This is a genomic window from Streptomyces sp. NPDC057136, assembly GCF_042670885.1.
Lineage (GTDB): Bacteria > Actinomycetota > Actinomycetes > Streptomycetales > Streptomycetaceae > Streptomyces.
This window is the reverse complement of record NZ_JBHUUV010000020.1, coordinates 1-56,676: the sequence shown is the minus strand read 5'-3', so window position 1 is coordinate 56,676 and position 56,676 is coordinate 1. Positions and strand designations below refer to the sequence as shown.

Below are 56,676 nucleotides of genomic sequence, written 5' to 3'. Positions count from 1 at the left end.
TCGGTACGGGGAGGGGGCGGCCCGGGCCAGGGCGGCCAGCTGCCGGAAGGACTGGGCACGGCGTTCAGCGGCCCCGGCTACCGACCTACCGTGCCGCCCGCGCCAGTATCTGCATCCGCACACGACACGCCGAACCGACCGATGCCCAACCCGGTACTGAACCCGCAGGTGGGAGCAGTTCAGGGCGAGTTGAGCGCACCACGATTTCCGCAAGGGGCTTCGCTTACGCAACCATCTGTGGCACATTCGTCTACAGGGGTTCCCGCGCCTGCGGCCCAGGGAATGATCGCCGAGCTGAGCGAACGGGAGGTGGAAGTGATGGACCTGATCGCGTCGGGCATGACCAATCAGCAGATCGCGGCCACCTGCTTCATCAGCCAGAAGACCGTCAAGAACCACATCAACCGCATCTTCGCCAAGTTGAATGCCGGCAGCCGGGGCGAGGCCATCGCCGTCTGGCACCGCATGTCGTCCGGGGGGTCGACGCGACATGGCTGACACGACGATGGGCCTGAAGGCCCAACTGGAGGCTTGGGCCCGGAGTTGGGCCCGCAGGCCCATGCAACTGGGTGCGTCCCCGACGTACGTTTCTCATGTCGAAAGCGAGACCGGCCAGGAGGAAGCCGGAAGCGCGGACGACACGAATACATACGTAGCGTCGGCCGATCTCCGGTCGGCCGAACTCGGAGGGGAACACCATGTCGAACATCACCCTGAAGGCCGCCACCACCACGCAGGTCTACGTCAACACCTGGGCGAACACGGCCGTCAAGGCCATGAAGCGTCGCAGCGACAAGGGTCAGGGCGCCATCGAGTACGTGGGCATCACCATCCTTGTGGTGGCGATCGTCGTGGCGCTGCTGCAGACCAAGATGGGCGAGACGATCTCCGGCAAGTTCAAGGAGAAGATCGACTCCGTTCTCAACGGATGATCCGTCGCATGAAGTCCGAGGCAGGGCAGGCCGCACCGCTGTACATCACAGCGGTGGTGGGCCTGCTCTTTCTCGCGTTGATCTTCTTTGCGTTCGGTGAAGCCGATGTCAGGCGCAATGGGGCCCAGAGCGCGGCGGATGCCGCGGCGCTGGCGGCGGCCCAGGAGTCTCGCAGTCTAGAAGAGGTGGACCTGCGGGCCCACATCTTGGACAGGGCCTACCTCACCCTCGTGTTCAACGGGCCGTTTCCCGGTACCCACAACGGGTGCGTGCAGGCGTCCAGGTTTGCCGCACAGAACGAGGCCACTCCTGTCGACTGCCGCATGCTCTTCGACGGCCGCTGGGGATTCACGGTTGGTGTCAGGTCGAACAAGGGGATGAGCGCGAACCTGGTTCCGGGCAGCGAGGGGAAACGTGCGAAGGCAACGTCAGTGGCCGTCGTCGAGCCTCGCTGCAAGTTCATCCCGAACCCGGACCTGACGTCGCCGTCCCCCGGCACGCTCGCCTGTGACACCAAGGTGTGGGTGATCGACCCCAAGGACCTGGCGCTCCTGCCAGACATGACCGATCTCTTCACCGTACGACTGGCCGAGGGCTGACCTCGAATGACCGCAAAGGATCTGGATCAATGAGTATTCGGTACGTGAGGGGCCCGCGTCGTGCCGGCGCTGCAGTCCTACTGGCTGCGACCCTGACCCTGTCGATGGCTGCCTGCGGGAGCGACGACGGGAATGGGAAGGGCAAGGAGCCCTCGAGTTCTTCGGCGCCGGCCAAGGACAAGGAAACGGGCAGCGCCGGTGGAGAAGAACTGCCGGATACCAGCCAGGTTCTTGTAACCGTAAAGGGCGACAAGGGCATTGACCTGATCGTGCATGTCGCCAAGCGGGATGAGGGCGGATTCCTCACTCTGACTGGCGAGTTCAAGAACACGACGGGAAGCCGCGTGGTGACGCCGGTTCAGTGGAGCGGCCAGGAGGAGGCCGTTGCGCGGACCGGGCCGTCCCTGGCGGCGATGACCCTTGTGGACTCTCAGGACAAGAAGCGCTACTACGTGTTGCGTGATACGGATAACCGGCCGTTGACGACGACCAGTTACGACTCCGGGATCGATGCAGGTAAGAGCCTTCCCTTCTTCGCCCAGTTCCCCTCGCCTGCTCAGACGACCACCAAGGTGGACATTCAGTTCCCAGGTTTCACCACCGCGACGATTGAGATCTCCTGATGAGTGCCGCGATCACCACCCAGCGGGCCCGGGCCCGCGTGGCGATGACCGTGCTCGCTGGGGTAGTCGCCTTGGGCGTCGCGGGCGCTCCGCAAGCCGTCGCCGATGACAGCCCGTACCCCTCGGCTTCGGCGGAAGCGCCCGTCCGGGTCGATGCCAATGACACCGACCTCAAGCTCCCCGACGGCGCAACCCTCGCCGCCCCCAAGGTCCTCGACATCAAGTCCGTCGTCGAGGACCTGGGGGGCGACGAGCGCCGCGAGGACACCAACTCGGACATCAAGTTCGCGCTCCAGGCTGAAGTCCTCTTCGGCAAGGACAGTGCGAAGTTGAGCTCTGCGGCCAGCGGCCGTATCAACGCGATTGCCGAGGAGATCAAGAAGCAGGACGCCAAGAAGGTCCGGGTGTTCGGCTTCACCGACAATCTCGGATCGTCCGCACACGGCGACGTCCTCTCCAAGCAGCGTGCCGAAGCCGTGCACGGTGTTCTGCAGAAGGCGCTGACCGGTACCAGCATCACGTTCGAGATCCGTGGTTACGGCGAGCAGTTCCCGATCGCCAGCAACTCCACGGAGGAGAACCGCAAGAAGAACCGCCGGGTGGAAGTCTCCTTCCCCCGCGCGGAGGGCTCGCAGAGCTGATCCACGTGCAGCGCCCGGCACCGTGACCATGTCGCGGTGCCGGGCGCTTGCCGTTACAACAGGTGGTCAGCCTTGCCGGCCTTGATGTCGCGGATCATCTGCTGAAGTGCCCCGCGGGTGTCGGTGAGGTAGAAGCCCTCTTCGCCCTGCTTGGCGATGTAACTGTTGCCCTGTTCGTCGGTGCCGAGGCGGTAGCAGCTGGCTCCCTCACCGCAGAACGCCTCTTCCCACGTGATGCCCTGCATGAGACTCCCCTCAGAGGTGACGTGCGATGTCATGGATGAAGTCGCGTGACTTCTCGGACGGCAGCGCAAGCCGCTCCATCCAGTCGAGGTGTGAACGGTACTTGGCCAGCTGAGCTTCCCCGTAGAGGAATTCGGGCCCATGAGTGCTGTCCACTTGCACAGTGTCCAGCTGCGGCACGGGTCCCTCGGCGTAGTTCACGGTCTGCCCCGCACCAGGGAAGGCGCCGGCTTCGAACGGGATCACGCGGAGGGATACATGGCGGCCTTCTGACACGGCGAGCAGGTGCTCAAGCTGTGCACGGGCGACGTTGCGGCCACCGAACTGCATCCGGAGTGCGGCTTCGTGGATGATGCCGACGTACTCCTGGGGTGTCACGCCGCTCAGTACCTGCTGTCGTTCCACCCGATGAGCCAGACGCAGGGCGACTTCGTGCTCCGGGAGCGCAGGGACAACGACCCGGAAGACGGCCAGGGCGTGGTCGCTGGTCTGGAGAATCCCCGGGATGTGCACGGAGTGCGCGGTTCGCATCCGAGGTGCGTGTGCCTCCAACTCGGAGATATCCAGGAGCCCGGCGGGGAGCGCGCTTCGATAGCGCTCCCACCAGCCGCGTCGCGCGGGACGGGCCATGTCGGTCAGCGCGACGACGTACGCCTCGTCCGTGCAGGCGCACGCTTCCGCCAGCGTGCGCACACGCTCTTCGCTGATGGCTCGGAAACCTTGCTCGATGTTCGAGAGCCTGGAGCGGTCGACGCCGAGAAGCTTGGCTGCGTTCTCGGCGGAAACATCGGCCGTCGTGCGCATCTTCCGGAGTTCGGAGCCCAGGCGCTTCTGACGCTCGGTCGGGGACGTTCGCGCTGCCATGTCAGTCCTTCCGTGACCTACCCGGTGAAGTCTGCCGTGCAGAGGGTGCCTTCGACCACGTAAGGGTTCAAATCAGCGGCACAGGGTGGCCAATATGACCCCTGGCGTCCTACAGTCAGTAACGCACCGCTCACGCTCGGATGGGTTGGAAGTGCATCACGCGGTCCTGCCCGCACCTCCTGCCCTGGGAGGGGCCGGCCCGCGTCAGGGAGACAGGCCACTACTCATCCGGTAAGACGCGAGCACCTCGTGCGCTCCGACGCGAAAGAGAACCCCGCCAACAGACCATTCGTTCAAGGGGAGTCAGTCATGTCTCCATTTCCGCGCGCCGCACTCTGTCCCGTACCCGAGGAGCCCGCACCCGACCCGAACCCGCACCCCGCCCCGTACCCCAAGCGCCGCTCCGGCAACAGGCTGGCCCTCAGCCTCACCCTGCCCGGAGACCCCCGCAGCCCAGCCATCGCGCGGGCCGTGGTCACCGCCGCCCTCCGGGCGCATGGGCTCGCCTCCTACACCTGGCCCGCCGCCCAGATTGCGTCCGAACTCGTAGCGGTCAACGCAACGCTCACTCCGCAAAAGGACCTCTACCTCTCCCTCCGCCACCGCGACGACGCACTACGCCTGCTCGTCTGGGACCAGCACCCGGACCACGCCGGTCCCGGTTCCGCCGAGCTCTGTGCGCAGCGGCGTAGGCGGGCGCTGTGGCTGCTGACCGCCGTCGTCGACGACTGGGGTGGTGAGTGGGGCGTATGCAGGGCCCTGGCTCCGCACCGGGGGCACAAGTCCTGGGTGGTCATGCCCCGTTGACCGGGTCATGCGGCGTCAGCGCCGGTCTCGTTATGTCCAGCGCGGCGGACGAACTGGAAAGGGCTCAATTGCCTGTCCCTCACCGCTTGCGTTTGTCAACCCGCATCGCACCCTCAAGTCTTCCTCAAAAAATCTGATAAACGCCGTAGGGATTGCGGAAGTTGCCTAGGTTGCTTACTGACCTGACCAGTCAACTGTGCATCACTACAGGGGGAATCAACGTGAGAGAAGCAATGATGCGGCGCGTACTGATTCCGGCCACGGCCTTCGTCGTCGCGGCGGGATTGGCTACTGCGGCCCACGCAGTGGAGGCTCCGCTCGACGTAGCGCCCGAAGCCGTCACGTCTGAACAAGTCGCCACTCAGGGTTCAGCTGTCAGCGTGGTGGAAGGTCCTTCCAAGTCGGCCGTCGAGACTGCCACCGATCGCTCCCTTTCCGCTCTGCCGGAGGTGAGTGCCGACGGAGATATTGGGACCATGCGCTGCGACAACCCGGTCAAGACCTGGTATCAGGTGAGCAGCAAGAAGAGCTATCACATTCCGTCCTGGTGGAACGGCACCAGCTTCAAGGACGGTCCGGGCGGATCGATGAGGGTCACCGTCGAGAAGGCGGGCAAGATCGGGGTCGAGGTCAGTGGCACCGCAGGGGCCAGTGCGACCATCATTCTTGCCGAGGTCAAGGCGGAGTTCGAAGTCAAGGTGGTTGCGGAAGTGGGGGTTACCGTGGGCCACACATACACGCGTGAAATACCCCCGCGGAAGTATGGTCACCTGCAGTATGGTTCTTGGGGCTACAAGGTGAATTGGGCAAAGTACAAGACCAGTTCAGACCGTTGCGGCAAAGTGAAGATCGGCTCAGGTGCTGCGAAGCTCCCCACCAAGGAGATCGGTTGGCGATACTGGACGACGAATTCATGAGGCGGCAACCGCGCCCCTTGCGGCGTAGCATCGTTCTCTGTTGTGTTTCCGTATTCTCCATTGCTCTTGCCGCCGGGTGCACAAACGAACCCGGCGGACCAACAGGGCCTAGCGCGTCGGAGAGCAGTCCAGGGCAACAAGGCGCGGACCCCTCCGAAGCGTCCGCCCGTGCTGAGAAGAAGCTTGGTAAGCAGGTCGAGGAAGTTCTCGACACAGCGGAGGTCAGTGACGGTGATCCGACGTTTGTCGAGGCGGGTCTTGAACGTGTCAGCGACGGATTTCACACCGAGCCGGAATTGATACGAGGGCGCTCGTACAAATTGGCGGTCGCCTGTGCCGGAAAGGGCAAGATCTCCCTGTCTGTAGTCCTGAACGACAGGGTCCGCCAGACCGTGCAGTGCGACGGCGTCCCACTTCGCCTGCGCATCACAGCTTCAGCGGCCAAGGCCAGGATCGTCACCGAGGGGATCCCAGGGGTCACGGGAATGGTTGCATGGCGCCTGGACAAGGCCGACAGGTAGGTCACGGGCTCACCCGAACGCAGCACAGCACTGTGCCCCGCACCCAAAACGTGGATGCGGGGCACAGGCTTGTTGGGGTGCGCCCACCGGCAAGGTCAGCGTCCACCTCCAACCGGCACCAGGCGCCGGTGTCGCGCAGCATGAGTCGCACCAGCTTCAGTGCGGTATCGAGGGGTACCTGTGCTCCGTCGTGGAAGACGGCCGGACCGTTCTGGATGGCGACGGGTGCGGGGGAGGGGACCTGCGGTTCGCGTACGGCCAGGTGATGGATGCCGGTGTCGGCGGCGCACACCGCGATCGCTTGAAGGCAGGCAGTCTCGATCCGGCCGTGGTCGTCGCGGCCGACGGGGCCGTACTTGGTGACGTCGGTAGACGTAGGGCAGCGCGCCCCCATCTTCGGATACGGGTCCGGGGGCGACCCCCAAGAGACGTGACCCGCGCGCGATCGCGGCTAGCCCTCCAGCAGGCCATCCGTTCAAGGGGAGTCAGTCATGTCTCCATCTCCGCGCGCCGTGGTCACGGCCGCTCTCCACGCGCATGGGCTCGCCTCCTACACCTGGCCCGCCGCCCAGATTGCGTCCGAACTCGTAGCGGTCAACGCAACGCTCACTCCGCAAAAGGACCTCTACCTCTCCCTCCGCCACCGCGACGACGCTCTACGCCTGCTCGTCTGGGATCAGCACCCGGACCACGCCGGTCCCGGTTCGCCGAGCTCTGCGCGCAGCGGCGTAGGCGGGCGCTGTGGCTACTGACCGCTGTCGTCGACGACTGGGGTGGTGAGTGGGGCGTATGCAGGGCGCTGGCCCCGCACCGGGGGCACAAGTCCTGGGTAGTCATGCCTCGTTGACGTCTGGGCGGACGTCACGAAGACCAAAAAGGGGCCGGGGAGGGGGCGTTGCGACCTCGTCGATGCGTGGCACGGGCGGGATTCGGGTCCATGTTTGGGTCCTGGGGCCTATGGCACGCGCGTCCGCGCTCCGTACGGTTGACCGCCGGGGTGGGGCGCCGCGCGCCACCATGAACGGCCGTTTCCGTTCCGGGGGTTGAGGTCAATATGTCCGTCTCTGGCGGTCTCCCATGGTCCGGAGTGTCATCGCAGGTCGATGACGCTTCCCGCCGCCCCATGCCGCAGCCGCTCATGGTGGCCCGCTGGCTGGTGTACGTGCTGTTCGGGGCGACCGTGCTCGGCGGCGTCGGTCTGTTCCTCACCGCCGCCTCGCTGGACGCGGTGAACGGCACGCTGCTGGGACTCCTCGCGTACGCGGCAGCGCCAGGGACGGTCGGCTGGATACTGGCGCGGCGCGCCTGGACCGGTGGGGTCCGCGTGTGGTGGGGCCTCATCGCCGTGCAGGCGTGGCTGATCCTCGGCGGCCTGTCCAACATCCGTGACGGTTCGGTCCAGGGCTTCACTCAGCTCTTTCTGCCTGTCGTGATTCTCGTGTTCCTGTGCCGGGGGGAGAGCCGGCAGTGGTTCCGGCTCGCGGGGGCGCGGCGGACCGGGCGTCCCCCCTTCTCGCTGCCCCACATGATCAAGTGGCGGCGGGACCGCGGGCAGTCGGCGGTGGAGTACGTGGGGCTGGTCACTCTCGTCGCGGGGATTGTGCTGGCGATCATCCTGACGGGGGCCGGCGGTCAGATCGCCGACGGCTTCAGGTCGGCCATCTGCTCGGTCACCGGCACGGCCTGCCCCACCGGCGGGGCCACCGGTGACCAGACGGTCGAGGCGGGCGGCGGGACAGAGGGCCAGACCGGCCCGACTACGGATGGCTCCATCTCGACCGGCGGTTCGACTGGTGGCGTCACCGGTGGCGACGCGGGGGGTGGTTCCAGCAGCGGTGGCACCGGCAGTGGTGGCACCGGCAGTGGTGGCACCGGCACCGGGGGAGAGACGGGAGGCACGACCGGCGAGGGAACCGGTGGCAGCGCCGGCGGTGAGACGGGTGGCTCCACAGGCGAGGCCACAGGTGGCGAAACCGGCGGCGGCGAAACCGGCGGTGGAGACAGCGCCGGTGCCACCGGCGGGACGGACGGCGCCGACGAGTCCGACGAGGCCGGCGATCCCACCGACCCCTACGAGCCGATCGTCGCCGATGGGGACGATTCGGCCGGCGACAAGAACACGGACGGCGAGAAGAAGGAGGAGTGCTCCGGCTTCCTCGGGTGCACCCTCGATCAGCTCGGGCAGGTCGGCGAGGGCCTGTTCGTCGACGGCATCGTGGGCGATGTCACCGACCTGTGGGACACCGTCGTCCACCCCATCGACACCGTCACCGGCATCGGCGACTACGGGAAGTCGCTCGGCGACCAGTGGAGCGCGGACTCCAAGGACGCCGGTGACAAGTGGGCCGACGGTGACTACTTCGACGCACTGACCGACTGGGGCGGCGCCTCGGTCAACACGGGCACCAAGGTCCTGGACGACATGTTCGTCGGCGAGGAGGTCCGCGAAACCTGGAACCGGGGCGAGGAGACCCAGGCCGCCACCAACGTCATCTGGAATGTCGGTTCGCTCTTCATCCCCGGCTACAACGCGGCCAAGGTCGCCGGAAAGGCCAGCAAACTCGGCAAGCTGGGCAAGCTCGCCCAAGCCATCGCCGAGGTGTCCGACAAGGCCAAGGACGCCGCGGGCCGGGCCCGCAAGGCGGCTGGGCTCGGTGACGCCCAGGGAGCCCGTAAGGCGGCCGACGAGGCGCAGGAGCACGCCGACGACTCGGTCGAGAAGGCGGAGGAGCACGGCAGTTGCAGCATCGCGCTGGGCGCCGCCACCCTCGTACCGTACGAGGGTGAAGGAGCCGCCCGTAAGCCCCGCGCGCCCGGCGGCGTGCCCGGCTCCGGCACGGGAATCCTGGCCGCAGGACAGGCCGGGTCCCCCCTGATCGTCCTCGCGGAAGGCACCGGCAGGTGCGAGGGCGAGGAGGCGGACAACGCCCGCGACGCCCAGAAGGAAGCGGGCGACGCCGACCGGGCCGCTGACGGAGTCGAACTCTCCGAGGCGGCCGAGCGGGCCAAGCAGACCATCCGGGACGCCAGTGACAAGCAGAAGACGCCCAAGTCCGAGCGTTTCAGCCTCAACGAGGGCGCAGTCGACAAGCTGGTAGCGAAGGCCAAGGACAAGCCCGACCCGAGCCGAGGCGAATTCGGCAAGGACGAACTCGCCTCCGCGCTGGACGATCTCACCGACACGCTCAACGACAAGCGCATCGACACCCAGAGCCGCGGCTCCCTGGGCGGCACCGTCCTCAAGGCCAACGACCGCCACCAGCTGGCCGAAGCCATGGCGGAGGCCCGGGCGGCCAAGCGCGCCGCCGACCTCGACGCGGCCGAGGGCACGAAGGTGTTCGCGAGTGTCGGTGCGCAGAAGGGCCGCAAGTCGGTGGACTTCGGCGACGGCAAGCCGGTCGATGTCAGCGCCATCGACGACGTCGACGTCGCGTACAAGGGCAAGGACGGCAAGGTGCACGTCGTGGAGGTCAAGAACACCGCCAACGCGACCACGCAGGCATCCCTCCCCGCTCAGGCCAAGCGGCTCGCGGACTGGGCCCAGGAGGGCGGAGCGACACCGCCGCGAGCGGCCCGCTACGAGATCGAGACCTCGAAGGACTGGGACAAGATCTTCAACGGTTTCCAGAAGGACAAGAAGACCGGTACATCCCCGCCGGGCACCCCGGCTCAGACCATCGCGGACAACGGCCTCGGCGTCCGGATCGCCGGTCAGGACGTCACCCCCAAGCAGCTGAAGGACCTGGACGCCGCGTGGAACTCCAAGACCGACGCCGAGAAGCAGGCCGCTCGTGACTCCGGCAAGATGAAGGATCCCAAGAGCGCGATGGAATACCTGGGAGTCTCGTGATGACCACGGAAAACGCCGGGAAGGAGCCTTTGCTTCCCGAGGCCGTACGCGACCTGCCGTACTCCTGGGACCTCGGCTTCGTCTGGCCGCCGGAGACATCGGAGAGCCGAGAGAACATCGCCTACGCGCGAGCCGTGCTCGAAGCGTGCCTGCCTCCGGCTCCCCTCACCACGCCCGAACCGCCCCCCGAAGTGACTCTGAAGTTCCTGGGCCCGGACGCGTCCTGGCCCGAATGGACGGAGACCAGGCGCGTGTTGCGGGAGTACATGCCGTACGCCCGCTGTGTGACGCGGGAACGCATGGCCGAGGCCGAGGCGGAGTGCGCGCGCAGAGGCTTCGACACGACGGACTTCACCGACCGGTGGACCGTCCGTATCTCTGCCTGGATCGCCGAACAGGTCCTGTACTGGTGCGGGCTCATGGTCGATGACACCGCGGCGATCACTCCGTGGGCGATGGAGCTCGCCGAACGGTACGCGCAGCGCGGCATGGCCGCCGAGCAGGCCGTGTGGGCACTCCGCCACACGGCCGAGGTCCCGCAGAGCCGTGAGGCCCTGGCCCGGCTGGCCGCGGACGAGACGCTGCCTCCCGAAATCCGTGAACTGGCCGCCCAGCAGGTCGCCTGAACCGAGACGATGCGCTGCGGCTGATCTCGGTGGGGCGAGAGGATCTTGCCGGCGCGTTTCGCCGCCGCGCACGCGGCATGGGCGGAACCGGTGGACGCGAGCGCCGGGGCGCCTGCAATGCAGGCGCCCCGGCACCGGTCAGCGGCGGATCTGGTAGGCGCGGGTCACCGTCTGGTCGACGGAGTTGCCGTCGGCATCGGTGGCCTGGACGCGCAGCGACACGAAGCCCGCGTTCGCGGGGTTACCGATCGTGCCGTTGAGGTCGCCGTCGAGGCGGATCTGCCGCCAGTTGGCACCGTCGTCGTACGAGGCCCACAGCTTCGCCCCGGTGAGCTTCAGGCCGTTCAGGCCCTTGGGGTAGCGCACGCCCAGTCCGATGTGGGTGGTGGAGCGTGGCCGGGCGCTGTTGGCCTGGTCGACGTCGAGTCGGTAGTCGACCGAAAGGACGGGGAGCAGGGTCATTCCTTCCTTCCGCTCGGAGTGGAAGCGCCAGTCGGTGCTCACCTTGGTGGAGGTCGTCCAGCCGGGGGCGTCCCGCTGCACGTCGGTGACCACCCGGTACTCGGCGCGCTGTGCCGCCATCGGGAAGGCGACGGGCGCCGAGCGGGCAGTGCCGAGGAGCGAGCCGTCCCGGTAGACGGTGGACAGCGCCTTGTCGGTGCCGGATTCGGCGGAGAAGTACTGGTCCGCCGCGGTGTCGAGCAGACCGGCCGACGAGATGACACCGACATCGCCCAGCCGGACGGCCGAGTTGGGCTGTGCGTCCGGCAGCGCGGTGCGGACCACGGCCTTGTTCCAGTCGCGGTGCACGCGCTGTCCGGCCTTGAGTACCGAGGCGCTCGTCATCTTCCAGGAGCCGTCCGCCGTCCACACGGGGCCGGCCTTCACCGCTTCCCAGGTGGGCACGTCCGCGGAGACGTACTCGGTCCGGGAGCGCGGCAGGACCATGCGCTCGAAGCCGAAGTACGCCGTCGGCTGCATCGGCGAGCGCGTCAGCCGGGCGTATCCGCCTTCGGTGTCCGGCGTCGCGGCGTGGAACGAGGAGTCGACGGTGGCCAGTTCCTTGTCACGTACCCGGTAGCGCTGGTCGGCGGGGATGCCGCCCTTGCGGTACTTCAGCAGCTCGTAGGAGTACGGGCTCACCGCCGTACCGGAGATCCTGATCCTGGCGTTCTCCAGGGCGGCCAGCTCCTCACCCTGGGTGCCGGAGAGGGTCATCGCCGGGATCTTGGTGGCCCTCGGGCTCCAGTTGCCCGCGAGCCAGTTCTCGGGGATGTCGTTGTAGATGAGGATGGCGTGCGCTCCGGCGCTCGCGGCGTCGTCGATCTGCTCCCCCACCGTGCGCTCGGCGCTCCGCTTCACCAGGGCGAGCTTGCCCCGGACGTCCTCGCCGGCCTTCGCCACGCGCAGTACGCGGGTGCCGTCGATACGTGTGGAGCCCGTCCAGCCTTCGAGGTAGGCCGCGTCCAGGGTGCGGTTGCCGTGCCCGACGAGCCGGGCGTCGAGTGCGGGTGCACCGAGCGACCAGCCGGCGCGCGATTCGAAGCGCTCGTTCGCGGTCTGCGACGGGACGGAGTACACGGCCGTCTCGGGGTCCAGCCACATCTCGCGGTCGTGGATGAGGTCGCCGTCCACGGCCTGGAAGTTCAGACCGACGCGGGTGCGGTTGGTCTCCGTCGGCCGGGAGGTGGTCATGGTGACCGGGCCGGCCTTGGCGCCGTCCAGGGTGAACGTCCGATCGGAGTCGATCACCGTGCCCGGCTGGGCGGCGTAGGTGTACTCCTCCAGCCGGCTCCAGTCGGAGTTGTAGTGGAAGATCTCCGAGATGAAGGCGTGCTCGCCGCGCGGTACGCGCACCACGACGGTCCCGTCCGCTGCGACCGGGTACGTCTCGGGCAGTCCGTAGCGGCCCAGCTGCCAGGCGGTGACCGCGGCGATGCCGTTCGTCGGCTTGCCGTCGCGGTCGGGCACCTTCAGCGTGACGTCGAAGCGCTGTACGTCCCGGCCGAAGCCGACCGCCGTCACCGCCGCCGTCCGCCCGTCGGCGGAGACCGCGGTGACGTGCGCGCCGTGGGATCCGGTCGTCACGCCGACGGTGTCGAGGGTGAGGGCGACCTCGGCGGTGCCGTGCGCCGGTACGGTCACCGAGTCGGCTCCCAGGCTGAGCACTCCGGCCGGCAGTTCCTCGCCCGCGTTCTCGACCTTCAGGGCGAGGGTGACCGGCTGGTCGCCGTCGTTGACGTACTCGATCTTCTTCTCGACCGGGGCGGTGGCGTCCCAATCCCGCAGTCCGAAGTCGGCCGTGCCGCCGGCCGATACGGGCTGCCGGAGTGCGCGTGCCACGTCCACGCGGCCACCGCCCTGGGCGTAGACGGAGGTGTCGGCGGTGGTCTTGGCCGTACTGATCAGCTGGCTCTTCAACCGGGCCGGCGTCCAGTCGGGGTGGCGCTGCGCGAGGATCGCGGCGGCGCCGGCCACGTGCGGCGTCGCCATGGAGGTGCCGCTCGCGGTGGTGTACGAGCCGTCCACCGGGGTGCCCATCGTCGTGCCTGCGGCGCGGGCGGCGGCGATCCGCGAGCCCGGCGCGGTGATCTCCGGCTTGAGCCCGCCGTCACCGCCTCGTGGGCCCCGGCTGGAGAAGTCGGTGACCGCGTCGGTGGAGTCCACGGCGCCGACGGTCAGGGCCGCGTCGGCGGCTCCGGGTGAGCCGACGGTAGTCGCTGCGGGGCCGCTGTTGCCCGCCGCGATGGTGAACAGCACGCCGGTCTGCGCCGTCAGTTCGTTGACCGCCATCGACATGGGGTCGGTGCCGTCGGCGCCTTCCGCGCCGCCCAGGCTCATGGAGATGACCTTCGCCCCCGAGTGCGCGGCCCAGTCCATCCCTTCGATGATCGAGGATTCCGAGCCGCTGCCGCCGTCGTCGAGCACCTTGCCCACGACCAGTTCGGCGCCCGGTGCCACGCCCCGGTACTTCCCGTCGGATGCGGCTCCGCTTCCCAGGATGGTGGAGGCGACGTGGGTGCCGTGGCCGTGGCCGTCGCGCGCCGTTTCGCCGGGGACGAAGCTGCGGCTTTCCGCGATGCGGTCGGCGAGGTCGGGGTGGGTGGCGTCGACACCGGTGTCCAGTACCGCGACCTTGACGCCGCTGCCGTCGAAGCCGTCCTTCCACGCTTCCGGGGCGCCGATCTGCGGGACGCTCCTGTCGAGGAGAGCCTTGACCTGCCCGTCCAGCCAGAGGCGCTGGACGCCGCCCGACAGGCGGGCCCTGGGGGTACCGGCGCGGGCGCTGTCGTCGTCGACGGCCTCCCAGAACGCGGCGCCCTTGCGCTTGTCGGCGCTGACGGCGGCTCCGCGTACGCCGGGGAGTTTCCGTGTGAGGCGGGCTCCGCCGGGTGCGGTGTCCTTGGCGCCGGACGCGTAGCGCACGATCATCGGGGTCGACGTGTGGTGGGCATCGTCGTATCCCTGGGCGATGAGCTGGGTGACGTTGAACAGCCGGCCGTCCACCTGGCCGTTGTGCACCAGCGCTTCGACGTCGCGCGGGATCACGTACACATCGGTGCCGACGGTGTACGTCCGCAGCTCGGCCGCGGCGCGGTGGTACGGGGTGACGTTGACGGCGAGGGTCTTGCCCGCCCTCGTGGCCACCGTCACCTGGTCTCCGGTGACGAGCGTGACCTTGGCGGTGCGGACTTCCGCTCGGGAAGGGGTGGTTACCGCGTCCTCCCCGGTCTTCGGTGCGGGGGCGGCACCGTACACGAGGCCGCCGCCGGCCACGGTGGTGGCCATGGTGGTCGCCAAGGTGAAGCTGAGCAGTGCGGCTCTTCGCTTGAATCGCATGCTGAACGCTCTCCTTCCGCCGGCAGGGAGGGTTCCGCAACCGGCGGGTCAAGCCTCGGCAGGAAGGGGCACCGACGCTACGGCCGCGCCTGACGAAGAAGCGACATGTCCGCTCGCCGCCACTTTGCGCGTATCGAAGCCGGATGGGCGTCGTGCGTGATATCGCGTACCTCGTCCCGGTGTGCGGGTGTGGTTGGATCACGCTGTGTCCGGTGGGTGGTACATCGGTTGGGGTGGGTGGGGGTGTCGTGAGAGGCGGACACATGCTGGAGGCCGCGGGAATCGGGGCGGGGGAGGAGCGGGTGTACCGCTTCCTCGTAGGGGTGCGTGAGGCTGATGCCGCAGTGATCGCGGAGCAGCTGGGGCTCGAAGCGGCGCAGGCCCACCGGGTGTTGGCCTCGCTCCACGACAAGGGTCTGGTGGGGCGGGTGGCCGCTTCGCCGGCGGGGGGCGCGGTGCGCTATGTGCCGGTGGCGCCCGATGCGGCGCTGCGTCCGCTGCTGCTGCGTGGGCATGAGGCGCTGGAGTCGGCGCGGCGGGGGGTGGAGCAGCTCACCGAGGAGTACCGGGCCGGGGGGCGGCGGCATGATGCGGGGCAGCTCGTCGAGGTGATCACCGGGGCGAGTGTGATCCGGCAGCGGCTGCGTCATGTGGCATACGGGGCCCGTGAGATGCGGTGGTTCTGCAAGGCCGGCCATGTGGCCATGCCGGCGGCGGAGAACGACGAGGAGTGGGAACTGCTCGCCCGTGGGGTGCGGTACGAGGCGATCTACGAGCGCGCGCTGCTTGAGGAGCCCGGCATGGTCGACAACGTTGCCCGGAGCATCCGTGCGGGTGAGCAGGCGCGGGCTACCGGGACGCTGCCGGTGCGGTTGATGATCGCGGACGGTTCGATCGCCATCTGCCCACTGATGCCCGGCGGTCCGGGTGATTCGCTGGGTGAGCCGACGGCCGCGGTGGTGCGCAGCAGCAGTCTGCTCGACGCGCTGATCGCGCTGTTCGAGAGCCAGTGGGCGGCGGCGTCGCCGCTGCACGTCACGGACTCCGGTGAGCTGGCCGACTTCGGCGGCAGTCCGCGGCCGGGTGCGAACGTCGCCGACGACGAGCGGTATCTGCTGTCGCTGGTCGTCGCAGGGGTCGCGGACAAGGCGATCGCCTCGCAGCTAGGGGTCAGCCAGCGCACGGTGCAGCGCCGGATCCAGGTGCTGATGCAGCGCGCCGGCGCCGCGACGCGGACGCAGTTGGTGTGGCAGGCGGCGCGACGGGGGTGGCTGTCTTGAGAGGGGTGGCTGTCATCAGAGGGGGGCTGTCATGAGATACGAGCCGCTGTTTCCCGTTCCGCCGCGAACCTCGGTGAGTCCGTCAGGTCGGCTGACCTGACGGACTCACCGGGCCGGCGGCATGGGGGTGCCGCTCAGTTCGTGGCGTACGCGCGGCGCACGTCCTGTGTCACCTCGTTGCCCCGGTCGTCCCAGGCGCGTACGCGCAGGGACACGTAGCCGTTGGTCCGGGAGTCGGCCGGGCGGCGGGCCCGTACGTCGTAACTCCCGTCGCCCTCGGGGGTGGTCCTCGCCGGGCTCCATTGGGCGCCGTCGTCGTAGGAGACGGAGACCTCCATACCCGCCACCTTCGGGCCGGTGAGGCCGTCCTGGTGGCGTGCCTTCACCCCGAATTCGAGGGTGCGGGCGCGTCCCGGTGCGGTGCCGGTGAGGTCGGTGGGGATGTCGTAGTCGAGTTGCAGGAGGGGCAGCAGCGGGGTCTCGCCCGCGGGTGGGCGTGGGGCCGTGAACGACCAGCTGGTGCGGGTGGCGGTCGACAGCGACCACTCGGGGGTGGTGCGCTTGACGTTCAGGTCCAGGCGGTAGCGGCCGTCCGTGCCGGCTGCCGGGAAGTCCTTCCAGGCTGCGGGCGCTTCGGCGAGGAGTTTCCCGTCGCGGTAGAGGGCGGCTCGCACTTCGTCGGCGGGGGTGTCGTCCAAGTCGCCGCCGTCGGGCCTGCTGTAGTGGCCTGCGGTGGCGTCGGCGAACTCCGGTATGCGCACGATCAGCTCGTCCTCCTTGCGGTAGGAGGCCATGCCCTTGACGCCGCGGGGGATGGCGGGGCGTACGACGGGGGCGAACCAGCTCTCCGTCAGCCGCTCGCCGGGCCGGTAGGTCCGCGTCGGCTGGATCATGCCGGTGGTCAGGGGGCTGCTGTCGTCCCAGGTGAGGCGGTGGTGCACGCGGTGGAGCCAGAGGGTGTCGCCGGAGCTCACGTACTCGGTGCGGGTCAGCGGGGTGGCCACGTGGCGCCGGTACTGGTTGATCGCGGAGTTCATCCAGGGGCGCCAGCCGAAGCGCTGCTCCGTGGCATACGGGACGCCGCCCGTGTGGTGGTATCGCGAGGTGATCGTGGCGGTGTTGGCGGCCGTCACCCGGTGCACCACCCGCTCGGGCACCCGCTGGCGGGAAACCTGCATCACGTCGTACAGGTAGGGGCTGTCGGGGATACCGTGCAGCTCCAGTGCGGTGGTCCCGGAGCGCAGTTGCTCGCGCAGCCGCTCCCCGATGTCGTGGCGGGTCAGGACGGCGGGGAGGGGCAGGCGTTCGCCCCGGGGGTTCCAGTGCGTCCAGGCGACGCCGCCCTCCCCTTCGGTCAGGACGACGGTGGCCGCTCCGGCGGCCGAGGCCGCGGCGGCCTGCTCCTCGTAGCGGGCCTCCGTGGCGTCCACGAGTACCGCGGCGCCGGCCGGGTCCACGCCGCGTCTGCGCAGTGCCGCGTAGTCCTCCGGGCGGCCGGTGCCCGCGTCGAGAAGGCGCATGCTGCGGCGGCCGTCCACCGTGGGTGAGTTGTGCAGCAGGCCACCTTCGAGGTCGATCGCGCGGCCTGCCCGCAGCGCGCGGGCGGTCAGCTGCGGGGCGGTCAGCTGCCAGCGGGAGTTGAACTCGAAGACGCCGTCGGTGACTTTCTTCGTCGGGGTGACGTACAGGCGGCGGGCGTCGGCGCTGAAGTCCATGTGGCCGTTGGAGATGCTGCGTCCGCCGACGGCGCGGTGGGTGTAGAAGCTGACGACGGCTTCCTGGACGGCCGGCTTGGGAGTCTCGATCCGGACCTGGACGGCCTTGCGGGCGTCGAGGACCACATGCGTGTCGCGGTCGACCGTCAGTTCGGGGTCGACGACGACGCTCTCCACGCTGCCGTTCTTGACGCGGTCGGAGATCACGCCGTGCAGGAAGTAGGAGCCCTCGGGCACCGTCACGGAGAGGGTCTCCCCCGGCCGCAGGGCGGTGACGACGTCGTCGCGGTAGTGGGGGCCGACGAGCACCAGCGGGGTGACCCAGGCGGGGCGGCCGGCGCGGTCGACGGCGGTCACGGTGAGCTTGTGTTTGGGGGCTCCCTTCGCCGCCGCCAGCACGGTGTGCGCGACGGCCTTCCCGTCGCCGCTCGTCGCGGTGAGGCTGCCGCCGTAGCGGCCGGCGGGCAGGGACTTCGCGTCGAGGGTGACGGCGATGTGGGCCTGGCCGTTGGCGGGGACGGTGACCGTCGCGCCGTCGGGCAGGCGCACCGCGCCTGCGGGTGCCGGGTGGCCGGTGGCGTCGCGCAGCTCGGCAGTGAGGTTCAGGGTGAGCGGGGTGGGGCCGGTGTTGGTGTAGGTGAGCTGTGCGCTCTGCGGGCCGGAGTCGGGGGTGAGTTCGCCGAAGCCGACGGTGCCGGTGGCGTGTACGGGCTGCTTCACCGCCCGTGCCAGGTCCACCCGGCCGCCGCCCTGCTCATAGACGGTGTAGTCCGGGGAGGAGCGGGAGGTGCTGATCAGGGCGTCCTTCAACTGCCGTGCCTGCCAGTCGGGATGCTGCGCGGCCAGGATCGCCGCGGCGCCCGCGACGTGGGGGGCCGCCATCGACGTACCGGAGGAGGCGGTGTACGCGTCGTCGACCGGCTCGCCCATCGAGGTGCCCGCCGCGCGGGCAGCGACGATACCGACGCCGGGGGCGGTGATGTCGGGCTTCTGCGCCTCGTCGGTGCGCGGGCCGCGGCTGGAGAAGTCGGCGAGGTGCTCCTCGCCGTCCACCGCTCCCACGGTCAGTGCCTCGTCCGCGGCGCCGGGGGTGCCCACGGTGTACTCGCCGGGGCCGCTGTTGCCGGCCGAGGCGACGAAGAGCGTGCCAGTGGTCTCGGTCAGCTCGTCGAGGGCGAGGCTGAGCGGGTCCGTACCGTCGCCGGCAGTGTCGCTGCCCAGGCTCATGTTGACGACGTCGGCGCCCGAGGAGGCGGCCCATTCCATGCCGTCGAGTACGGAGGAGAGGGAGCCGATGCCGTTGTCGTCGAGGACCTTGCCGACCAGCAGCTTCGCGCCGGGCGCGACGCCCTTGAGGGAGCCCTGGGAGGCGGCGCCGGTGCCGGCGATGGTGGAGGCGACGTGGGTGCCGTGGCCGAAGGCGTCCTGGGTGGTGGGGCTGTCGGTGAAGTTGCGGGTCCCGGCGATCCGGTCGGCGAGGTCGGGGTGGGCGTCGTCGACGCCGGTGTCCAGGACGGCGACGGTGACACCCGTCCCGTCGTATCCCGCGCTCCAGGCCTCCGGGGCACCGATCTGCGGGACGCTCTTGTCGAGGGAGGTGCGGACCCTCGCGTCGAGCCAGAGGCGGTCGATACCGGCGCCGAGCTGCGGGGTCTGCGGAGTCTTCGAGGTCTGCGGAGCCTTCGAGGTCCTAGGGTCTTCGGTGCCGACGGCTTCCCAGAAGCGGTGGGCCTGTCGCTTCTCGGCCTTCAGCGCGCGGCCCCGCAGGCTGTCGAGCGTGCGTACCGCCTCGGAACCGACGGGCTCCTCGGCGGAGTTGAGCCGGACGCCCGAGCGGTAGCGGGCGATCAGCGGAATGCTCTTGGTGTGGGCGTCGTCGTAGCCCTGCTCCACCAGGCCGGTGATGTTGAACAGCTGGCGGTCGAGTGCGCCGGTGGCCAGATACGGCAGTGCCTCGCCGGGGAGTAGGTAGAGGTCGCCGTCGATCTCCACCTGCTCGTAGCTGCCCCCCGCGCCTTGCCCGCCCGGCTCGACGGAAACGGCCTGGCGGCCGTCGGGGAAGCGCTCCAGGTGCACCTGGTCTCCGGTCACGAGGGTGACGGTGGAGGTCCGGGAGGCGGGGGCCGCCGGGCGGGCGGTGGCGGCGGCCGCGTGGGAGGCGGGGGCCAGGACAGGGGCCAGGGTGGCGATGAGGGCACCTGCCGCTATGAGCGCGGCGGGGCGGAGCCGTGGGTGCATCGGGGGCCTCTTCGAGAAGGTGCGGGCGTGGAGCGCGCGGTTCGGATCAAGACTCCGGCTTCCGAGGCCCGTGTGTCACCTGTTGCGGGTGCCGCGGTTGCGACATGTCGTCTCTACGACAAGGGGAGCTGGGTTGGCCCTTTGGGGAATCGCGGCCGGAACGATCTGCGCGTAACGGCTGATTGGGCCCCGGATGGGGCCCTGGGGCCCATGCCCCGGATGGTGTCTTCGTGGTCGGATCAGTGGAGTGGCTGAACTGCCGCTGAATATGGACCGGTTGGGGGACCCGACGTGGCTGGCGCAGGGGGATTCACAGTTCCGGGTGGTGCAGGTGCAGGCGTCGTGCCTGCCGGTGGCAGGCAGTCGCTGCCGTGGCCGCTGTACGCGGTTCTGTTCCTTGTGCGGGCGCTGTTCGTGGTCACGGCAGTCGGCGGCATCGGCGTTCTGACGCTGGCGTCGTCGGTCGATGCTGTCGACGGCCAGCTGCTCGGGCTGCTGCTGTACGCGGCGTTGCCGGGCGTGGTCGGGTTCGTACTGTCGCTGTATGTGCGCACCGGTGGCCTCTGGGTCTGGCGCGGGCTCCTCGCCGTACACCTGTGGTTCGTCCTCGGCGCGCTGGCGACTCTCGGGGGATCCGGCAGCGGGCGGGGTGTCACGCAGCTGGTGATACCCGTCGCCGTGGTGGTCCTGTTGTTCCGGGCCGGTTCGCGCGCCTGGTTCGGGCTTCGGCTCGAACAGCGCGTGGAGCGACGGCCGTTCAGCGTCTCGCGGATGATCAAGTGGCGCCGGGACGGTGGCCAGGCCGCGGCCGAGTACGTGGGTCTGGTGCTGGTCGTCGTGGCGATCGTCATCGGTCTGGTGGCGCTCGGGATCGGCGGGCAGGTGGCCGGTGGGTTCCGGAGCGCGATCTGCGAGGTGACCGGAAGTGCGTGCCCCGCCCCCGACGGCGGTGACGTCGTGGCCGGTGACGGGGGAGAGGCCGGCGGGGCGGACACCGGCGGCGGTACGGATTCCGGCGGGGCGACCGTGACCGGCGGGAGTGACGCGGGGGGCTCGGCGACGACCGGCGGATCGGATGCGGGTGGGCCTGGCTCCGGCGGTACGGGCGGTGGGCCGACCACTTCCGGTGGGTCCGGCGCATCAGGTGGGTCGGGAGAGGCATCCGGTTCCGGCGGGTCATCCGGTGACGACAGTGTCATCCAGGTCGACGAAGGCGGCGACGACGTGGACGCCTCCGAGGGGGCGGACGGCGGCGATCCGGGCGAGGACGAGGGCGACGACGGCGGCGGGGACGACGACGGCGAGAGCTGCACGTCAGGCTTCGGAGCGTTCCTGTCCTGTGCCGGGCATCAGACGGGCGGCTTCTTCAAGGGGCTGGTCGGTGACGGCTTCTGGGGCGATGTCACTGGCACGTTCGACACGATCCTGCACCCCATCAAGGCGTGGGAGGGCATCAAGGAGTACGGCGAGGGCCTCGGCGACCAGTGGGTCGAGGACTCGAAGGACGCATCCGACAAGTGGTCCAAGGGCGACTACCTGGGGGCGGTCTGGGACTGGACCAAGGCGTCCGGCAGTACCGGGCTGACGGTCCTGGACGACGTGTTCATCGGCGACGAAGTCCGTGACATGTGGAAGGACGGCAACGAGGGCCAGGCCATCGGTACCGGCCTGTGGAACATCGGATCGCTCTTCATCCCTGGTTACGGCGAAGCCAAGCTGATCGGCAAGTTCGGAAAGCTGGGCAAGCTCGGGAAGCTCGGCAAGCTGGGCGAATTCACCCAGAAGGCCACGGAGGCCGCAGGCAAGGCCAAGAAGGCTGCCAAGAAGGGAGACGTCGACGGTGCGCAAGCGGCCGCCGACGAAGCCCAGAAGCACGCGGACGACGCGGCGGACGAGGCAGGGCTCACCGGCTGCACGGTCGGCCTCGGTGGCCACCTGCGCGTCCCGTACGACGGCGTCGGCGGGGGTGGCGGTGCGGGCCTGGGGGTGGCCGGCTCAGGCACGGGCACGCTGGCGGCGGCGCCTGCGAGCGTGCCGGTCGGGCTGCTGGCCAAGAAGTGCGACGAGGTCGACCCCGAGAAGAAGGCCGCGGCCGAGGAGGCGCAGAAGCAGGCCGACGAGGCGAAGAAGGCCGCCGCCGCGGCCAAGCGGAAGGCAGGCCTGGAGCGGGCCCAGAATCAGCCGAAGCCCGCCTGGTACAAGGACCTCAAGAACCCGCGGGCCGGCACCAAGGACGGCAGTGACGGCAAGTGGACGTCGGTCAAGCCCGGTAACTGGAGCTACCAGAGCGAAATGGGCGCCCGGTACCAGGAGCAGATCTCCATGGTGGGCCGCGGCAAGGAGTACCGGGTCGAGCTCGACAAACTGACCGGCAAACCGGTCGACTTCGACGGCTGGGACTCGAGTCGCGGCACCTATTTGGAAGCCAAGTACGGCTATCGCGGACCGGATTACTACAATGCGGAGACCGGTCGGCTCACCTCCGATATCGCCGACCGATGGGCCACTCAGGCAGCCCGGCAAGTCGATGCTGCTCGTGGGAAGCCGGTCGAATGGCACCTGTCCGATCCAGAAGTCGCCGAGGCGGCGGAGATCATGTTCGAGGAGAGGGGTATCAACGTTACGGTGATCAAGACTCCGGCGGATGTCATCGGCTGAACCTCGAGCCCTGAATGCAGAATACTGATCGCTGAGCAAGGGCGCTGAAAATGCGGCGCCGAAGCCTGAGGAGAGTCTTGTGCTGGATGTCGGTGTCAACGGTCTTTGGGGTAAACGGGAAGAGAGCCCGCAGGAGATCGCCGAACGATGGTTTGCCACTCTCGCGGGGCTCAAGCGTATTGATGTCGCGAGTTTCCACGATTGGCACGAGGCGGGTAAGGACCTACCGTCCGATCCCCTGCTGATTCCTTCGGTTCCAGCGCTGACCGAGTACATCGAGCGGAAGAACACCGGGCCGGATCTTGACGTGGTCGGTTACACGACGTCTCTGTGGGCGCGCAATAGCGGTATGCCGCACGTGAGCTCAGCAATTCACGCAGGTGGTTCCTCCCCGTACGTCACCAACTCGGTCGCGATTTCGCTTGTCTCACGCACAGTGGACGAAACTGCGGATGTGATCCGGCGTGCCCCTGAGATTCTGCACGTCATCGCGGAGGCATGGGACGTCGATGGCGGGCAGGTGTACAACAGGTCCCAGTTCCGGGCTGTGTCGAGTCACTTCTCCCTGAAGAATTCCGATCCCCGTTGCGGGAGGGCCGTCTATCTCTCCACCCGGCGTGCGGAAATCGCGCCCGAGGGGCTGCCGGGGACGTACACCCGTACCTCGGCAGGTGGACTGATCATCGACCTCACGCGGGGCGGCACCGAGTCCCCGTCGGACGAGACGATCATCGAGGCCAACGAGACGCTGCGGGCCGCCGGTGCGCTGGAAGCGCTGCCCGTCCCGTTCGACCGGGCGACGTTCTGACAGGCGGATCGGAGGAGAGGGCCACGTGGTGAGAGACCCCCTGGAGTTCAAGGCCGCAGTGGACCGGTGCGTCGTGGCGGTCGAGGCCCTGCGGACGGGCCCGTACACCCCTCCCTGGACGGGATGCGCGGACCCTGGGCACTCAACCTCCGGCGAGGATTTCGCCGTGGTCGTCCTGCGGGTCAGCCAGGACTTCTACGAACCCGAGGACGACGGCTCGATCCGGGACGCGACGCGCGACGCGTTCGAGACCGAGCTCTGGGGTGTGGTGCTCGCGCTGGAGAAGCGCTGGGGGCCGTACCGCACCGTGTCGGCCATGCCGGTGTATGTGCAGCGGGACCAGGAGGGCCGGGTCCTGCCACCGCTCTTCGAGACGCTCTGGGAGCTCGGGTTCGATGACCTGCAGGTCTGGGAAGCGGACGCGCGCAGGATCGCGGTCGGCATCGGCCAGGCGAACCGGGAGGAGCCGTTTGTGCTCTTCGCCGCGGTGACCGGGTCGGCCGGAGGATTCGACCTCACCGACTGAGCTCGGAGGGCACACGGTCACCGCGCACAACACCGCCGCGAACCCTGCGATCAGCCCCAGCACGGTTGCGAACAGTCGTCTCACCTAACCGCAGACGCGGGACTTCGTGTCCGTGGCCGCCACCGACCGGGCGTGTACGAATAGGGGGCCGACTTCCGTCGTCGGCTGAATCGCGCACGTGAGGGACAGGAGGCTGAGGTGGCCGAGACGATGGTGGCCGAGGTGATGGCCGAGCTGGCCGCGCTCGAGGACCCGAAGGCACGCGCGGTGAACGAGAAACACGGTGACGATCACGGTGTGAATCTCAGCAAGCTGCGCGCGCTCGCGAAGCGGCTGAAGACGCAGCAGGAACTCGCGTGCCGGCTCTGGGAGACGGATGACACCGCGGCGAGACTGCTGGCGATCCTGATCTGCCGCCCGAAGGCGTTCGAGCGTGACGAGCTGGACGGCATGGTGCGCGAGGCGCGCACGCCCAAGGTGCACGACTGGCTCGTGAACTACGTGGTGAAGAAGAACCCGCACTCCGAAGAGCTGCGCGTGGCCTGGTCCGCCGATCCGGATCCAGTGGTCGCGAGTGCCGGCTGGGCGCTGACCACCGAACGCGTGGCGAAGAAGCCCGAGGGCCTCGACCTCGCAGGACTGCTCGATGTCATCGGGGCGGAGATGAAAGACGCCCCGGATCGCCTGCAGTGGGCGATGAACCACTGCCTGGCTCAGATCGGGATCGAGCACGCCGAGCACCGTACCCGTGCAATCTGCATCGGTGAGCGCCTGGAGGTGCTCAAGGACTACCCGACCTCCCCGGGCTGCACGTCTCCGTTCGCGCCCATCTGGATCACCGAGATGGTGCGCCGACAGCACGATACGTAGGAAGGTTCGCGCTCACGCTCGTGCCGCTGCTCGGTGTGGTCGGCTGCGTGTTCCGCGGAGTGTGCGTTGCGGCAAACGCAACGCACACTCCGCGAAGGCGGCGTTCGGGGCGGGTGCCGGTCCGCCCCCCTGGACTGGCTGCCTAGAACTTGCTGATCTCCCAGAAGCGGAAGACGGTCGAGGCGTCCAGGGTCCACTGCAGGCCGGAGATGTTCTCGTACGCCACCGCGTACTGCTTGCCCTGCCACAGAGGCAGGATCGGCAGGTCCTCGGCCACGTCCTCCTGGAGCTCGTCGAAGGCACGCTCGGTGGCGCCCCGTTCGGCCAGGGCGGCGGTGGCGGGGATGATCCGGCCGGTGATGTCGTCGTTCACATAGCCGTTCTGCAGGACGTTGTCCGTGCCGAAGAACGGCTGGGTGAAGTTGTCCGGGTCGGGGTAGTCCGGGACCCAGCCCTTCACGTAGACGCCGAGCTCGCCGGCCGCGATCCGCGTCTCGTACTCCTCGAAGGGCAGCGACGTGACCTTCGCGTCGAACAGTCCGCTTGCGTTGAGCTGCTTGGCGATCGCACGGAACGCGTTGTCGGTGGAGGGGCCGTAGCGGCTCGGCGTGGACCACAGCGTGAGCTTCACCTTGCCGGTGATGTGCGCGGCACGCAGCGCCTGCTCGGCCTTGTCCGGCTGCGGGCTCCCGCCGTACATGTCGAAGAACGCGGTGTTGTGGGCCGTGATGCCGGCCGGGACGATCGAGTACAGCGGGGTGGCCGTGGAGTGGTAGACCTCGCTGACGAGGGCGTCACGATCCACCAGGTACGCGATGGCCTTGCGCACGGGGAGCTGTCCGACCACCGGGTCCTTCATGTTGAAGACCAGGTGCTGCACCTCGGCGCTGGTTCCTTCGACGACGTCGATGCCCTTGTCTGCCGCGGCGGAGGACTCCTCCAGCTGGGCGATGTCCTGCGCGGCCAGACCGCGATAGGCGACATCGACATCGCCGTTCTGCAGCGCGGACGCCAGCTTCTTCTGGTCGCCCCGGAAGAAGTTGAGGGTGATGCCCGAGTTCTTCACCTGCGCTGTGCCCCGGTAGCCGGAGTTGACCGAGAAGACGGCCTTCGACTTGTCGAGGGACTTCAGCTCGTACGGCCCCGACCCGATGGCCTGGCCGTCCGTGCGCAGGCTGTCCGCCGGATACGTGCGGTGGTCCACGATGGAGCCGGCGCCCGAGGCGATCTTGCTGGGGAAGGTGGCGTCGGGAACCGTGAGCTGGAAGACGACCGTCCGCGCGTCCGGAGCGGTGATCTCCGCGATCGTGGAGAGCAGCGGCGCGGGGCCGGCGGGGTCGTTGATCCTGATCGCCCGGTCGAAGGAGAACTTGACGTCCTTGGAGGTGAGGCTGTCGCCGTTGCTGAAGGTCAGGCCGTCGCGGAGCGTGCACCGGTAGGTCCTGTTGCCGTTCTCGAACGCGCAGGACTTCGCCGCTTCCGGCTGCGGTGTCGAGCTCCCCCGGGGAAAGCTGATCAGGGACTGGAAGACATTGTTGAACAGCAGCCAGGATCCCGGGTCGTAGCCCGAGGCCGGATCCGAGGCCAGAACGTCGTCCGACATGCCCACGACGATGGAGTCGTCGGACTCGGAGGCGTCTCCTCCGGTCTGGAGGCCGCAACTGCTCAGCAGAGCCACCGCGAGACCGGCCCCTATGGGAGTGCGTGTCCACCGCTTGCGTACGTTCACAGAACTGCCCCGTTGCTTTCAGTCGGCCGATGCGAGGGGCTCCCGCACGGCCGCCGGCCCCCTCCGGACGCGGGAGAGGCTCCGCGAAACCGGACAAGGGAGACGAGCATCCATCCGCCGATCATAGAGGCGGGGTGGCGGCCTCTCCTGGGGCTCCCGGCAGCCGGTGCGGTACGTGGGGTGGGATATGCCCGTACATCACCAAACATTGCCGCCGGGGTGGTGGATGACACACGAGCCAGGCGTCGTTTCCGGTCCACGGTTGAGGGGGAGCAGCGGGAACGGCCGCCGTCGGTCCACGTCAGTCGTCCTCTTCCGGCTCTTCCGGGGTGTACGGCGGAATGGTCCAGCGCAGTACGGTCTCGCCTGCCCGGGGTTCGAGCGTGGCGGGATAGACCTGGCCGGCGACCCGCTCGCCGTTGTGGCGCATGGAGTGGTCACCGGGATCCCAGCCGAGGCCGAGCACCGGGCAGCCGCCGACGTCGATCAGTCCGGCCAGCAGCGGATGGTTCCAGCCCGCCCGGTTGAACAGGTGGAAGTCGCTGTGGGCGTCGACCGCGACCATCAGCCCCTTGCCGGGGCCCTCGCGCGTCCAGGTCTCCAGTCGTTCGCCCATCGCCTCGGCCTCGGCCAGGGGGAGGTCCAGCCAGCCGCGCGGCCCGTGTCCGGCGTGCTGCGGAATCCGTTCGCCGCCGAAGAGGGCGTGTACGTCGTCCCCGTACCGGCCCCAGTACGTGACGTCCGCCAGGCCGTCGGTGGAGTCGCCGTCCAGGCCGACGAAGCCGTCCAGGGCACGCGCGTCCCCGAGCACCATGCCGCACCGGTCCACCGGCAGGTCGCCCAGTCGTACGGAGGCGCCGCCGGGCCAGGGGAGGCCGAGGCCGACCTCCAGTACCGCGACGGTCGGTTCGCCGTCGAACGGTGATTCCGACGTCCGGGCCCGTACCGGCAGCGGTCGGTCGGCGGCGGCGGGAACGGCGATCGCCTCGCACATCCAGGCCGTCGGCTCGCCGGCGCCGCCGGGGCCGTACAGATGACCGCCGCCGGCCGCCGCGGCTTCCCCGGCCCGCTCGGACAGCGGCGGTCCCACCTGCGGCCAGTAGTCGATCCAGCCCGCCATCCCCAGTACGAGGACTCCGGAGGGGGCGGTGACAGTGCCCAGATCCACATCGGCATCGGTATCGGTCATCCGCAGATTGAACAGGTACGGAACCGAATGGATCAAGGGCAGGTTCAGCGTGCGGACTGCTCCACGGCTGTCGCGACGTCGTCGAGGTCCTTCGTCACCGCCTTGGCCACCGCCTTGGCGCCGAGACCGCCGAGGAGCTTGGAGAGAAGGCCGGCGAATCCGCCGGGCGGGGTGGCGGAGAACGTCATGCGGACGGTGGTGATACCCGGCCCGCCGTCGGACAGGGCGAACTCCGAGACGTAGTGCGCGCCGTGTGAATCGGCCTCGGCCACGTAGCGGGTGGACGGCTCGCACACCGTGATGCGCATTTCCTCGGTCGCCTCCTTGCCGAACATCCGGCGAGTCTCGGTCCAGCGGGTACCCACGGCGAATGGTCCCTCCGTGAGGACCTCGACCGCGTCCACGCCGCTGAGTACCGACGGCATGCCCTGGAGATCGGTGAGCGCTTCCCAGACCTTGTCGGCGGGGGCGGCGATCCGTCGCTCGACGACGACTTTCGGATCACTCATGGTGGCGCCTCCAGGTGCGTGCGGTGCGTGCGGTGCGTGCGGGAGCAGGGGGAGCTGCGACATCCATCGTGCACGGTGCCGTCGGCGTCCGCGGCAGGCCACGCGGCGGTCCGCCGGGCATAGCCACTTTCCTCTAGGTACCTACTATGCCGCCGGTGTTAGCTTCAGCGAGTCGCAGCGGGCCGGACCGGCCCCGGCGATGTTCCTGTCCGTGCGGGCGGGGTCAACTCAAGCCAATATCGCGGGAGTTACGCATGATCGTCGTCACGGGAGCAACGGGAAACGTCGGCCGCCCGCTGGTGCAGGCACTCGCGGCAGCCGGTGAACAGGTGACGGCGGTGTCCCGGGGAATCACCGCCGCCGACGTCCCGGAGGGCGTCCGGCCCGTCCGGGCGGACCTGGCCGATCCCGAGAGCCTGCGGCCGGTGTTCGAAGGTGCCGATGCGCTGTTCTTCCACGACACCGGAGCCGGTGCGCACCTGGTGGATCCGCAGGCCGTCCTCGATGCCGCGAAGGCAGGGGGAGTGCGACGGGTCGTTCTCCTCTCCTCCATCGGCGTTGCCAGCCGAGCGGATTCGGACTCGCACGGCGGTACGGGCCTGGCCCTGGACCGCGCGGTCCGGCAGTCGGGGATGGACTGGACGGTCCTGCGGGCCGGCGGTTTCGCCTCCAACGCGTACGCCTGGGCCGAGTCGGTCCGTACGCGGCGGACCGTCGCCGCACCGTTCGCCGACATCGGCCTGCCGGTCGTCGACCCGGCCGACATCGCCGAGGTCGCCGCCGCGGCCCTGCGCGAGGACGGTCACGCCGGGCAGGTCCACGAGCTGACGGGGCCGGCCCTCACGACGCCGCGCCAGCAGGCCGACGCGCTCGGCGAGGCACTGGGCGAGCCGGTCCGGTTCACCGAACTGACCCGGGACGAGGCCCGCGCGCACATGCTCGCGTTCATGCCTGAGCCCGTCGTCGAGACCACCCTGACCATCCTCGGCGAACCCAACGCGGCCGAGCTCCGCATCAGCCCCGCAGTCGAGCAGATCCTCGGCCGCCCGCCCCACACCTTCGAGGACTGGGCCCGGCGCCACATCGCCGCCTTCGCATAGGACCGGTATGCCGGAATACGGCGTACCGCGGTCGCCATCCAGACAATCAGCACCGTGAAGGCGCGGTGGGATTTCTGTGGACGCCCCTTTGCGGTGCGGGCGAGGCGGAGTGGGTGACCCGGTGCTTCATCGGTCCCCCACAGTCCGTTTCGCGCCTGCTGCAAACAGCACACCCCGTGATTCCGGGTGACCCACCGGTAGCGGCGGCCGGATCCGCGAGCATCACTCAGTACAGACCTCTCTTCAGCGTGCGCCGATCCGTGCGCCGATCCGTGCGCCGATCGACGCGCGGCGCGCTCCTCGCGCTCTCCGCCACCGCCGCGCTCACCGCGTCCTCGACCAGCACCTGCACGTCGAAGAAGGGCTCCACGGCGCTCACTCTGAGCATCGCGGGTACGCCGGTCACGGTGCCGGACACCCCGAACCACACGCTCGACCTCGGGATCGGTGTGAAGGCCGTCGTCAACGAACAGACGGAGACCGCTGACGGGCTCACGGTCAACGCACTCCATGTGACCGGCCTCGGCGGGATCGACGTGGTGATCGGCTCCAGCACCAGCGCCGCGCACAACTGCGTCTGATCCTGCTGCGCGCAGGGCCCCAGGATCCGGTGGTTGGGTCCTGGGGCCCAAGACGGTGGGGCCCGTGACCGTTAGCGTCGGCGCCGTAGGGGAACAGAGCCCGCCCCGGCGCTCCCCCATGGCGCCGGGCCGGACGTCCCCACCACGCACCGCGATGGGGATCAAGGTGTACCCATGTGGTCATAATCGGCCGCATGCCCGACAACCAGACCGCCACCCGGTCACCCGCCCCGGCGGAGCCACCCCGCCGCCGCGAGCTCCGGCACCGCGCCGCCGTGGCGCTCACCGCCGCCGCCCCCGCACTGGGGGTCTACGCGGCCGTCCGGGTCATCGGGCTCCTCGTCTTCTGGGCCTGGGCCTCCCTCGCCGGTAAGGACGCCCTCCATCTGCTCAGCGGGCGCTGGGACTCCGTCTGGTACCAGCGGATCGCCGAGGACGGATACCGCTACTCCGTCACGCTTCCCGATGGCAGCGTCCACTCCGACCTGGCCTTCTTCCCCCTCCTGCCCGCCCTGGAACGCGGCATCGCCGACGTGACCCCGCTCACCGTCGGCGGCGCGGGACTGCTCGTCGCCTGGTTCGCCGGGCTGCTCGCCGCCTGGGGGATCTTCGCGGTCGGCGCGCGGCTGCACGGCCGCCGGACGGGGGTGGTGCTGGCTGCGCTGTGGGGGGTCTACCCGACGGCGTTCGTGCAGTCGATGGCGTACACCGAGACCCTGTTCACCGCCCTGGCGGCCTGGGCCCTGTATGCGGTGCTCACCGGGCGCTGGATCGTGGCGGGCGCTCTGTGCGTACTGGCCGGGCTGACGCGCCCCTCGGCTGCCGCGCTCGTCGCCGCGCTGGCGATCACCGCAGCGGTCACCCTCGTGAAGGAGTACCGGGCGGGCGACCGGGAAGGCCTGCTGCGCCGGCATGTCCGCATGCTGCTCGGGGTCGTCATCGCACCGCTGGGCTGGCTGGCGTACGTGGTGTTCGTCGCCGTACGCCAGGACAGCCCCTTCGCGTACTTCGAGGTCCAGGCGCAGTGGGGAAACAGCATCGACGGCGGCCGGGCCCTCGCCGCGTTCATCCTGGGACTGCCGCTGCCCGCCGCGCTCGGGCTGTGCGCGGCGCTGGGGCTGCTGGGGTGGCTGGTGTACCTGTGTGTACGCCAGCGGCAGCCGCTCCCCGTACTCGTCTACGGCATCGCGATCGTCGTCATCTCGCTGATCGGCTCCGGCTACTTCGGGTCCAGGCCGCGCCTGATGATGCCCGCGTTCCCGCTGCTCCTGCCGCCTGCCGTGGCGCTGCTCCGGCTACGGACGACGGCACGCACCGCCGGAGTCCTCGCGGCGCTCGCCCTCGCCTCCGCCGCGTACGGGGCGTGGACCCTGCTGGGCTCGGGCCCGCCCTGATCGGGTTTCGCGGCCTTCGGCCGCACTAGCGGACCGTCGCCGACGCCGTTATCCGTACGCGCGTGCCCGGCCGCAGCCCCCACTGGGCCATCGCTCCGGCCTCGGACTCCACGACATGACGGGCGCGCAGCCGGGGCAGACCGAGGCGGCCGGGCTTCATCGTGTGGACCGCGAGGACGTTGAAGTGCCGGTCCAGGTACGCGACATCGATCGTGAACCGCATCCGGAACGTGTGCACGCTCGCGCACGGCGTGATCAACAGCGCCCCGTCGACACCGTCCTGACCGAGCAGGCCGCGCGTCCGCGCCCGGTAGGAGGCCGCGATCCGCAGCGGTACCTCCCGGGTCTCCGCGTCCGTGCCGCTCGTGCCATCCGTGCCGCCCGTGCCGACCGTGAGTGTTCCGCTGCCGTTGCGCCATTTCCCCATGGGCACCGACCGTAGTCCCCGACGCCCGCCGCTGGGTCCGGAACGCCGCGCAATGGGTCCCAGGGCCCAAGACCCGTACCGCACACCCGGATTAAGGTCGCCGGTGTGGACGCCACACTCATCGCAGTCGCCGCTCTCTGGGGCGTCGCCACGGGACTGCTGGTCCCGCGTGCCGCGTACCGGTTCTCCGTCGAGCCGGACGAGGACTGGCGCGACGCCTGCCCCGCCGGGCACCCGCTCACCGGACCGGCCCGCGGCTGGCTCGGATCGACGCGGTGCGCGAGCTGCGCCGTGGCCGTCCCCTCCCTTCCCGGGCCTATGGCCCACGAGGGCGCCGACGCCGGAGCAGCAGCGCCGGAACCCGAGCATCAACCGGAAGCCGCGCCGCTACCAGCGCCGGAACCCGCGCCCGCCGCATCCCGGTACGCCCCCGCCGTCCTCCCGCCCGTGGTCACCGTGCTCGCCTGTACGGCCCTGGCCGCGGCCACCGGGGCCCGGCCCGAGCTCGTCGTCTGGCTGCTGCTCACTCCCGTGGCCGTACTCCTCGCCGTCATCGACCGCCGGGTCCACCGGCTGCCCGACCGGCTGACGCTGCCGCTGGCCGGCGCGGCCGCGCTGCTCCTCGGTACGGTGTCCCTCGCTCCCGAACACACCGGGTCCTGGGCCTCCGCCCTGCTCGGCGGGCTCACGCTGGGCGGCTTCTACTTCCTGCTCTTCCTGATCAACCCGAACGGCATGGGCTTCGGGGACGTGAAGCTCGCCCTGTCCCTCGGGGTGGCGCTCGGCTGGTACGGCTGGGCGGTGCTGTTCGCCGGAGGGTTCGCGGGCTTCCTGCTCGGCGCGGTGTACGGGCTGGGCCTGATGCTCATGCGAAGGGCGGGGCGCAAGACGGGCATCCCCTTCGGGCCGTTCATGATCGCGGGGGCGCTCCTCGGCGTACTGTTCGGCGCCCTGGCCGCCTGAGACACGGGCCCCGCGCCACGGAATGCGGTCGCGCCCGGCGCGGCCCAGCTGAAACGATCGCCCCATGCCCGATTCATCGATCCCGGACACCGCGTCGTCCGACGAGCGCTTCGAAGCACTCGTCGCCGAAGCCGCAGCCGTCTCCGTCGACGGCTGGGACTTCTCCTGGCTCGACGGCCGGGCCACCGAACAGCGCCCCTCCTGGGGCTACGCGCGCGCCATGGCGGACCGGATGGGCCGCGCCCGCTGCGCCCTCGATATCCAGACCGGCGGCGGCGAGGTCCTCGCCTCCGTACCGAAGCTGGCACCGCTGACCGCGGCCACCGAGTCCTGGCCCCCGAACATCGCCCGCGCCACCGCGCTCCTGCACCCGCTCGGCGCCGTCGTCGTCGTGGACGAGGACCGGCCGCCGCTGCCGTTCGGCGACGCGGCCTTCGACCTGGTGGTCAGCCGGCACCCGGTGACCACGTGGTGGGAGGAGATCACCCGGGTGCTCGCCCCCGGAGGCACGTACTTCTCGCAACAGGTCGGCCCGGCGAGCGTCTTCGAGCTCGTCGAGTTCTTCCTCGGCCCGCAGCCGCCCGAGGTACGCGGCGCACGCGACGGGGAGCAGGCCCGCGCCGACGCCGTCGCCGCCGGCCTCGATGTGGTCGATCTGCGGCCGGAGCGGCTGCGGACCGAGTTCTTCGACATCGGCGCCGTCGTCTATTTCCTGCGCAAGGTCATCTGGATGGTCCCGGGCTTCACGGTCGAGGCGTACCGTCCGCAACTGAAGGCGTTGCACCGGAGGATCGAGAACGAGGGGCCGTTCGTCGCGCACACCACCCGGTTCCTGATCGAGGCCCGCAAACCGGCGTGACGCCTGGCAGCGGCGGCTCAACGGGCGTGCATAACACGGCACTTGAAGGGCGAGGGGTAGTGCAACGCCTTCGCCCATTCCACCGTCCTACCGGTGGGCAGGACGAACCGGTGGGGCGAGCGCACGGTGAGGGAGCTGGTCATGACGGTGGGAAGGGACGAGCCAGGCGAGGACATCCGCCAACCCGTGGGCCGGCCGCGCGGCGGTGACTCCGACTGGCTGAAAGGCGCCTGGATCACCGCCGTCCACGGTCTCTTCTACCGCCCGGAGGGGATCACGGGTGAGCCCGAGGCCATCGAATTCGTCCTGTCCGGAGGCGAGTCGGTGTTGCTGACCTGCGCCTCCGACTGGACCTTGCGGATAACGCCCGGCGGCTGGCCGGAGCTCCCCGACTGGTGCGTACCGGCGGGGCAGTGGCAGTTCTCCCCGCTGGCCAACCTGCCCGTACCGCCGTACGGCGGGGCCTGGACGGTCACCGGCACGGAGGAGCTGCGCGACGAGAAGGGGGAGGTGCGCGAGGCGGTCATCCGGTGCGAGGACGGCGACTTCGTGGTCGTCGCCGGGGACACGATGGCGATCCGCTTCGTCCGCCCCTGACGGTGCCGTCCCTGACGGTGTCGTCCCTGACAGTGCCGCCCTCACCGGGACGCCAGGCCCTAGGCGTGCGGCCCCACCGTCACCGTCCCGACGGTCAGCTCCGCCGTCCCCTCCAGCACCTCGGCCACGCGTTCCACCTGATCCTCCAGTTCCCTCAGCTGTACGGCGGTGAGCGGCGCCAGCGGTTCCACCGTCACCGCGATCCGGCGGCCCGAGCGGCGCTGGTGCCAGACCCCGGCGACCGTGCCGTCCACCAGCAGGACCGGGTAGTTGCCCGCCTGCCCGCCCGCGAGGGCGCGTTCACTCGCGAGGCCCGGGTAGAGCCGCTCGCGTGGCTGTGAGGCGATGGCGAACGCGTCGAAGTACGGGAGCAGGCGTACGCCCCGGGCGGGCGCGGCCGGGAAGCCGGTGTCGCCCGCCGCCACCCAGGCCGGTGCGCCCTCGTACGTCACCTCCTCGATCGTCCCCGTCGCGGCCAGGTCGGCGAACAGCCGGTTCGCCCAGCCGCCGGCCGTGGCGAGCCACCTCGCGAAGTGGGCCGGGGTCGCGGGGCCGTACGCGCGCAGATAGCGCCCGACGAGTGCGGCCACCGCCTCCGGTCCGGGGAGCGGGGTGGCGCCGGGGTTGGTGTAGGTGGCCTTGCGGCCCCGGTTCGGGCCGTAACACAGCACGCCCCGGTGGCCGGCCAGATGCATCACCTGGCGCCAGCGCGGCCACATCCCCTGGAAGGCGGGCATCACCGGGTCACCTGCCCACGGCCCGGTGCGGGCGATGACGGCGTCCGACAGCTCGTCGATGGTCAGCTCGGCGCCGGTGAGGGCGTCGGCCACGGCCGCGAGCACCTCCTCGGTCTGACCGGGTGTCATCCGGGCATCCGTGGCGGGCTGACTGGAACCGGTGGGCAGAGCGGACAGCGCCCCGGTCCAGAGCGGGAGCTCGGTGGCGGGCAGCAGATGAACGGTGCCGCGCGGACCGAACGTCTTCACCAGCGTCCGGTCCGTCCACAGGGCCTCGCGTACGGCGGTACGGGTGGCCCCGGGCAGGCGCAGCGCGACGGACAGCTCAGCCGCCGACAGCACCTGGGCGTGCGCCCCGAGCATCGCGCCGACCACGTCGGCCGGGGTGCGGCCTTCGGAAGCGGAGGAAGAGGCGGCGGAGGAGGCGGCGACGGACAGTCCCTGGCGGTCGATCCGGCGGGCGTTCGCCTCGGGCCAGGTCACGGTCACGGTGCGGGCTCGTGTCGTCATGCGCTGAATCTAGGACGCCTAGAGGTCAGAAGCTGTCCTCTATACCGGTCCCGTATCCGGCCCATATGCCTGTGCGAGGGACATCCCCGCGTCAAGGCCGCGCCCAGGACCGTCCGCCTCCATTTCCCACCCTCCCCAGAGGCCTCCGGAGTGCCCAAAACCGTCTCCGTAGCGCAGTCCGGCGAATTCGGAGAGTAGTTGTGGAGTGGCGCGGCACGCAGCATCACTTACGAAGGGTTATGGTGGAAACCCCCCCTCGGGCCGGTCCGTAACCCCCCCCACGGACCGGCCCGATTTTTTGTGCCCGGGGTTGTGAGGCCCCTGTGAGGGCCCGGTGCGGACTCTGTGTCACACAGCCGGTATCAGCTGCGGCCGGCCCAGATGTTGGTGCCCGCGGTGTCCACGGCGAAGGCGTCGATCTCCTTCAACTCCTCGGCGGACAGCGCCGGTCCGGCCAGAGCGGCCACATTCTCCTCGAGCTGTTTCACACTTGATGCGCCGATCAGAGCCGACGTCATACGGCTGTCGCGCAGCACCCAGGTGAGTGCCAGCTGTGCCAGGGACTGGCCGCGCTTCTGTGCGATGTCGTTCAGCCCGTTGAGGCGGCGGACGACCTCGCCGGAGAGCAGGTCCGGGTCGAGGGACTTGCCCTGCGTGGCGCGCGAACCCGCCGGGATGCCCGTCAGGTACTTGTCCGTGAGCAGACCCTGCGCGAGCGGCACGAAGGAGATACATCCCATGCCCGCCGTCTCCAGCGTGTCGAGCAGCCCGTCGTCCTCCAGCCAGCGGTTGATCATCGAGTAGGACGGCTGGTGGATGAGGGCGGGGACCCCCATCTCCTTGAGCAGACGGGCCGCCTCGGCGGTCTGCTCCGCGTTGTACGAGGACACGCCCGCGTACAGCGCCTTGCCCTGCCGGACGGCGGAGGCCAGCGCGCCCATCGTCTCCTCAAGAGGAGTGTCCGGGTCGAAGCGGTGGGAGTAGAAGATGTCGACGTAGTCGAGCCCCATCCGCTTGAGCGAGGCGTCGAGCGAGGAGAGCAGGTACTTGCGGGAGCCCCATTCGCCGTACGGGCCGGGGTGCATCTCGTAGCCGGCCTTGGTGGAGATGATCAGCTCGTCCCGGTACGGGGCGAAGTCCTGCTGGAAGAGCTTTCCGAAATTGAGCTCGGCGGAGCCGGGCGGCGGGCCGTAGTTATTGGCCAGATCGAAGTGGGTCACACCGAGATCGAAGGCGCGGCGCAGGATCGCCCGCTGGGAGTCCAGCGTGCGGTCGTCGCCGAAGTTGTGCCACAGGCCAAGGGAGACAGCGGGGAGCTTGAGTCCGCTGCGGCCGGTGCGGCGGTACTCCATGGAGTCGTAGCGCGACTCGGCGGCGCGGTAAGAGAGGGAATCAGTCACGTTTCTCTGCTTATCACGGAGTTGTGACAGACCGGGTTGGGCCGGTGTGACCCGTGCGCAGTAATGTGGCCGCTTCGGGGAATGCCGATGCGCGGCGCGACGCCTTGTTTGCGCGGACCGTGCGAATCATGTGGCTATCCCCCACGGGGGACGACCCCGGACCCCCGGCAACGGGGAAGACGGGTCTGCGGCCCGTACGGAACCGAGAGGGTGAACTCAGTGAACTTGCGCGACCTGGTGTACGGGCTCTACGCACGCCGGGTGGAAGGCCGCCTGGATCACGACCAGGTGCCCAAGCACATCGGTGTCATCCTCGATGGCAACCGGCGGTGGGCGAAGGCGTCCGGCGGCTCGGCGGTGCAGGGGCACCAGGCCGGTGCGGACAAGATCTCCGAGCTGCTCGGCTGGTGCAGCGAGACCGATGTCGAGGTCGTCACACTCTGGCTGCTCTCCACGGACAACTTCGACCGGCCCGAAGCGGAGCTGATTCCGCTGCTCGGCATCATCGAGAACACCGTGAGCAACCTCGCGGCCGACGGACGGTGGCGCGTCCACCACGTCGGCACGCTGGACCTGCTGCCCGCCCGTACGCAGACCGTCCTCAAGGAGGCGGAAGAGGCTACGGCCGGTATCGACGGAATAATCGTGAATGTCGCGGTCGGGTACGGCGGGCGTCAGGAGATCGCGGACGCGGTGCGGTCGCTGTTGCTGGACCACGCGTCGAAGGGCACGACCTTCGAGGAGCTGGCGGAGGTGGTCTCCACGGACCTGATCTCCGAGCACCTGTACACGCGGGGGCAGCCGGACCCGGACCTGGTGATCCGTACGAGTGGCGAGCAGCGGTTGTCCGGCTTCATGCTCTGGCAGAGCGCGCACTCGGAGTACTACTTCTGCGAGGTGTTCTGGCCGGCGTTCCGCAAGGTCGACTTCCTCCGGGCCCTGCGCGACTACGCGGCGCGGCACCGGCGCTACGGCGCCTGACGCTCGGCCCGTATCTACCCGTATCCAAAGGGGCGCCGCCCCCCGCCCCCGGCTTTGTCCTCAATCGCCGGACGGGCTTGAATGTGCCCCCTGTCCGGCGATCGAGGGCCGGGCACATTCAAGCCCGCCCGGCGATTGAGGGCAGAGCGGTGCTCCGGCAGGCGGTGCCGCACATCTCAGCCTGCCCGGCGATTGAGGGCGAGGGGGGCTGCCGGCGACTTCGGCGTACCCCTGTTGTCATCCCGCGTCCACCAGGACTCTTCCGCACCGTGTCGCAGCCATCGGCATGGCTGGGCGCGTTCGAGGGAATACCCCTGACAGGTCGACATCCGGTCAGGAACCGGGCGGATGTCGTGTCCAAGTGAGTGGCACCCAGTCCGCTCGCCCGGGAGGCCCTTTGCACACGAAGGACCGTACACATCGTGCGGCCGACGCGGAGGGCCGGCGTTCGGCCCTCGCAGGGGGTTCCGAACCCGGTCCGTCCTCTTCCCTTGGGAAGTTCCGCGACGTCCGTCGCACTCCCCGACCTCGTCCGAGGGGGTACGTCCTTCCGTGGTGACCAGCACTAAGCGCCGCATGCCCGACAGGCGCACCTATGTTCTCGACACCAGCGTCCTGCTGGCCGATCCCAACGCCATGTCCCGCTTCGACGAGCACGAAGTCGTGCTGCCGATCGTCGTGGTCACGGAGCTGGAGGCCAAACGGCACCATCCGGAGCTCGGGTACTTCGCCCGGCAGGCGCTGCGCCTGCTGGACGACTTCCGGGTCCGGTACGGCCGGCTGGATGCCCCGATCCCGCTCGGGGATCTGGGCGGGACGCTCCGTGTCGAACTCAACCATTCCGATCCCGGCGTACTGCCCGCCGGCTACCGGTTGGGGGACAACGACTCACGGATTCTCGCGGTCGCGCGCAACCTCCAGGCCGAGGGATACGACGTCACGGTCGTCTCCAAGGACCTCCCGTTGCGGATCAAGGCGTCCTCGGTCGGTCTCCTCGCCGAGGAGTACCGCGCCGAGCTCGCCATCACCGATTCCGGCTGGACCGGAATGACGGAGCTGGCGCTCGCCGGCGAGCAGGTGGATCTGCTGTTCGCCGAGGAGACGCTGTACGTCCCCGAGGCGGCCGAGCTGCCCGTGCACACCGGCCTCGTCCTGCAGTCCGAGCGCGGCAAGGCGCTGGGCCGGGTCACGGCCGAGGGCAATGTGCGGCTGGTGCGCGGTGACAGGGAGGCGTTCGGGATTCACGGACGCAGCGCCGAGCAGCGCATCGCGCTCGATCTGCTCCTCGACCAGGACGTCGGCATCGTGTCGATGGGCGGCCGCGCGGGCACCGGCAAGTCCGCACTGGCGCTCTGCGCCGGGCTGGAAGCCGTACTGGAGCGCAGGCAGCACCAGAAGGTGATGGTCTTCCGGCCGCTGTACGCGGTCGGTGGGCAGGAACTCGGCTATCTCCCCGGCTCCGAGGCCGAGAAGATGAGCCCCTGGGCGCAGGCCGTCTTCGACACGCTCTCGGCGGTCGCCGGGCGCGAGGTGATCGAAGAGGTGCTGGGGCGCGGCATGCTGGAGGTCCTGCCGCTCACCCACATCCGGGGCCGCTCGCTCCACGACGCGTTCGTGATCGTCGACGAGGCACAGTCGCTCGAACGCAACGTCCTGCTGACCGTGTTGTCCCGTATCGGGTCGAATTCCCGAGTCGTGCTCACGCATGACGTGGCACAGAGGGACAACCTCCGGGTCGGCCGGCACGACGGAGTCGTCGCCGTGGTCGAGAAGCTGAAGGGTCACCCGCTCTTCGCCCACGTCACGCTGACTCGCTCCGAGCGTTCGCAGATCGCCGCACTGGTGACCGAAATGCTGGAGGAAGGTCAGATCTGATACGGGATAGTCCAATTGGTGCCGCCCGGCGAGCCGAAGAGCTTAGCCGGGCGGCATCGTGTTGTGCTGCAGTTTCCGTAAAAGAGTGGGGCCAAACGGGGTGTGAGCTTTCACACGCAACACAGAATTGCTTCGCGGCGTCCGCGTCCGGCAGAGTCTTGCTTCCGTCAGGCCCCGCATACGGCACTCGTGCACCTCCAGAGGTGCACAGCACCACACAACTCAACACTTGCCGTCCGTATGCCGCCCGCGAGCACCACGCGGCACTCCCGCAAGGGAGTTGCCCATCGGGCCCGTGCCTCCCGTGACCCAAGCAGTAGGGAGGCCAGTGTCAGGGGCACGATTGCGCCCGCGAGGTCACCTAAGCGGGCGCTGCTGGAAGGACACCGTGTGAGCCGGATCTCGGTCCGGGGGTTCGCCGTGGCATCAGCCACAGCGGTCACCACCGTAGGCGCCGTCGTAGGCGTTGCTTCGGGCAGCACTCCTGCTGTCGACGACAACAACTTCGAGGCGGCCGCAGCCGACACCACGCTGCTCGCAGACATTCCCGCGGGCCAGCAGGCCCAGGTGCAGACTGCCTCGCTGACCCAGCAGGCCGACGCCCAGGCATCCGCAGCCGACGCGGCAGCGAAGAAGTCCGCAGAGGAATCCGCCCGTATCCAGGCCTCCAAGGACGCCGAGTCCAAGAAGCAGGCGGCCCAGGACAAGCTGGAGGCCGAGCGCAAGGCCGAGGCGGACGCGAAGGCGGAGGCCGAGCGCGCAAGCCGCTCGTCGGTCCGCGACGCCTCCTCGTTCTCCGCGCAGGGCTCGTACAGCGTGGCCGAAGTGCAGGCGATGGCCCGTCAGATGGTCCCCGCCGACCAGTTCCAGTGCTTCAGCAACATCGTGAACCACGAGTCGACGTGGAACTACCGGGCGTCCAACCCGTCGTCCGGTGCCTACGGCCTCATGCAGGCGCTCCCGGGTTCCAAGATGGTGTCCGCAGGTGCCGACTGGCAGACCAACCCGGCCACCCAGATCAAGTGGGGCCTCAGCTACATGGACGGGCGCTACGGCAGCCCGTGCGGCGCCTGGTCCTTCTGGCAGGCCAACAACTGGTACTAGGGCGAGCCTCCGGTCCCTCATGAGGGACCGGCTCTCAACCTTGTGAAGCCCTCCACCGTCCCTACGGTGGAGGGCTTCGCGCGTGTACGGTCACATTCCGGACGACTCCGGGGGAGCGGTGGGGAGACAGCATGGGGGAGAGGGAACAATCATGTCGAAACTGCCAGGGTGGCTCGGCCGGCTCGGCGCCGAACTGACCGACATGGGGGCACGCCTGGACCAGCGCCGTGCCGAGGCCGATGCGAAGGCGGACTCGGACGCCGACCGGGTACGCGTACACGGCGAGGCGGACGTCCGTGCTGGCGGCGGCCGGGAGGAAGCAGTGGCGGAGCATGTGCCCCCGCCTCCCGCGTACGCCCCGTCCGTCGCCGCCAGGCCCGATCCGGTCGCGGCGATTCCGTGGGGCATGCGGGTCGCGGCCGAGGCGGGCTGGCGGCTGCTCGTCCTGGCGGGCACCCTCTGGGTGCTGATGCGGATCATCAGCGCCGTACAACTGGTGGTCCTGGCCTTCGTCGCCGCGCTGCTCGTCACCGCGATGCTCCAGCCGACCGTGGTGCGCCTGAAGCGGCTCGGTCTGCCGCGAGGGCTGGCGACGGCGGTCACCGCGGTCCTGGGCTTCGTCGTCATGGGCCTGGTCGGCTGGTTCGTGGTGTGGCAGGTGATGGACAACCTCGACACGCTCTCCGACCGGGTGCGCGACGGCATCGACGAGTTGAAGCGCTGGCTGCTCGACAGCCCCTTCCATGTCACCGAGTCGCAGATCAACGACATCGCGAAGAATCTCAGCGACACCATCGGCACCAACACGGAGGAGATCACCTCCGCCGGGCTGCAGGGCGTCACCGTGATGGTGGAGGTCCTCACCGGGCTGCTGCTGGCGATGTTCTCGACGCTCTTCCTGCTGTACGACGGGAAACGCATCTGGCACTGGGTGCTGAAGCTCGTGCCCGCCCAGGCCAGGCCGGGCGTCGCGGGCGCCGGGCCGCGTGCCTGGCGCACGCTCACCGCCTATGTGCGGGGCACGGTGATGATCGCGCTCATCGACGCCATCTTCATCGGGCTCGGGATCTACTTCCTCGATGTGCCGATGGCGGTGCCGCTCGCGGTGTTCATCTTCCTCTTCGCCTTCATTCCCCTGGTCGGAGCCGTGGTCTCCGGGGCGCTCGCGGTGGTCGTCTCGCTCGTCACCCAGGGCGTGTTCACCGCGCTGATGGTGCTGCTCGTGGTGCTCGCCGTGCAGCAGATCGAGGGCCACATCCTCCAGCCGTTCATCCTCGGACGCGCCGTGCGGGTCCATCCGCTGGCCGTCGTCCTCTCGGTCGCCGCGGGCGGGATGATCGCGGGCATCGGCGGCGCGGTGGTCGCCGTACCGCTGGTCGCCGTGACCAACACCGTGGTCGGCTATCTGCGGTCCTACGGGCAGCAGGAGTCCCGGCGGCACTCGCCCCCGCCGCGCGGCGCCACGGCGTACGAGCTGGCGCCGACCCGGGCCCCGGGTTCGCCGCCGAAGGCCCCGGACCTGCCCGCAGACAGTGCGCCGGAGGGGCCGGGAGAGAGCCGGGAAGACTGACCGGACCAGCAGGCGAGCAGCAGGCGGGCAGCAAGAAGGCAGTAAGAAGGGCCCCGTGGACGGTCGGTCGTCCTCGGGGCCCTTCTCGTACAAGGGTACTGCTGTGTTACTCGGCGAGAACCGCTTCGGCTTCGAGGGTCACGCCGACCGCCTGGATCACCGAGGCGATCTTGACGGCTTCCTGAATGGTCTCACGGTCCACGCCGGCCTTGCGCAGCACCTGCTCGTGGGAGTCGAGGCACTGGCCGCAGCCGTTGATCGCGGAGACGGCGAGCGACCACAGCTCGAAGTCGACCTTCTCCACGCCCGGCTTGCCGATGACGTTCATCCGCAGGCCCGCACGGAGCGTCCCGTACTCCGGGTCCGACAGCAGGTGCCGGGTCCGGTAGAAGACGTTGTTCATCGCCATGACGGCCGCGGCCGACTTCGCCGCGGTGTACGCCTCGGCGGAGAGGTTGGCCTTGGCCTCCGGCTCCAGCTCGCGGAGCACGATCGGCGAGCGCGAGGCGATCGCGCAGGCGAGAACGGTGCCCCAGAGCTGCTGCTGAGGAAGTTCGCTGTTGCCGATGACCGAGCCGAGGTTCAGCTTCAGGTCCTTGGCGAAGTCCGGTACGGCGGACTTCAGTTCGTCGAGAGCCATGATCGTCTCAGCTCACTCGCCCGAGAGGAGCGCGACCGGGTCGAGGGTGGTCTCGCCCTTGGTCCAGTTGCAGGGGCACAGCTCGTCGGTCTGCAGGGCGTCGAGGACCCGCAGGACCTCCTTGGGGTTACGGCCCACGGAACCGGCGGTCACCATCGTGAACTGGATCTCGTTGTTCTGGTCGACGATGAAGACCGCGCGCTGCGCGAAGCCGTCCTCGCCCTCGATGCCGAGGTCACGCATGAGCTCGTGCTTCGAGTCGGCCAGCATCGGGAAGGGCAGGTCGGTCAGGTCCGGGTGGTCCTTGCGCCAGGCGTGGTGCACGAACTCGGAGTCACCTGAGAAGCCGAGGACCTGGGCGTCACGGTCGGCGAACTCTTCGTTCAGCTTGCCGAAGGCGGCGATCTCGGTGGGGCACACGAAGGTGAAGTCCTTCGGCCACGCGAAGACGATCTTCCACTGACCCTCGTAGGTCTTGTGGTTGATCTGCTCGAACTCCTTGCCCGCCTCCAGCGAGACACAAGCAGTCAGGTCGAACTCGGGGAACTTGTCACCGACAGTGAGCACGCGCTCTCCTTGCAGCATAGGAATTCCCTTTTGGGGAGGTTCCTGAGGGTTGGACTGGAGCCACCATGGCACAGAGTGCATTGATCACGGAAATCGCCTCAACGGGCCGCATTGATCGCCCCACTCGATCAGTGCGTATGCCGGGCACTTGCCCGATACCTGGTGACGGCCCGCGCTTCTAGCGTTACGGGAGTCGAGAACGCCACCGAAATCGGAGACACACCATGACCGCCGACCGCGATACCACCCGACGGACGCCACTCCTGGCCGCCGTCCTGACCTTCGCCGTGCTGACCGTCTCCTATGTCGTCGTCAACCGGTCCACCCCGCACCCCGACGCCTCGGGCGCCGAGGTGCTGCGCCACGCCCGGACCCACGCGTCCACGGTCGAGCTGGGTGCCTTCCTGCTGTTCGCCTCAGCGGTGCCGCTGGCGCTCGCGGCAGCGGTGCTCCACCGGCGGCTGCGGGCGTTGGGCAGCGCCGGGCCGGGTGCGGCGATCACCCTGGTCGGCGGCGCGGTCGCCGCGAGCGCGCTGACCGGCAGCGCGATGTTCGCCTGGAGCGGCGGCCGTCTGCCGGAGAACGCCGGCTCCGCACTGGCCCGTACGCTCGCCGACCTCTCGTTCCTGTCCGGCGGCCCCCTCTACGCGGTGATGTTCGCCCTGCTCGTCGCCGGAGTCTCGCTGGCCGGGCTGCTGCCCCGTGCGCTGACCGGGATCGGACTGGCCCTCGCCGCCGTGGGCATGGTGTCCACGCTCACCCTGCTGTCCGACGGCTTCGGCTACCTGCTGCCGGTCGTCCGCTTCGGCGGCCTCATCTGGCTGGTGTTCGCGGCCGCCCTGCTGCCCCGCACCGGCCGCCCGGACGCCTCGGACGCCTCGGACGCGTAAAGAAGGACGCGTAAAGAACGACGCGCAACGAAGACGGCTCACCACTCGATGATTGGACACCTGTCATGACGACCGACCGCACCATCGTCGTTCTCGGCGCCGGCTACTCCGGCCTGCTGTGCGCGATCCGCCTCGCCCGGCGCACCCGCCGCCTCGGCGTCTCGGTCACGCTGGTCAACCCGTCGGCACGGTTCACCGAGCGTCTGCGGATGCACCAGGTCGCCGCCGGACAGGAACTGGCGGTCGCGCGGATACCCGACCTGCTCGAAGGAACGGGCGTCACCTTCGTACAGGGCATGGCCACGGCCATCGACACCGCGCGGCGGGAGCTGACGATCGACACGGCCACCGGCGTACGGCCGATCGGCTACGACCGGCTGGTGTACGCCCTGGGCAGCTCCACCGACACCAGCAGGGTCCCCGGCGCCGACCGGCACGCCGTCACGCTCGACGACCCGCGCACCGCACACCGCTTCTCCACGCGTCTGGCCGAACTGGCCGCGACCGGCGGCACGGTGACGGTCTGCGGCGGCGGGCTCACCGGTGTCGAGGCCGCAACCGAGATCGCGGAGGCCCACCCGGGGCTGCGGGTGACACTGATCAGCCGGGACGCGCCCGGAGCCCTGATGGGCATCAAGGCCCGCGCCTATCTGTACGCGGCGCTGGAGCGCCTCGGCGTCGCCGTCCGCACCGGCTCGGCGGTCACCAAGGTGCTGCCCGACGCGGTGGAGCTGGACGGCGGCGAGCTCGTGCCGTCCGGCCTCTGCCTGTGGACGACCGGGGTAAAGGTATCCGCGCTGGCGGCCGACTCCGGCATCGCCGTCGACGAGCGAGGTCTGATCCTGGTCGATGCCGCGCTGCGGTCGCAGTCCCACCCGGAGATCCACGCGATCGGTGACGCGGCCGCGGTCCGGCAGGCCTGGGGGCCCGTGCACGGCACCTGTCAGAGCGGTTTGCCCACCGGTGCCCACGCCGCGGACACGATCGCCCGGCTGCTGCGCGGCAAGAGCGCGAAGCCGTTCCGCTTCGGCTACTTCCACCAGCCCGTCAGCCTCGGCCGGAAGGACGCCGTCATCCAGTTCACCCGCCACGACGACACCCCGCGGCGCTGGTTCCTCACCGGGCGCAGCGCCGTCTCGTACAAGGAAATGATCAGCGGCACCCCGCTGAAGTCCTACCGCCTCAGCAAGCACATGACTGTCGGTGCCTCCCTGTCCAAGGGCGGGCGCGCCACCCGCAAGCCCGCGTGACACGGCGGCATGCGCTCAGCCGAGATCGAGACGGGCCAGTTCGGTACGGGTCGAGACGCGGAGTTTGGGGAAGGCGCGGTACAGATGGTGGCCGACGGTCTTGGAGCTGAGGAAGAGCTGGGATCCGATCTCCTTGTTCGTCGCCCCGGTCGCGGCCAGCCGGACGACCTGGAGCTCCTGCGGTGTGAGCAGGGCGGCCAGGTCCGTTTCCGTGGCCTGGACGGAACCCTCACCGGCGGCCCGCAGTTCGGCGCGGGCGTGGTCGGCCCACGGAACGGCACCCAGCCGCTCGAAGGTCTCCAGCACGTCGCGCAGTTGCGTACGCGCCTCCGTCTTGCGGCGCTGACGCCGCAGCCACTCGCCGTGCAGCAATCCGGTCCTGGCACGGTCGAAGGGCCGGCCGCCGTCCTCGGCGTGCAGCCGGAGCGCTTGCGCGTACGCCTCTCCGTGACCGCCGAGCAGTGCCTTGCAGCGCAGCAGCATCGCCTCCGGCCAGGGGCCGGGTGCGACATCCGCCCACCATGCGATGCGGGCCAGGGGTTCGGCGGCGCGCTCGGGCCTGCCGAGCCGGACGGCGGCCTCCACGCGGTCGGCGGCGAAGGCGACGTCGTAGCCACCGAAGCGGACCGGTCCGCGGGAGGCCGCCTCCATCCGGTCGAGGGCCGCCTCATGACGTCCCAGGCCGAGGTCCAGAAGCGCGAGCGCCCACTCGCCGCGCGAGGCGGCCACGGCGTTGGACTCCGCGGCGAACGTACGAAGACTGCGTTCGCCGAGCGTCCGGCAGGTCTCCTCGTCGCCACCGACCGCGGCCAGGAACGCCAGCATGGCTTCGGCCTGGGCGATCCGGCCGGGCTGACCCGTGTCCCCGGCGATCCGCCGGCACTCGTCCGCGGCGGCCGCCGCGTCGCGGAACCGGCCGAGATGGGCCTCGGCCAGCGCCAGCGCGGACAGGACGGCGGGCAGCCGGCCGACCATCCCCAGCGTGCGGCACTCATCGGCCAGGGCCAGCAACATGTCCTGTGCGGCGGTGAATTCACCGATGAGCTGGGCCTGGAGCGCGAGGGTGAGACGGAGCGAGAGCATCCCTGCACGCACCTCGCGGGCGCTCGCCACATGCTTGCGCAGCAGTGCCACGCCCGCTCCGGCGTCGCCGGAGACGAGGTCGAGCGCCCCCGCCACGGACTGGATCATCGCGGCCCGGGACGGGTCCAGCGGCAGGGCGAGCAGCCTTCGGTGCGCGTGTTCCACCCGCCCCGGGTCGCCCGTGGTCCAGGCCGTCCGTGCGGCCTCGACCAGCATCTCCGCGGCCAGGCCAGGAGCGAGCGGAGCGACCGCGTCCGCGGCCGGCACCAGGACCTCGAACGCTGATCTCAGAGAGCCGTGCTCGCACTCGACACGGGCGCGTACCCCTGCGAGCCGGGCCAGTTCGAGGGGATCGTCGGTGAGCCGTCCCGCCTCCCCGGACAGCTGCAGGGCACGGTCGGACTGTCCCGCGTCGGCGGCCGTTTCGGCGGCGGACACCAGGCGTCGTACCTGGAGCGGGCCGGGCGGGGTGAGTCGCGCGGACCGCTCCCACGCGGCCGCGGCCGTGGCGTAACCCGTCCGTTCCCCGGCTCGCACCGCGGCGGCTGCCAGCCCGGCGGCGGCCTCCTCGTCCGGCCCGGTCGTGGCCGCCGCCCGGTGCCAGGCGGCGCGGTCGGGGTCGTCGGTCAGGGCGTCGGTGATCGCGGCGTGCACGGCGAGGCGCCGGGTGAACGGGGCGCCCTGGTAGGCGGCGGCGCGCATCAGCGGATGCCGGAAGGCGATCGACCGGTCCGTGACGTCCACCAGGCCGGCGCTCTCCGCCTCGGCCAGTGCGTCGGCGGCCAGGGAAAACGCACCCAACACCCTTAGCACCGTGGACAGTTCGCCGGACTCCTCGGCAGCGGCCACGAGCAGGGCGGTCCTCGTGTCCCCGGACAGTTCCGCGATCCGCCGCTGATAGGTCTCCTGGAGGCGGTGCGGCAGGGGGAGGGGCCCCACCGACAGCAGATCGACGTCCGTACGGGGCAGTTCGAGCAGGGCCAGCGGATTGCCCCCGGCCTCGGCGAGGACGCGGTCCCGTACATGGGACGGGAGTTCGGGTGCGTGCTCGGCCAGCAGGCTCCGCGCCGCCGACCGGTCCAGACGCGCTGGACGCAGCTCCGGCAGGCCCGGCGCGGAGAACTCCTCCCGGCCCGCGAACAGCAGGGCGATGCTTTCGGCCGCAAGGCGCCGGGCGGCGAACAGCAGTGCGTCGGCCGACGGCTGGTCCAGCCACTGGGCGTCGTCCACCAGGCACAGCACCGGTCCCTCGGCGGACAGTTCCGCCAGGAGCGACAGCGCGGCGACCCCGACCAGGAACCGGTCCGCGCCACCGGGCGGAGCGAGACCCAGGGCGGCCCGCAAGGCGTCCGCCTGCGGTACGGGAAGGGCGTCGAGCCGGCCGAGCGCGGGGGTGAGCAGCAACTGCAGGGCCGCGAAGGGCAGTTCGGACTCGCTCTCGATCCCTGTGCAGCGCAGCACCTGGAAACCCGCACCCTCGGCGGCGGATTCTTGCAAGGCGGCCGACTCCGCCGCCCGGCGCAGGAGCGCCGACTTGCCGCCACCCGCCTCCGCGACGACCGCCAGGGCCGCGCCGCGGCCCGCTCCGGCCTCCGAGAGCAGCCGGCCGATCTCCTGTTCTTCGCGTTCCCGACCATGAAGCATGATCAGGAACCTACTCAGTCCGTCCGGCGGCCGACACCCCCTGGAGCCGGCACCCCTGGAGCCGGCACCCCTGGAACAAGGCGAACGTCCGATACCGGTGTCCGTCGGTTCTCCCTAGCGTTCCTGGCACAGGACAGCAGAGGGACGGGGCATGCATGTACTCGCTCGCCGAACGGGACCGCCGATGGGAACTGGCGCGTGCGCTGATGGACGCCGCGGGCGTGGACGCGCTGATCGTGTACGGCGAACCGTCGGCGGTCATGTCGCCGGACAGCTACTTCACGGGTGGCCCGCCGGGTGCCCTGGTGCTCTTCCCCCGGTACGGTGGCCCGCTGGTCCTGGGCGACCGGCCGGGTCCCTGGATCGAGGACGTCCGCCCGGCCCGTCATGCGTACGGGCTGGCCGACGCGCTGAAGGAGCGGCGTCTCACGCATGCCCGCGTCGGCGTTCTGGGCCTTGAGCCGTACGCCGCCGAGCACGGCGGATCGCCGCTGCCGTACACCCTGTGGGCCACTTTCCTCGGCCTGCTGCCGCAGACGGTCTTCGTCCCGGTGTGGTCGCAGTTCGTCCGCAGTGCCATGTCCCAGTCGTCCGAGGAGATCGCGGTGCTCGCCGAGTGCGGACGGATCGGTGCGGTGATGGCGGACGCGCTCCGGGCTGCCGTCCGGCCGGGCGCCGACCCGCTGGAGCCGTATGCGGCGGCGATGCATGCCGGGCAGGTGCGTGGCGCCGACCCCGAGGTGCGCCTGTCCTGCGGACCGGGACTCGGACAGGAACTCGGACCGGGACTCGGACAGGGGCTCGGGCGGGGGGCCCCGCTGCGTGACGGCGACGTCGTCCTGGCCGAACTGAACTGCCGGTACCGGGGGCGCGAAACCCACCGGACCCTGACCGTCCCGGTCGGCCCGCCCGCCCCGGAGCTCGCGCCCGCGCTGCGCGCCGCGCGCGCGAGTCACCGGGCGGGCCTGCGTGCCCTGCGCCCCGGTCTGCTCTTCGGAAGGGTCGCCGATGCCATGCGGATCAGTCTCGAACGGTCGGGCGGCCGGAGCTCCCGCCCGCTGATCCGCGGTCTCAACCCCCGGGGTGTGTGCGGAGGGGTCGAGCCGGGCCCGCGCAGCCCGACGGTCGGCTACGACCTGCCGGTCGGACCCGGCATGACGTTCGCGCTCCATGTCACCTGCGACCTCGGCCACGGCACCGTCACGTACGGCGACACGGTCGTCATCGGCTCCACCGGGCCACGCGTCATTGATCGACTGGCTGGCTATACTCGATAGTGATGATCGGAGGTTCCTATCAATGAGCCAGGGGAACCCGGGCAACAGGCCCAAACAGCCCAGTCTGTCGCAGCTGCGCGCCTTCGCCGCCGTCGCGGAGCATCTGCACTTCCGTGACGCGGCGGCCGCGATCGGGATGAGTCAGCCCGCACTCTCCGGCGCCGTATCGGCTCTGGAGGAGGCATTGGGTGTCCAGCTCATCGAGCGTACGACGCGCAAGGTGCTGCTCTCGCCCGCCGGGGAGCGGCTGGCGGTGCGGACCCAGGTGGTCCTGGAGGCCGTCGGTGCGCTGATGGAGGAGGCGGAGGCCGTGCGGGCACCGTTCACCGGAGTGCTCAGGCTCGGCGTGATCCCGACCGTCGCCCCGTATCTGCTGCCGACCGTGCTCCGGCTCGTCCACCGGCGCTACCCGGCGCTCGACCTCCAGGTGCACGAGGAGCAGACCTCCTCGCTGCTGGAGGGACTGGCCGCCGGACGGCTCGACCTGTTGCTGCTCGCCGTACCGCTCGGCGTGCCGGGAGTGACCGAACTCCCGCTCTTCGACGAGGACTTCGTGCTGGTCATGGAGCGCGAGCACCGGCTGGGCGGGCGCGTCGATATTCCGCGCGAGGCGCTGCGCGAGCTGCCGCTGCTGCTCCTGGACGAGGGGCACTGTCTGCGCGACCAGGCCCTGGACATCTGCCGGGAGGCCGGACGTACGCAGGGCGCACCCGTGACGACGACCGCGGCCGGGCTCTCCACCCTGGTGCAGCTGGTCGCCGGCGGGCTCGGCGTGACGCTGCTGCCGCGGACCGCGGTGACGGTGGAGGCGGGCCGCGACGACGCGCTGACGACGGGGTACTTCGCGGACCCGGCGCCCTCGCGGCGGGTGGCGCTGGCGATGCGCTCGGGGGCGGCCAGGCACGAGGAGTTCGAGGAGTTCGCGGCGGCGCTGCGCGAGGAGATGGAGACGCTGCCGGTACGGATCGCCGGACGGGCCCCGTCGTCGGGCCCGTCCGGCGGGTAGGGCTTTCGAGAGGCCCTAGGGTCTGTCGTTTGGATCATGCCGGCTCGCGGGGTCCAAACGACAGACCCTGGGTCAGCTCACTCGGTACGCAGGCCGTCCGGGCGCATCATGCGCCACAGCGGTGGCAGCGACAGCAGGGTGACCATGAGGACCAGCCCGGCGCCCGCGCCCACCATCGGCAGGAACAGCAGCCAGTCGGACACCCGCTTGGCGATCATCCAGGTGAGCATCGCGCCGAGCCCCAGGCCCCCGAGGACCGCGACGGCCAGCCCGACCGCCACCGGCAGGGCGGTCTGCCAGAGCACCGACCAGCCGAGTGTGGTGCGCCGGGTGCCGAAGGCGACCAGGACCGAGAGCAGCCGCTTGCGCTCGCGCAGCTGTTCCAGCTGGGAGACCAGCATGGAGGCGGCGATGAGCAGCAGGGTGGCGGTCGCGCCGACCTGGAGGCCGGTCTGGATGCTGGCGTACTGCCGGTCGCGCTCCACCGAGTTCAGGGTGCCGACCAGCATGCCGGGGTCGATCCGCGCCGCCGTGTTGCGTACGTGCTCGGCGGCGTCCGGGACGCTCTCATCGATCCGGACCTGCGTCAGGGCCGTCGCATCCGGCAGGGTGCACGCGTCGAGCGCGCCGGGGGTCACCATGATGCCCCAGCGGCTCTCGCCCATCGGGTCGGGACGGGTGGTGACGGTCCGGGTGCCGGCCGGCAGGGTCCAGAGCATCGGATTGGTGCCCGCGGAGGACTCGAACTCGATCTCCTTGCCCTTACGGGCGGTCTGGTCGATCCAGTCGGACGTCTCCTTGTCGTTCGCCGGGTGCACGACGAAGGTGTCGCCGTCGTGGCAGGTGCTGATCCGGGCCACTTCGAGCAGGGTCGCGCAGTCTCCGATGGACACCCAGGTGCTGGGCTCGACATCGTTGCCCTTGTACACGCCCGGCTGGGTGGCGTACGTCTCGACCAGGCCGATGACCTTGTCCACGCCTTCGGTGGCCCGCAGCTCCGCGAGGGTCCTGGCGGCGGCGTCGCCGCTTACCTGCTCGGAGAACAGGGAGAGCTGCGCTCGTGACGTGTCCTGTCCCGTCATCCGGTTGAAGTCGTCGTTCATCGCGGCGAACAGCATCTGGAGAGCGATGGCGCCCGCCACCGCGACCGTGACCCCGCTGACGGCGCGGGCCGCGGCCCCGCCGCTCAACTGGAGCCTGCGGGTGGCCAGTTGCCAGGGCACCGGGCCACCGCGCAGCCGGTGCACACAGGCCTCGACCAGCCACGGCAGCAGCAGGGCGAGCCCGACCAGGACCAGGACCGCCCCGATCGCGATCGGGTACGGATCGACGGGCGTGGTCTCGTCGACCTTGCCGGTCAGTCCGAGGACCGCCGCACCGGCGACCGGCAGGAGGAAGCGCCACCAGAGCCGGCGGCCTCGGCCGCGGCCCTCACGTACGACTCCGAGCGGCTCGATCACCACCGACCGCATGGCGATCAGCGTCACGAGGACCGAGACGAGCGGCACCGCGACGGCGATCAGCGCGCACAGCGCAGGGGCGGGGACGAGGTCGGCCGGGAAGGCGCTGACGTCCCACACTTCCACGGCGCCCACGAACTGCCGCCCCACCAGGAACAGGAGGAGACCGGTCGCCAGTCCGAGCACCGAGCCGAACAGTGCCTCGCCCGCCGCGATCCGGCGGGTCATCCGGACGTCCGAGCCGACCAGGCGCAGCGCGGCGAGTCTCTGGTCGCGGCGTTCGCCGCCGAAGCGCACGGCCGTGGCGATGAAGATGCCCACCGGAACGAGCAGCACCACGCAGATCATGATGACCAGCAGGACGAGGAGGGGAGGCACGCGTTGGGCCGGGCCCGTGTCGCCGTACGCGTCCAGCCGGTGGCCGCCCGACTCGGTCGTCAGCGTGCCGCTGCCCACGTAGAAGCGCAGCTCGCCGGGGGAGACCAGGCCCGCGTCGGAGATGGTGCCGGTGATCCGGTAGGGCAGCCGCTCCTTGAGAAGGCGGTTCTCCGGTGCGGCGAGCAGCTCCTTCAGGGCGGGCGATACGAGCATCTCGTCCGGGCCGGGGAAGCGGGCGACGCCCGGCGGGGTGACCGGGTGCGTGCCGTCCGCACGCATGAGGAAGCCCGCGATGGAGCGGTCGTGGTACTCGGTCTCCGCGTTGACCCGCAGGACCGAGGTGTCCGACTTCGCCGCCGCGTCCGGCCCGGCGGAGATCCTCGGCTCGGTGCGGGCCCGCTCGCGCGCGGTCCGCTCGTCGAGCATGTGTGGCACGGAGGAGGCGACGAGCAGCAGCGCCACACCGAGGCCGACGCCGACCGCGGTCAGCGCGGTGCGTATCCAGCCCTCGCGGCCGCCGGACGAGGCGAAACGGATGCCGAGGCCGAGGTCGCGTAGGAAGGCGCGGGAGCCGGAGGGCCTGGGCCGTTCGCCGGCCGTCGCCTTCTCGTGGCCGAGCAGCGTCATACGGACCACTCCATGTCGCGGGCCCGGCCGTCGCGCACCGTGACGTCGCGGTCGGAGTAGGCGGCGACGCGTGCCTCGTGCGTCACCAGGACCACGGCGACGTTGGTGGACCGTGCGGTCTCGGTGAGCAGTTCCATGACCCGCTCGCCGTTGAGGGAGTCCAGGGCGCCGGTCGGCTCGTCCGCGAAGATCACCTTCGGGGACGAGGCCAGGGCGCGGGCCACGGCGACGCGCTGGCCCTGGCCGCCGGAGACCTCGCCCGGCCGCTTGCCGGCGAGGTCGTCGACCTCCAGGCGCTCCATCCACTCGCGTGCCGTGCGCTCGGCGGCCTTGCGCCGGACGCCGTCGAGGCGGAGCGGCAGGGCCACGTTCTCCACACAGGTCAGCTCGGGGACGAGCCGGCCGAACTGGAACACGAAGCCGAAGTCGCTGCGGCGCAGGGCACTGCGTTCGGCGTCGGACATCGCGGACAGTTCACGGCCCGCGTAGGTGATGGTCCCGGAGTCCGGCGTGATGATCCCGGCGAGGCAGTGCAGCAGTGTGGACTTGCCGGAGCCGGAGGGGCCCATCACGGCGACGACCTCGCCGGGGTGGATGGAGAAGGACGCACCGTCGAGTGCGGGCGTCGATCCGTAGGTCTTGCGCAGGTCGTGGGCGGTGAGCAGGGAGCCGGCGGGAGTCACTTGACCACCACCTCCGCGAGCTTGTCGAGGCGTGCGGCGGTCAGTTCGAGCCAGCGCAGGTCGGCTTCCAGGTGGAACAGCGCGTGGTCGCAGATCAGCTGGTCGGCGAGGTCGCCCTTGCGCTTGCGGTCGGTGAGGACCCGCATCAGGCGCAGGTGCTCGGTGCGCTGCGTGTCCAGCAGCTGAGTGGCGCTGCGGCCGGTCAGCAGGGCCAGGACGACCTTGGTGTACAGGGTCGACTGAAGGTACGGTTCCGGCTTCTCCGGGTGGGTGAGCCAGACGGACACGTCCGTGATCCCGGCGTCCGTGATGGCGTACCGCTTGCGCTCGGGACCGCCCTCGCTCTCGACTCCGTCGACGACCACGAGCCCGTTCTTCAGCAGCCGGGACATGGTCGAGTAGACCTGTCCGTAGTGCAGGGGGCGGTCGTGGCCGAACTTCTCGTCGAACGTGCGCTTGAGGTCGTAGCCGTGGCGGGGGCCGGACTCCAGGAGTCCGAGGAGGGTGTGACTGATTGACATGCGAGGGACTATACATGCGGTGTATACGCGGGGTGTATACGGGGGTGACGCTCCCCTCCCGTACCCGGCCCGTATCTGTGGATTCTCCAGTCCTCGCAACCCTTCTTGCCCCTCATGAGTCGGTTCCTAAGGGAACGGGTGCTGATTGTCACGTCCGGAAAAGACCGGATCGCTTGCATTTCGTCCAACCCGACGGTGTTAGCTGGCGGGACCGGGCGAAGCCGGTCGAGCAGAGAAACGGGAGCACTACAGCGATGGGTCGAGCGGATGCGCGACGAGGCCAGGGGCGAGGAGCGCGCCGTGCCGGGAGGAGCGGCGGCATACGCGGACTCTTCACCTGGCGGAAACTGCTGGGCACGTTCTTCGGGTTCTGCCTGCTGGCCATGGGCGCCTTCCTGGCGCTCTACGTCTATGTGGACGTGCCCGCGGCCAACGCCACGGCGAACAAGCAGAGCAACGTCTACAAGTACAGCGACGGCACACTGCTGGCCCGCGCGGGCGAGGTCAACCGCGAGATCGTCGACCTCTCCGAGGTCCCCAAGGACGTCCAGAACGCCTTCGTCGCCGCCGAGAACAAGAGCTTCTACCAGGACCAGGGCGTCGACCTGAAGGGCACCGCGCGCGGGCTGTTCAACACGCTGTCCGGCAAGGGCAAGCAGGGTGGTTCGACGATCACCCAGCAGTACGTGAAGAACTACTACCTGACGCAGGACCCGACCGTCAGCCGCAAGCTGAAGGAGCTGGTGATCTCGCTCAAGGTCGACCAGAAGATGGACAAGGAATACATCCTCGCCGGGTACATGAACACCGCGTACTACGGCCGCGGCGCGAGCGGTATCCAGGCCGCCGCGCAGGCGTACTACGGGGTCGACGCCAAGGATCTCAACCTCTCCCAGGGCGCCTACCTCGCCTCGCTGCTCCAGGCCCCCAGCCAGTACGACTGGGCGGTCGCCTCGCCGACCGGCAAGAAGCTCGTCTCCGAGCGCTGGGGATACACGCTCGACAACATGGTCGAGAAGGGCTGGCTCGACAGCTCGAAGCGCGCCGGGATGAAGTTCACCCGCCCGCAGGAGCCCAAGGCGGCCCCCGGCATGGAGGGCCAGACCGGCTATCTCGTCGAGGCGGCCAACGAGGAGCTGGAGCGGCAGGGCATCTCCGAGGAGGCCCGCGAGGCCGGCGGCTGGACGATCACGCTCAACATAGACAAGAAGCGTCAGGAGGAGCTGGAGCAGGCGGTCGACCGGCAGCTGGAGTCCAAGCTCGACCGCAAGGGCAACAAGATCGACGCCACGGTCCAGGCCGGCGCCACCTCCGTGAACCCGAAGAACGGCGAGGTCGTCGCGCTGTACGGCGGCGTGAGCGCCACCGAGCACTGGGTCTCCAACGCCACCCGCCGGGACTACCAGCCGGCCTCCACCTTCAAGCCGCTGGTGCTCGCCTCCGCGCTGGAGAACGAGTCGGAGACCCAGGACGGCAGGCTGATCGGCCTCGACACCGTCTACGACGGCACCAGCAGGCGGCCCGTCGTCGGCAGCGACATCCCGTTCAAGCCGCAGAACGAGGACGACCGCAGCTACGGCGACATCAGCGTCCAGAGGGCGATGGACAAGTCCGTCAACTCGGTCTTCGCGCAGATGGTCGTCGACGTGACGCCCTCCGTCGTGAAGCAGACCGCCCTCGACCTGGGGATGCCGGACAAGGGATTCCCCGCGGTCCCCTCGATCACCCTGGGCACCATGAACGCCTCGACCTGGGACATGGCCGGTGTGTTCGCGACCCTCGACAACCACGGCAAGAAGGTCAACCCGCACATCATCAAGTCGGCCGAGCACCGGGACCGCACCGCGGAGCCGGTCGACGGCACCGGCGGCCAGGCGATCAGCCGTAAGACCGCGGACACCGTGACCCGTTCGCTGACCGGAGTCGTGGACAACGGTTCCGGGCACGAGGCCAACACCTCGGCCTACGACGCGGCGGGCAAGACCGGCACGTCCGAGAACAACAAGGCCGCCTGGTTCGCCGGCTACACCCCGGAGCTCACCACGGCCGTCGCGCTCTACGGCGAGTCCGTGAAGGCAGGCGGCGAGCAGGTCACCCTGACCGGTACGGCCAGCTCGGGCCGGGCCAACGGTGGCGGCTTCCCGGCGAAGATCTGGGCGGACTACACGCTGGCCGCGCTGAACGGCGGCTCGACCGACACCTTCGACCTGGAGGACGTCGAGCGCGGCGAATCGGGCGTCACCCAGGCCCCCACGACGCCGCCGGCCACGACCGAGACGCCCGAGGAGACGGAGCCGGCCGAGACCGAGTCGCCGTCCCAGTCGCCGAGCGAGCCCCCCGTCGAGGAGAGCCCGTCGACCGAGCCGCCGCCCAGTCAGACGACGCCTCCCACGCCCACCGATTCGGCGACCCTGCCGACCGACCCCGTCGACCCGACGGAGCCGACGGACGAACGGCCGGGTCGCGACGACAGCGTGCTGGGTCAGTGAGCTGAGCGCGTGAAGGCGTGAAGGCGTGAAGGCGTGAAGGAGGGGCGGTGCCCGCGGGCACCGCCCCTCCTTCGTACC

48 protein-coding genes (1 of these 48 only partly in view) are annotated in these 56,676 nt (G+C 69.8%); 31 read left to right on the top strand and 17 right to left on the bottom strand.

Annotated elements, in window-relative coordinates:
* From ACFT7S_RS23210 to ACFT7S_RS23190, 5 genes are all read left to right on the top strand, one after another.
* On the top strand, window positions 1-498 hold the end of the coding sequence (locus ACFT7S_RS23210; protein ID WP_382734865.1) for a response regulator. The gene continues 579 nt to the left of window position 1, outside the view; 498 of the gene's 1,077 nt are visible here — the last part of the coding sequence; its start codon lies off the left edge, out of view; it ends in the stop codon at window positions 496-498.
* A 200-nt stretch (window positions 499-698) separates the two neighbouring features.
* Complete coding sequence (locus ACFT7S_RS23205; protein ID WP_351167447.1) at window positions 699-932, top strand: hypothetical protein; 234 nt, start codon at window positions 699-701, stop codon at window positions 930-932.
* A gap of 8 nt (window positions 933-940) precedes the next feature.
* On the top strand, window positions 941-1,531 hold the full coding sequence (locus ACFT7S_RS23200; protein ID WP_382734863.1) for a pilus assembly protein TadG-related protein: 591 nt from the start codon (window positions 941-943) through the stop codon (window positions 1,529-1,531).
* 29 nt (window positions 1,532-1,560) lie between these two features.
* Window positions 1,561-2,154 (top strand): hypothetical protein, encoded by a 594-nt coding sequence (locus ACFT7S_RS23195; protein ID WP_382734862.1) that lies wholly within the window; start codon window positions 1,561-1,563, stop codon window positions 2,152-2,154.
* The gene (locus ACFT7S_RS23190; protein WP_382734860.1) at window positions 2,154-2,795 is read left to right on the top strand and encodes an OmpA family protein; all 642 of its coding nucleotides are present in this window, start codon (window positions 2,154-2,156) and stop codon (window positions 2,793-2,795) included. The genes ACFT7S_RS23195 and ACFT7S_RS23190 overlap by 1 nt, the downstream gene beginning before the upstream one ends.
* A gap of 53 nt (window positions 2,796-2,848) precedes the next feature.
* On the opposite strand, the gene ACFT7S_RS23185 is transcribed toward ACFT7S_RS23190, so the two are convergent.
* On the bottom strand, window positions 2,849-3,040 hold the full coding sequence (locus ACFT7S_RS23185) for a hypothetical protein (protein WP_382734858.1): 192 nt from the start codon (window positions 3,038-3,040) through the stop codon (window positions 2,849-2,851).
* A gap of 10 nt (window positions 3,041-3,050) precedes the next feature.
* Window positions 3,051-3,902 (bottom strand): helix-turn-helix domain-containing protein, encoded by an 852-nt coding sequence (locus ACFT7S_RS23180; RefSeq protein WP_382734856.1) that lies wholly within the window; start codon window positions 3,900-3,902, stop codon window positions 3,051-3,053.
* A 309-nt stretch (window positions 3,903-4,211) separates the two neighbouring features.
* Between ACFT7S_RS23180 and ACFT7S_RS23175 the strand changes: the two genes are divergently transcribed.
* The 3 genes from ACFT7S_RS23175 (at window position 4,212) to ACFT7S_RS23165 (ending at window position 6,147) form a co-directional block, all read left to right on the top strand.
* Window positions 4,212-4,709 (top strand): ATP-binding protein, encoded by a 498-nt coding sequence (locus ACFT7S_RS23175; RefSeq protein ID WP_382734855.1) that lies wholly within the window; start codon window positions 4,212-4,214, stop codon window positions 4,707-4,709.
* 221 nt (window positions 4,710-4,930) lie between these two features.
* Entirely contained in the window at window positions 4,931-5,626 is a 696-nt protein-coding gene (locus tag ACFT7S_RS23170; protein ID WP_382734853.1) for a hypothetical protein, read from the top strand.
* The gene (locus ACFT7S_RS23165) at window positions 5,599-6,147 is read left to right on the top strand and encodes a hypothetical protein (protein WP_382734851.1); all 549 of its coding nucleotides are present in this window, start codon (window positions 5,599-5,601) and stop codon (window positions 6,145-6,147) included. The genes ACFT7S_RS23170 and ACFT7S_RS23165 overlap by 28 nt, the downstream gene beginning before the upstream one ends.
* 1 nt (window position 6,148) lies before the next feature.
* On the opposite strand, the gene ACFT7S_RS23160 is transcribed toward ACFT7S_RS23165, so the two are convergent.
* Complete coding sequence (locus ACFT7S_RS23160) at window positions 6,149-6,541, bottom strand: hypothetical protein (RefSeq protein WP_382734849.1); 393 nt, start codon at window positions 6,539-6,541, stop codon at window positions 6,149-6,151.
* Window positions 6,542-6,638: 97 nt separating this feature from the next.
* Here ACFT7S_RS23160 and ACFT7S_RS23155 point away from each other — a divergent pair, with 97 nt between their 5' ends.
* From ACFT7S_RS23155 to ACFT7S_RS23145, 3 genes are all read left to right on the top strand, one after another.
* On the top strand, window positions 6,639-6,899 hold the full coding sequence (locus tag ACFT7S_RS23155; RefSeq protein WP_382734847.1) for a hypothetical protein: 261 nt from the start codon (window positions 6,639-6,641) through the stop codon (window positions 6,897-6,899).
* Between the two features lie 371 nt (window positions 6,900-7,270).
* Complete coding sequence (locus tag ACFT7S_RS23150; protein WP_382734845.1) at window positions 7,271-9,997, top strand: hypothetical protein; 2,727 nt, start codon at window positions 7,271-7,273, stop codon at window positions 9,995-9,997.
* Complete coding sequence (locus ACFT7S_RS23145) at window positions 9,997-10,623, top strand: hypothetical protein (RefSeq protein WP_382734843.1); 627 nt, start codon at window positions 9,997-9,999, stop codon at window positions 10,621-10,623. The genes ACFT7S_RS23150 and ACFT7S_RS23145 overlap by 1 nt, the downstream gene beginning before the upstream one ends.
* Window positions 10,624-10,761: 138 nt before the next feature.
* Here ACFT7S_RS23145 and ACFT7S_RS23140 read toward each other — a convergent pair whose 3' ends face one another.
* Window positions 10,762-14,463 carry a S8 family serine peptidase gene (locus ACFT7S_RS23140; RefSeq protein WP_382734841.1) on the bottom strand — a complete coding sequence of 1,234 codons (3,702 nt, stop codon included), beginning with the start codon at window positions 14,461-14,463 and terminating at the stop codon, window positions 10,762-10,764.
* Between the two features lie 263 nt (window positions 14,464-14,726).
* On the opposite strand from ACFT7S_RS23140, the gene ACFT7S_RS23135 reads away from it, so the two are divergent.
* Window positions 14,727-15,743, top strand: a complete 1,017-nt coding sequence (locus ACFT7S_RS23135; protein WP_382735029.1) for a helix-turn-helix domain-containing protein — start codon at window positions 14,727-14,729, stop codon at window positions 15,741-15,743.
* A 134-nt stretch (window positions 15,744-15,877) separates the two neighbouring features.
* Here ACFT7S_RS23135 and ACFT7S_RS23130 read toward each other — a convergent pair whose 3' ends face one another.
* A complete protein-coding gene (locus ACFT7S_RS23130) occupies window positions 15,878-19,696 on the bottom strand; it encodes a S8 family serine peptidase (protein WP_382734839.1) in 3,819 nt (1,272 codons plus the stop codon).
* Window positions 19,697-20,038: 342 nt separating this feature from the next.
* Here ACFT7S_RS23130 and ACFT7S_RS23125 point away from each other — a divergent pair, with 342 nt between their 5' ends.
* From ACFT7S_RS23125 to ACFT7S_RS23110, 4 genes are all read left to right on the top strand, one after another.
* Window positions 20,039-22,354, top strand: a complete 2,316-nt coding sequence (locus tag ACFT7S_RS23125) for a Tox-REase-5 domain-containing protein (protein WP_382734837.1) — start codon at window positions 20,039-20,041, stop codon at window positions 22,352-22,354.
* Window positions 22,355-22,433: 79 nt separating this feature from the next.
* Window positions 22,434-23,162, top strand: coding sequence for an Imm52 family immunity protein (locus ACFT7S_RS23120; protein ID WP_382734835.1), 729 nt, complete (start codon window positions 22,434-22,436; stop codon window positions 23,160-23,162).
* Between the two features lie 25 nt (window positions 23,163-23,187).
* Window positions 23,188-23,688, top strand: coding sequence for a hypothetical protein (locus ACFT7S_RS23115; protein WP_382734833.1), 501 nt, complete (start codon window positions 23,188-23,190; stop codon window positions 23,686-23,688).
* A gap of 210 nt (window positions 23,689-23,898) precedes the next feature.
* Complete coding sequence (locus tag ACFT7S_RS23110; protein WP_382735027.1) at window positions 23,899-24,558, top strand: DNA alkylation repair protein; 660 nt, start codon at window positions 23,899-23,901, stop codon at window positions 24,556-24,558.
* A 142-nt stretch (window positions 24,559-24,700) separates the two neighbouring features.
* Here the strand turns inward: ACFT7S_RS23110 and ACFT7S_RS23105 are convergent, their stop codons facing one another.
* From ACFT7S_RS23105 to ACFT7S_RS23095, 3 genes are all read right to left on the bottom strand, one after another.
* Window positions 24,701-26,287 (bottom strand): ABC transporter substrate-binding protein, encoded by a 1,587-nt coding sequence (locus ACFT7S_RS23105; protein ID WP_382734831.1) that lies wholly within the window; start codon window positions 26,285-26,287, stop codon window positions 24,701-24,703.
* A gap of 301 nt (window positions 26,288-26,588) precedes the next feature.
* Window positions 26,589-27,476 (bottom strand): hypothetical protein, encoded by an 888-nt coding sequence (locus ACFT7S_RS23100; protein WP_382734829.1) that lies wholly within the window; start codon window positions 27,474-27,476, stop codon window positions 26,589-26,591.
* A 44-nt stretch (window positions 27,477-27,520) separates the two neighbouring features.
* Window positions 27,521-27,985 (bottom strand): SRPBCC family protein, encoded by a 465-nt coding sequence (locus ACFT7S_RS23095; protein WP_382734827.1) that lies wholly within the window; start codon window positions 27,983-27,985, stop codon window positions 27,521-27,523.
* A gap of 254 nt (window positions 27,986-28,239) precedes the next feature.
* Between ACFT7S_RS23095 and ACFT7S_RS23090 the strand changes: the two genes are divergently transcribed.
* The 3 genes from ACFT7S_RS23090 (at window position 28,240) to ACFT7S_RS23080 (ending at window position 31,060) form a co-directional block, all read left to right on the top strand.
* Complete coding sequence (locus tag ACFT7S_RS23090; RefSeq protein WP_382734825.1) at window positions 28,240-29,085, top strand: NAD(P)H-binding protein; 846 nt, start codon at window positions 28,240-28,242, stop codon at window positions 29,083-29,085.
* 260 nt (window positions 29,086-29,345) lie between these two features.
* Window positions 29,346-29,666 carry a choice-of-anchor P family protein gene (locus ACFT7S_RS23085; RefSeq protein WP_382734823.1) on the top strand — a complete coding sequence of 107 codons (321 nt, stop codon included), beginning with the start codon at window positions 29,346-29,348 and terminating at the stop codon, window positions 29,664-29,666.
* Between the two features lie 194 nt (window positions 29,667-29,860).
* Window positions 29,861-31,060: a hypothetical protein gene (locus tag ACFT7S_RS23080; protein ID WP_382734821.1), complete on the top strand. Its 1,200-nt coding sequence runs from the start codon at window positions 29,861-29,863 to the stop codon at window positions 31,058-31,060.
* A 25-nt stretch (window positions 31,061-31,085) separates the two neighbouring features.
* Here the strand turns inward: ACFT7S_RS23080 and ACFT7S_RS23075 are convergent, their stop codons facing one another.
* The gene (locus ACFT7S_RS23075; RefSeq protein WP_382734819.1) at window positions 31,086-31,487 is read right to left on the bottom strand and encodes a DUF192 domain-containing protein; all 402 of its coding nucleotides are present in this window, start codon (window positions 31,485-31,487) and stop codon (window positions 31,086-31,088) included.
* A 105-nt stretch (window positions 31,488-31,592) separates the two neighbouring features.
* Here ACFT7S_RS23075 and ACFT7S_RS23070 point away from each other — a divergent pair, with 105 nt between their 5' ends.
* The 3 genes from ACFT7S_RS23070 (at window position 31,593) to ACFT7S_RS23060 (ending at window position 33,906) form a co-directional block, all read left to right on the top strand.
* A complete protein-coding gene (locus ACFT7S_RS23070) occupies window positions 31,593-32,450 on the top strand; it encodes a prepilin peptidase (RefSeq protein ID WP_382734817.1) in 858 nt (285 codons plus the stop codon).
* 64 nt (window positions 32,451-32,514) lie between these two features.
* A complete protein-coding gene (locus ACFT7S_RS23065; protein ID WP_382734815.1) occupies window positions 32,515-33,309 on the top strand; it encodes a methyltransferase domain-containing protein in 795 nt (264 codons plus the stop codon).
* A gap of 141 nt (window positions 33,310-33,450) precedes the next feature.
* Window positions 33,451-33,906 carry a hypothetical protein gene (locus ACFT7S_RS23060; protein WP_382734813.1) on the top strand — a complete coding sequence of 152 codons (456 nt, stop codon included), beginning with the start codon at window positions 33,451-33,453 and terminating at the stop codon, window positions 33,904-33,906.
* A 59-nt stretch (window positions 33,907-33,965) separates the two neighbouring features.
* Here the strand turns inward: ACFT7S_RS23060 and ACFT7S_RS23055 are convergent, their stop codons facing one another.
* Entirely contained in the window at window positions 33,966-35,153 is a 1,188-nt protein-coding gene (locus tag ACFT7S_RS23055; protein WP_382734811.1) for a winged helix DNA-binding domain-containing protein, read from the bottom strand.
* A 362-nt stretch (window positions 35,154-35,515) separates the two neighbouring features.
* Complete coding sequence (gene mgrA / locus ACFT7S_RS23050; protein ID WP_382734809.1) at window positions 35,516-36,553, bottom strand: L-glyceraldehyde 3-phosphate reductase; 1,038 nt, start codon at window positions 36,551-36,553, stop codon at window positions 35,516-35,518.
* A 219-nt stretch (window positions 36,554-36,772) separates the two neighbouring features.
* On the opposite strand from mgrA, the gene ACFT7S_RS23045 reads away from it, so the two are divergent.
* The 4 genes from ACFT7S_RS23045 (at window position 36,773) to ACFT7S_RS23030 (ending at window position 42,083) form a co-directional block, all read left to right on the top strand.
* A complete protein-coding gene (locus tag ACFT7S_RS23045; RefSeq protein WP_173315533.1) occupies window positions 36,773-37,534 on the top strand; it encodes an isoprenyl transferase in 762 nt (253 codons plus the stop codon).
* Between the two features lie 552 nt (window positions 37,535-38,086).
* The gene (locus tag ACFT7S_RS23040; protein WP_382734807.1) at window positions 38,087-39,409 is read left to right on the top strand and encodes a PhoH family protein; all 1,323 of its coding nucleotides are present in this window, start codon (window positions 38,087-38,089) and stop codon (window positions 39,407-39,409) included.
* Between the two features lie 390 nt (window positions 39,410-39,799).
* A complete protein-coding gene (locus ACFT7S_RS23035) occupies window positions 39,800-40,513 on the top strand; it encodes a transglycosylase SLT domain-containing protein (RefSeq protein WP_382734805.1) in 714 nt (237 codons plus the stop codon).
* Between the two features lie 151 nt (window positions 40,514-40,664).
* Window positions 40,665-42,083 (top strand): AI-2E family transporter, encoded by a 1,419-nt coding sequence (locus ACFT7S_RS23030; protein ID WP_382734803.1) that lies wholly within the window; start codon window positions 40,665-40,667, stop codon window positions 42,081-42,083.
* A gap of 106 nt (window positions 42,084-42,189) precedes the next feature.
* On the opposite strand, the gene ACFT7S_RS23025 is transcribed toward ACFT7S_RS23030, so the two are convergent.
* Together ACFT7S_RS23025 and ACFT7S_RS23020 are read right to left on the bottom strand one after the other, a co-directional pair.
* Complete coding sequence (locus tag ACFT7S_RS23025) at window positions 42,190-42,723, bottom strand: alkyl hydroperoxide reductase (protein WP_173315541.1); 534 nt, start codon at window positions 42,721-42,723, stop codon at window positions 42,190-42,192.
* A gap of 12 nt (window positions 42,724-42,735) precedes the next feature.
* Window positions 42,736-43,290: a peroxiredoxin gene (locus ACFT7S_RS23020; RefSeq protein WP_382734801.1), complete on the bottom strand. Its 555-nt coding sequence runs from the start codon at window positions 43,288-43,290 to the stop codon at window positions 42,736-42,738.
* A 224-nt stretch (window positions 43,291-43,514) separates the two neighbouring features.
* On the opposite strand from ACFT7S_RS23020, the gene ACFT7S_RS23015 reads away from it, so the two are divergent.
* On the top strand, window positions 43,515-44,180 hold the full coding sequence (locus ACFT7S_RS23015; protein WP_382734799.1) for a DUF4386 domain-containing protein: 666 nt from the start codon (window positions 43,515-43,517) through the stop codon (window positions 44,178-44,180).
* A gap of 65 nt (window positions 44,181-44,245) precedes the next feature.
* Window positions 44,246-45,430, top strand: a complete 1,185-nt coding sequence (locus tag ACFT7S_RS23010; RefSeq protein ID WP_382734797.1) for an NAD(P)/FAD-dependent oxidoreductase — start codon at window positions 44,246-44,248, stop codon at window positions 45,428-45,430.
* 15 nt (window positions 45,431-45,445) lie between these two features.
* Here the strand turns inward: ACFT7S_RS23010 and ACFT7S_RS23005 are convergent, their stop codons facing one another.
* Window positions 45,446-48,157: a LuxR C-terminal-related transcriptional regulator gene (locus ACFT7S_RS23005; RefSeq protein ID WP_382734795.1), complete on the bottom strand. Its 2,712-nt coding sequence runs from the start codon at window positions 48,155-48,157 to the stop codon at window positions 45,446-45,448.
* Window positions 48,158-48,312: 155 nt separating this feature from the next.
* Between ACFT7S_RS23005 and ACFT7S_RS23000 the strand changes: the two genes are divergently transcribed.
* Together ACFT7S_RS23000 and ACFT7S_RS22995 are read left to right on the top strand one after the other, a co-directional pair.
* On the top strand, window positions 48,313-49,434 hold the full coding sequence (locus ACFT7S_RS23000; RefSeq protein WP_382734793.1) for a M24 family metallopeptidase: 1,122 nt from the start codon (window positions 48,313-48,315) through the stop codon (window positions 49,432-49,434).
* A 22-nt stretch (window positions 49,435-49,456) separates the two neighbouring features.
* Window positions 49,457-50,440: a hydrogen peroxide-inducible genes activator gene (locus ACFT7S_RS22995; protein ID WP_382734791.1), complete on the top strand. Its 984-nt coding sequence runs from the start codon at window positions 49,457-49,459 to the stop codon at window positions 50,438-50,440.
* Window positions 50,441-50,517: 77 nt separating this feature from the next.
* On the opposite strand, the gene ACFT7S_RS22990 is transcribed toward ACFT7S_RS22995, so the two are convergent.
* Genes ACFT7S_RS22990 through ACFT7S_RS22980 form a run of 3 tightly spaced genes read right to left on the bottom strand, consistent with a single transcriptional unit; the run spans window position 50,518 to window position 54,109 of the window.
* The gene (locus tag ACFT7S_RS22990) at window positions 50,518-52,905 is read right to left on the bottom strand and encodes an ABC transporter permease (protein WP_382734789.1); all 2,388 of its coding nucleotides are present in this window, start codon (window positions 52,903-52,905) and stop codon (window positions 50,518-50,520) included.
* The gene (locus tag ACFT7S_RS22985) at window positions 52,902-53,588 is read right to left on the bottom strand and encodes an ABC transporter ATP-binding protein (protein ID WP_382734787.1); all 687 of its coding nucleotides are present in this window, start codon (window positions 53,586-53,588) and stop codon (window positions 52,902-52,904) included. Before ACFT7S_RS22985 ends, ACFT7S_RS22990 begins: the two co-directional genes overlap by 4 nt.
* Window positions 53,585-54,109 carry a PadR family transcriptional regulator gene (locus ACFT7S_RS22980; RefSeq protein ID WP_382734785.1) on the bottom strand — a complete coding sequence of 175 codons (525 nt, stop codon included), beginning with the start codon at window positions 54,107-54,109 and terminating at the stop codon, window positions 53,585-53,587. Before ACFT7S_RS22980 ends, ACFT7S_RS22985 begins: the two co-directional genes overlap by 4 nt.
* Window positions 54,110-54,363: 254 nt before the next feature.
* Here ACFT7S_RS22980 and ACFT7S_RS22975 point away from each other — a divergent pair, with 254 nt between their 5' ends.
* Window positions 54,364-56,598, top strand: a complete 2,235-nt coding sequence (locus ACFT7S_RS22975; RefSeq protein WP_382734783.1) for a transglycosylase domain-containing protein — start codon at window positions 54,364-54,366, stop codon at window positions 56,596-56,598.
* Window positions 56,599-56,676: the final 78 nt, after the last annotated feature.

What these genes read in the sequence shown, in the direction of transcription:
- ACFT7S_RS23205 (WP_351167447.1), top strand. Translation starts at nt 699, where the DNA reads ATGTCGAACATCACCCTGAAGGCCGCCACCACCACGCAGGTCTACGTC.
- ACFT7S_RS23200 (WP_382734863.1), top strand. Translation starts at nt 941, where the DNA reads ATGAAGTCCGAGGCAGGGCAGGCCGCACCGCTGTACATCACAGCGGTG.
- ACFT7S_RS23195 (WP_382734862.1), top strand. Translation starts at nt 1,561, where the DNA reads ATGAGTATTCGGTACGTGAGGGGCCCGCGTCGTGCCGGCGCTGCAGTC.
- ACFT7S_RS23190 (WP_382734860.1), top strand. Translation starts at nt 2,154, where the DNA reads ATGAGTGCCGCGATCACCACCCAGCGGGCCCGGGCCCGCGTGGCGATG.
- ACFT7S_RS23185 (WP_382734858.1), bottom strand. Translation starts at nt 3,040, where the DNA reads ATGCAGGGCATCACGTGGGAAGAGGCGTTCTGCGGTGAGGGAGCCAGC.
- ACFT7S_RS23180 (WP_382734856.1), bottom strand. Translation starts at nt 3,902, where the DNA reads ATGGCAGCGCGAACGTCCCCGACCGAGCGTCAGAAGCGCCTGGGCTCC.
- ACFT7S_RS23175 (WP_382734855.1), top strand. Translation starts at nt 4,212, where the DNA reads ATGTCTCCATTTCCGCGCGCCGCACTCTGTCCCGTACCCGAGGAGCCC.
- ACFT7S_RS23160 (WP_382734849.1), bottom strand. Translation starts at nt 6,541, where the DNA reads ATGGGGGCGCGCTGCCCTACGTCTACCGACGTCACCAAGTACGGCCCC.
- ACFT7S_RS23155 (WP_382734847.1), top strand. Translation starts at nt 6,639, where the DNA reads ATGTCTCCATCTCCGCGCGCCGTGGTCACGGCCGCTCTCCACGCGCAT.
- ACFT7S_RS23150 (WP_382734845.1), top strand. Translation starts at nt 7,271, where the DNA reads ATGCCGCAGCCGCTCATGGTGGCCCGCTGGCTGGTGTACGTGCTGTTC.
- ACFT7S_RS23145 (WP_382734843.1), top strand. Translation starts at nt 9,997, where the DNA reads ATGACCACGGAAAACGCCGGGAAGGAGCCTTTGCTTCCCGAGGCCGTA.
- ACFT7S_RS23140 (WP_382734841.1), bottom strand. Translation starts at nt 14,463, where the DNA reads ATGCGATTCAAGCGAAGAGCCGCACTGCTCAGCTTCACCTTGGCGACC.
- ACFT7S_RS23135 (WP_382735029.1), top strand. Translation starts at nt 14,727, where the DNA reads ATGCTGGAGGCCGCGGGAATCGGGGCGGGGGAGGAGCGGGTGTACCGC.
- ACFT7S_RS23130 (WP_382734839.1), bottom strand. Translation starts at nt 19,696, where the DNA reads ATGCACCCACGGCTCCGCCCCGCCGCGCTCATAGCGGCAGGTGCCCTC.
- ACFT7S_RS23110 (WP_382735027.1), top strand. Translation starts at nt 23,899, where the DNA reads ATGGTGGCCGAGGTGATGGCCGAGCTGGCCGCGCTCGAGGACCCGAAG.
- ACFT7S_RS23100 (WP_382734829.1), bottom strand. Translation starts at nt 27,476, where the DNA reads ATGACCGATACCGATGCCGATGTGGATCTGGGCACTGTCACCGCCCCC.
- ACFT7S_RS23095 (WP_382734827.1), bottom strand. Translation starts at nt 27,985, where the DNA reads ATGAGTGATCCGAAAGTCGTCGTCGAGCGACGGATCGCCGCCCCCGCC.
- ACFT7S_RS23090 (WP_382734825.1), top strand. Translation starts at nt 28,240, where the DNA reads ATGATCGTCGTCACGGGAGCAACGGGAAACGTCGGCCGCCCGCTGGTG.
- ACFT7S_RS23080 (WP_382734821.1), top strand. Translation starts at nt 29,861, where the DNA reads ATGCCCGACAACCAGACCGCCACCCGGTCACCCGCCCCGGCGGAGCCA.
- ACFT7S_RS23075 (WP_382734819.1), bottom strand. Translation starts at nt 31,487, where the DNA reads ATGGGGAAATGGCGCAACGGCAGCGGAACACTCACGGTCGGCACGGGC.
- ACFT7S_RS23065 (WP_382734815.1), top strand. Translation starts at nt 32,515, where the DNA reads ATGCCCGATTCATCGATCCCGGACACCGCGTCGTCCGACGAGCGCTTC.
- ACFT7S_RS23060 (WP_382734813.1), top strand. Translation starts at nt 33,451, where the DNA reads ATGACGGTGGGAAGGGACGAGCCAGGCGAGGACATCCGCCAACCCGTG.
- ACFT7S_RS23055 (WP_382734811.1), bottom strand. Translation starts at nt 35,153, where the DNA reads ATGACGACACGAGCCCGCACCGTGACCGTGACCTGGCCCGAGGCGAAC.
- ACFT7S_RS23030 (WP_382734803.1), top strand. Translation starts at nt 40,665, where the DNA reads ATGTCGAAACTGCCAGGGTGGCTCGGCCGGCTCGGCGCCGAACTGACC.
- ACFT7S_RS23025 (WP_173315541.1), bottom strand. Translation starts at nt 42,723, where the DNA reads ATGGCTCTCGACGAACTGAAGTCCGCCGTACCGGACTTCGCCAAGGAC.
- ACFT7S_RS23015 (WP_382734799.1), top strand. Translation starts at nt 43,515, where the DNA reads ATGACCGCCGACCGCGATACCACCCGACGGACGCCACTCCTGGCCGCC.
- ACFT7S_RS23010 (WP_382734797.1), top strand. Translation starts at nt 44,246, where the DNA reads ATGACGACCGACCGCACCATCGTCGTTCTCGGCGCCGGCTACTCCGGC.
- ACFT7S_RS23005 (WP_382734795.1), bottom strand. Translation starts at nt 48,157, where the DNA reads ATGCTTCATGGTCGGGAACGCGAAGAACAGGAGATCGGCCGGCTGCTC.
- ACFT7S_RS23000 (WP_382734793.1), top strand. Translation starts at nt 48,313, where the DNA reads ATGTACTCGCTCGCCGAACGGGACCGCCGATGGGAACTGGCGCGTGCG.
- ACFT7S_RS22995 (WP_382734791.1), top strand. Translation starts at nt 49,457, where the DNA reads ATGAGCCAGGGGAACCCGGGCAACAGGCCCAAACAGCCCAGTCTGTCG.
- ACFT7S_RS22990 (WP_382734789.1), bottom strand. Translation starts at nt 52,905, where the DNA reads ATGACGCTGCTCGGCCACGAGAAGGCGACGGCCGGCGAACGGCCCAGG.
- ACFT7S_RS22980 (WP_382734785.1), bottom strand. Translation starts at nt 54,109, where the DNA reads ATGTCAATCAGTCACACCCTCCTCGGACTCCTGGAGTCCGGCCCCCGC.
- ACFT7S_RS22975 (WP_382734783.1), top strand. Translation starts at nt 54,364, where the DNA reads ATGGGTCGAGCGGATGCGCGACGAGGCCAGGGGCGAGGAGCGCGCCGT.